This window comes from Bradyrhizobium sp. HKCCYLS2038, from assembly GCF_051167655.1.
In the GTDB taxonomy this organism is placed as follows: Bacteria; Pseudomonadota; Alphaproteobacteria; order Rhizobiales; family Xanthobacteraceae; genus Bradyrhizobium.
The window spans coordinates 56,567-114,237 of sequence record NZ_JBNPTM010000013.1 but is presented as its reverse complement, the minus strand read 5'-3'; the positions used below and the strand labels follow the sequence as shown (position 1 = coordinate 114,237).

The window sequence follows — 57,671 nt, the reverse complement described above, 5'->3', positions numbered from 1 at the left end:
CGCTGAGTGCCCTTGCCGACCTCGTTGAGATTGTCGTCGCGCTCGTCGGCGAAGATGTCCTTGCGCAATTCCAGCATGGCGATCTCCCCTTAAGCGCTCGCGCGCAGCGACGCTGCCGCCGCCAGCACCGCATTGATGATCGGCTCGTAGCCGGTGCAGCGGCAGATGTTGCCGGAGATCGCTTCCACGACCTGCTCGCGGCTCGGCTGCGGGTTGCGGTCGAGCAGCGCTTTGGCCGCCATCAGCATGCCCGGCGTGCAGTAACCGCATTGGGCGGCAAACCCTTCGGCGAAGGCGCGCTGCAGCGGGTGCAGGTTTGGGCCGGTCTTGATGCCGTCGAGCGTCTCGACGGCGCGGCCCTCGACGGCCTCGGCGAGCGTCAGGCACGACAGATGCGCATCGCCGTCGATCAGCACGGTGCAGGCGCCGCAGCCGCCCTGCCCGCAGCCGAATTTCGGCGTGACGTCGCCGACCATCTCGCGCAGCACGACCAGCAGGTTGGTGCCGCCGTCGACGAACAGCGCGACGTCGCGGCCGTTGTGGCGGAACTGGAGCGGGGTCTTCGCCATGGCTTAGCTCTCCTGTCCCGACAGCAGCCGGCGCAGATGCACGCCGACCACTTCGCGGCGGTACCAAGCACTCGCCAGCGAATTGTCCGACGGCGCCGTCCCCTCGCCCGAAGCCGCCGCCGCGGCGTTGATCGCGCTCGCATCCAGCGGCCGGCCTTCGAGGGCGCGCTCGGCGGCCTTGGCGCGGATCGCGGTCGGGGCCATCGAGCCCAGCGCGATCCGGGCGCCGGTGACGCGGCCGCTGCTCTGAGGAACATATGCCGCTATGGTGACCACCGATCCGCCCTTCGGCTTGATGCGCGCGATCTTGCGATAGCGGAACGCATCGGCCGACGCCGGCCGTAGGCAGGAGACCGCGACGACCAAGGCCCCGGCCTGGCGGTCGCGCGACTGCAGGAACTCCTCAATCGAAATGTCGCGCAGGCCAAACCCGCCCTGCACCGAGACCATGCCGTCCAGCGCCAGCAGCGCCACGGTGAAATCGCCGAATGGCGCCAGCGCGAACAGATTGCCGCCGACCGTGCCCATGTTGCGCACCGCCGGCCCGCCGATCGAGCGCGCCGCCGGATGCAGGAAGGCAAGATCGCGCTCGGCCAGCACGCGGGCGAACGTGACGCCGGCGCCAATGCGGATGCGTGCGCCGGCCGCGTCGATGCTCTGCAGCGCGCGATCGGTGGCGCGGACCACGGTCGCGATCGAGACGTCGCCTTCGTTGAGATCGCGCATGACCAGCGTGCCGCCGCCGAGGTAGCGCGCGGCGCGGTCCGACGACAGCGCGGAGGCCGCCTCGCTCAACGCCTGGAATGTCTTCACCGTCACCGGCATCGGTTCACCTCGTCGGTCATGCGGCCTGCTTCAGATGCGACCGGATCGCCTCGAAGCCAGCCTGATAGATGTCTTCCGCCACCATGCGCGTCAGCGCCTCCGACTGTTCCGGCCGGGTCGTGAAGCGGCTTTCCCAGTGCCAGAACGTCCGGTCACCGTCGGTCACCGGCAGCAGCCGGACATGGGCGACGTAGTTGAACAGCTGGACCGGCGTATCGAGCAGGCAGTAGCTGAAGCTCTGTTCGAGATCGGACAGTGCCAGCAGTTGCTCGCGCAGCTCCGAGCCGTCCTTCAGCCGGAAGCGCCTGACGCAGCCGATCTTGTCGGAGGTCTGCGAACGCTCGATCGCCGAGATCGCGACCGCCGGATGCCAGCGGTCATGACCGTTGAAGTCGCGCAGCACCTCCCACACCCGGTCGGTCGGGGCGTCGATGATGGTGCTCTTGACGACGTGCGGCACGGCACTAGCCTCCGAACGCGCGCTTGAGCGCATCGAAGCCACCCTGGAACACGCCACCGCCGATCGAGCCGACCAGGTCGGCTTCGCGCTCGGGCGCGCAGTCGAACTCGGCCGTCCATTCCAGGAAGGTCTTGTCACCATCGGTGACCGGCGTCAGGCGGAGCGTCGCCACGTAGTTCGACACCCCCATCGGTGATTCCAGAATCGAGTAAGTGCAGAACATGTCGTAGTCGGACAGGCCGAGCAGTTTTTCGCGAATGCGGTCGCCATTGCGCAGGCGGAAATCCCTGACGCAGCCGATCTTGTCGGCGGGCTCGCCGCCCTCGATCCGGCTCTCTGCGATCGCCGGATGCCAGTTCGGTAGCCCGTTGAAGTCGCGGACGCGCGCCCAGACCCGATCATTGCGGGCATTGACGACCGTGGAGACGTAAACCCTCGCCATCTCGCATCAACCCTTCTTGCGTGGGCCGCGGTCAGTGGGCTGCTCCGGCGGCGAGCCGTCGCCGGTGCCGCCACCGCCCGCATCCTTTTTCGCCGACGTCTCTTTCCGAATGCCCTGCATGTCGCGGGCTTCGCGGATCAGGCCGGGCATCTTGGCAAGGCTGCCGCCCTCGACGCCGATGTCGGAGAGGATCGAGTCGATCAGCGGCGCCTGGACGCGATAGCGCAGCGCGGAGTCGATCACCTCGTCGGTGGCGCTGCGGCCGCCATTCCCGTTGCCACCATTGCCGTTGAGGCCGTCGACCTGGAGAATGCGGATGCCCTCGATCTTCTCCATCGGCTTGACGCTCTCGCGCACGATGCCCTCGATGCGGTCGAGCAGCTTGCGGCGGAACAGCGAATAGCGCGCCTGGTCGGTCAGCACGTTCTCGGCCTCGTTGAGCAGACGCTGTGCTTCGGCTTCGACGGCGGCACGCACCCGTTCGGCATCTGCGGCGATCTTGGTTTCCTCGGCCTGCTTCTCGGCGATCAGCACCTCGACCGTCTTGCGTCGTCGCGCGATCTCGCTCTCGCGCGCGGTGATGACCTTCTCGGCCGCCTCGGTGGCGCGCGTGCGGGCCTCCTCCGCCGTCACTTTGGCGGCGGACTCCTCCAGCGACTTCTGGTACAGCGCGATGGCCTTCTCCATCAGCGCCGTCTCGACGTCCTTCTCGCGGTTCACTTCGAGCTTGCGCAACTCGCGCTCACGCCCGATGCGGGCCTCGTCGAGACCGCGATCGGACGCAATGCGGGCGCGCTCGACCTCCTCGCGCGCGGCGATCTCGGCCTCCTGCAGCGACTGCACGCGCGCGACCTCAAGCTGCTCGATGGCGCGGCGGCGCTCCAGCCGCACGGCCTCCAGCGCCTGCTCGCGCGTGACGTCGGCGGTCTCCACCTGCTTGCGCGCGACGATCTCGGCCTCCTTGACCTGCCGGTCGGCATCGATCCGCTCGGCGCGCTTGGCGGCGAGCTCGATCACCCTGACCTCATCGGCCAGCTCGATCGCCTTCTTCTGATCGATGTTGAGCACCTCGCGGGTCCGCGACGATGTGATGCGTTCGGCTTCGAGCGCCAGCTCGACCTCGATGCGGCGCCGCTCCACCGCCTCGCGCCGCTTGAGATCGGCGGCCTCCACGGCTTCGGTGCGCGCGATCTCCATGCCGCGCGTCTCCTGCTCCGAGCGGATACGCTTCTCGGCGATTGCGAGTTCCTGCGCGATCCGCGCGGCCTCGATCGCCTCGCGCGAGGCGATGTCGGCCTCCTCGATGGTCCTGATGCGCGCGATCTCCAGCGCACGCACCCGCTCCTCCTGCGCGATGCGGCTCGCTTCCGTGGCCTCGCGCGCGGCGATGCCGGCGATCTCGATGCCTTGATTGCGCTCGATCTCCAGCTTGCGCGTGGCGTGCTCGGCGGCGATGCGGTCCGCCGAGAGCGCCTGCTCGCGTGCGATCCTGGCCACCTCGACCGCCTTCTGGGCCTCGATCTCCGCCTCCTGGATCGCGCGCACCTGCGCGATCTCGGTGGCGCGGGTGCGTTCGTCGGAGCCGATCCGCTCCAGATTGACCATCATGGTCTGGGCGATCCGCGCCTTCTCGGTCGCCTCGCGGGCCGCAATCTCGGCCTGTTCGATGGCGCGGGTCCGCTCGATCTCGCGGCGCCTGGTTTCCTCGTCATTGGCGATGCGCGCATCCGAGACCACGCGGTCCTGCTGAATGCGCGCCTTCTCGACGGCTTCGCGCGCGGCGATCTCCGCCTCCTCGATGGTGCGGGTCCGCTCGATGTCGCGCTGGCGCACCTCACGCTCGGACTCGATCCGTGCGGCGTCGATGGCGCGCTGGTTGGCGATCCGCGCCTTCTCGATGTCCTCGCGGGCGAGCAGCTCGCGCTCTTCGACCGCCCGCGTGCGCTCGATCTCGCGCTGCCGCGTGTCGCGCTCGGCCGCGATCCGCGCCTCCGCAATCGTCAGCTCGTTGGCGATGCGGGCCTTCTCGATCGTCTCGCGCGCCGAGATCTGCGCCTGCTCGGCCTCGGTCTCGCGCAGCGCCCGTTCGCGCGCGACTTCCGTCCGCTGCAACGCGCGGCGCATCTCGATGTCGCGCTCCTGATCCAGCCGCGCCGTCTCGCTCTCGCGCTCGATGTCCAGCGCCTCGCGCTCGGCCTCGAGATTGCGGGTGCGGATCTTGATCATCGAGTCCTGCTCGATGTCGTTGCGCAGCTTGCGCCTGCTCTCGATGTCCTCCATCAGCCGGGTCAGGCCTTCGGCATCGAACCGGTTCGACGGGTTGAAGAACTCGAGATCGGTCTGGTCGAGGTCGGTGATGGCGACCGATTCCAGCTCGAGGCCGTTCTGGGCCAGCGCCTCAGCAGCCGCCGCCTTCACGCGCGACACGTAGTCCCAACGCTGCTCGTGCATCTGCTCCATCGTCATTTCCGCAGCCACCGAGCGCAGCGCTGAGACGAATTTGCCGGACAGCAGCGCGTGCAACTGCTCGGGTGCGAGGGTGCGGCGGCCGAGCGTTGCTGCGGCGATCGAGACGGCTTCACGGGTCGGCTGCACCCGCACATAGAAGTCGGCCTCGATGTCGACGCGCATCCGGTCGCGCGTGATGACGGCGTCCTGCCTGGAACGCGTGATCCCCATCGGCAGCACGTTCATGTTGACCGGCGTATAGTCGTGGATGAACGGCAGTACGAAGGCGCCGCCATTGATCACGACGCGCTCGCCCATGAAGCCGGTGCGGACGAAGGAGACCTCCTTCGAGGAGCGATGATACAGCCAATTGATGATGTAGACGGCGACCACGATGACGATGATAGCTATGATCAGCCAAAGGATCAGCTCACCGATCAGAACCCCGGACATCTCCATTCCTCCCTCGGTCTTCCGTCCGGCGAGCTTGGCGCTCGGCGCCATTGCTGCCGGATCTCCTGTTGTCGTCTCAGACGCGGCGCGGCCGCGAACTGATCGCCTTGAAGTGTCGCACCTGCTCCGTCAGCGCCCGCTCCACCGGCAGCCGCTCCATCGAGGAGGCGCCGTAGAAGCCGTGGCAATTCCTGGTCTGCTTCATAATGAACTCGGCATCGGCCGGCTCGGCGATCGGGCCACCATGCGCGAGCACCAGGATCTCCGGGTTGACGCTGAGCGCCGCTGACGCCCAGCTGTCGATCAGGCTCGGACACTCCTCCAGCTTCGGCGCGGTCTGCGCGCCGATCGAGCCGCCGGTCGTGAGACCGAGATGGCAGACGATGATGTCGGCTCCGGCGATCGCCATGCCCGCCGCCTGGGCCTCGCTGAAGACGTAGGGCGTCGTCAGCAGATCCTTGTCACGCGCCCGCCCGATCATGTCGATCTCCAGCGCATAGGAAATGCCCGTCTCTTCGAGATTGGCGCGGAAGGTGCCGTCGATCAGGCCAACGGTCGGGAAATTCTGCACGCCGGTGAAGCCGAGCGTCTTGAGCTGATCGAGGAACACATCCATGTCGCGGAACGGATCGGTGCCGTTGACGCCCGCGAGCACCGGCGTGCTCTTCACGACCGGCAGCACCTCGCTCGCCATCTCCACGACGATCGCATTGGCGTCGCCATAGGCCATCAGCCCGGCGAGCGAGCCGCGGCCGGCCATGCGGTAGCGGCCGGAGTTGTAGATCACGATCAGGTCGATACCGCCGGCCTCCTCGCATTTGGCCGACAGGCCGGTGCCGGCGCCGCCGCCGATGATCGGCACGCCCCGGCGCACCATGTCGCGGAACTTCTTCAACAGCGGTGCGCGCTCATATCTCGGCATCCCCATCACCTCGCCTGTCTGCGCCGCGCCGGCAGCCGCCCGAGCATCGGCCTGATCGCGCCGACGATGACGGCTGTGAACTCATTATCGTTGATATGATGCGGCACGCGGATCAGCCGCCGGTTCGAGGTCTGCCGCACCGTCTGCTCGAGGCTGCGGAACAGCGCCTCATCGGCCTCGCGGTCGAAGAACGGCTGGCCCTGCGCGTCGAGCGCCGAGACACCCTTCTCCGGCAGCAAGAACCTCACGGGCCCGTCCATGCGGTTGAGCCGCTCGCCGATCCAGCGCCCCATCTGCGCATTCTCCGCCGCCGTCGTCCGCATCAGCGTCACCTGCGGATTGTGGACGTGGAACTTGCGGCCGCGATAGCGCTCCGGAATGGTGTCGGGCGCGCCGAAATTGACCATGTCGAGCGCACCGACCGAGCCGACATAGGGCACGCGGCTGCGGATGATGGCGCCGAACCGATCCTCGGTTGCTGGAAACACGCCGCCCATCAGCAGGTCGCAGATCTCGGTCGTGGTGAGATCGATGATGCCGGCGAGCATGCCGGAGTCGACCAGCTTCTCCATCGAGCGACCGCCGACGCCGGTGGCGTGGAACACGAGGCACTCATAATCGTCGCGCAACTCGGCCGTGATCTTCTGCACCGCGGGCGTGGTGACGCCGAACATCGTGATGCCGATCGCGGGCCGCTGCGGCTTGGCACGATCGATCGCCGCGGATTGTTGCTGACGCGCCGCGACCATGCCGGCGAGCGCGTTCGCGCCATTGCTCAAGACCGCCCGCGAGATCGAATTGAGGCCCTGGACGTCGGTGACCGAGTACATCATCGCGATGTCGGCCGGGCCGACATAGGCGCCGACGTCGCCCGAGGCGATGGACGAGACGATCAGCTTGGGCACGCCGACGGGAAGCTCACGCATGCCCGGCGCGACCAGCGAGGTGCCGCCGGAGCCGCCGGCCGAGATGATGCCGGCGACGTTGTCCTGCCGGCGCAGCCAGCGCGCGAACGCCTCGGCCATCGCGGTGACGGAAGCACCGCGATCGGCGCCGAACACGACCGAGCCGCCGCGGGGATGATTGAGCGCGATCTCCTGGGCCGAGACGTCGCAACTGATATGCCTGCCGCTAGTGGAGACATCGACCAGACGCGTCCGCAGCCCGTGGCCGGCGATAATGTCGCGGATGAAGCGCAGCTCGTCGCCCTTGGTGTCGAGCGTGCCGACCACGATCACCGCCGGCGGCCCGGATGTCGTCGGCGCGCTGCGCTCTCGGCCTTGTCGTGCCGACTCCTCCAGCCGTGTGACGCTCGTCGAGACCGTGCGCGCCTTCGCCTCGATCTGCGCGATCGGCACCGGCTGCGACCAGCGCGTCGGCAGCACCGGGTTGGAAACGTAGACCTTCACCGGCGCCGCCTTCGGCGCTGCTGCAGGTGCCGCGGTGCGCGCGGTCGGCTCGTCCCGGACCTGCTCGTTGCCCAGATCGGTCTCGTCGCCCGCGTGCTGGCCGACGCCGAGCAGGCGCTGCTGCAGCTCGCGGTCGGCCGCAAGCCGCGCGGAGTCGATGATGCGATTGATGCGGCCGTTGACCATGATCGCGACGCGGGGCGAGATCGCGGTGGCAACGCCGATGTTCTGCTCGATCACGAGCACGGCAATGTCGCCATCCTGGCCGAGCCGGATCAGCATCTCCTCGACCTGGGCGACGATGACCGGCGCGAGCCCCTCGGTCGGCTCATCCATGATCAGGAGCTGCGGGTTGGTCAGCAGCGCGCGGGAGATCGCCAGCATCTGCTGCTCGCCGCCCGACAATTGCCCGCCGCCATTGTTGCGGCGCTCGGCGAGGCGCGGAAACGTCTCGTAGATGCGCTCGATCGTCCAGGCGCCGCGGCGCATGCCGGCCGCGAGCCGCAGGTGCTCGTCGACGCTGAGCGAGCGCCAGAGACGCCGCCCCTGCGGGACGTAGCCGACGCCGAGACGGGCGATGCGTGCGGGATTGAGCCCGGTGATGTCGTCACCGCGCAGCCGCACCGAGCCGCCGGAGGGCCGCAGCAGACCCATGATCGCCTTGCACAGCGTGGTCTTGCCCATGCCGTTGCGCCCGACCAGCGAGAACACGCCGCTGTCGAGCCGGAGATCGACGCCCTGCAACGCATGGGAGTGGCCATAATAGACATCGAGGCCGCGGACCTCGAGCGCAGGCACGGTGCGGCTGCGATCATTCATGGCCGCCTCCGAGATAGAGCTCCTGCACCTCGGGATCGGATTCGATCTCGTGCGGCGCGCCCTCCTTGAAGATGCGGCCGTTGTGCATCATCGTCACGCTCTCGACGACGCGCAGCGCCACGTCCATGTCGTGCTCGATGATGATGTAGCCGATATGCTGCGGCAGCGACGTGAGGATCTCGACCAGCTCGCGCCGCTCGGTCGGCGACAGGCCCGCCGCCGGCTCGTCGAACAGGATGAAGCGCGGTGCACCGGCGAGCGCCAATGCGATCTCGAGCTGCCGCTGCTGGCCGTGGGCGAGCTCCGACACCAGTTGATCGCGCACCGGCGTGAGATGCACCGCCTCGATCAGCTGCTCCGCCGTCTGCATCAGCGCGTCGTTCGCGCGGGGACGCAGCATCGAGAAGCGCGCGCGGGAGACGCCGCGGCACGCCAGATAGACATTGTCACGCACGGTCAGGCCGAGAAACAATGCCGAAATCTGGTACGTCCGCCGCAGCCCGCGGCGGATCCGCTCATACGGCGGAAAGGCGGTGATGTCCTCGCCGAAGAAACGGATCGTGCCCGAGGTCGGCAGGAAGTCGCCGGTGACGCAGTTGAACAAGGTGGTCTTGCCGGCGCCGTTCGAGCCCAGTACCGCGCGCCGCTCGCCCGGCCGAACCGTGATGGTGATGTCGGTCAGCGCGGCCAGCGCGCCGAACATCCGCGTGACGCCGCGCAGCTCGAGCGCAGCGGCCGAGCCGAGTGCCGAGAGACGGTCCGCGACCCTATCCATGGCCGTGCCCTCCCGGACGCGGCCGCGTCTCCTTCTGTTGGCCCCGCTTGCGCCAGCGCTCGTAGAGGCCGATGACGCCGTCCGATGACCAGAACACGATGGCGAGGAAGCCGAGCCCGATCAGCAAACGGAAGCGGTTGCCGTCGAGTCCGACCTTGACCAGGAAGTCGAGTGCGAAGGTGCGCAGGATGACGAAGATGAAGGCCCCGATATAGGGTCCGACCGGGCGCGTGATGCCGCCGACCACGGCGACGATGAGGATATCGATGCAGCGCTCGACGGCCACCGAGCCTGGTGAGATCTGCCGGTAGTTCCAGACCTGCAGCACGCCGCCGAGCCCGGCGATCAGGGCCGCGAATGCGTAGGCGGCGATCCGGTGCGCATTGACGTTGAAACCGAGCGCGGCCATCCGCCTCGGATTGTCGCGCACGCCTTGCAGCGCCAGACCGAACGGTGCCCGCGACAGATACAGCACCGCGGCATAGCACAGCGCAGCCACCGCCAGCGTCAGATAATAGAACGCGATGTCTGTCCGCCAGTCGACGCCGAGGAAGTGCGGGGTGGCGATGGTGTTGATGCCGGTGTGACCGTTGAAGATCGCCCAGTTCTGATTGGTGAAGTAGTAGAACGCCGCGCCGATCGCGAGCGTGATCATGATGGTGTAGATGCCCTCGGTGCGCACCGCCAGCGCGCCGCCGAGCGTGCCGAACAGCACCGCGAGCACCAGCGCCATCGGCGTCGCCAGCCACCACGGCCAGCCCAGGCTGATATTGGCGTTGCCGCTGACGCCGAACACCGCGACCATGTAGCCGGCAAAGCCGGCGATGGTCAGCTGCATCAGGCTGACCATGCCGCCATAGCCGGCGAGGAACATCAGGCTCAGCGCGATGGTGCCGAGGATCAGGGTGGTGCCGAAGATCTCGATGAGGAAGAAGCCATTGGCGATGATCGGCATGATCAGGAGCAGCGCCGCCAATGCCCAGGCCCATGGGTTCTCGGTCACCGACCACGCCGCGGCCGGCTGCTCCGCGGCCCTGCCCGCCAGCATTCCCTCTCGCGCCCGTGCCTCCTGGATCAGCGACATCTCACCGCCTCGCCAGAAGGCCCTGGGGCCGGAGCGCGAGCACCAGCACCATGATCAGGAAGGTCACGACGATCGCGTAGGTCGGGATGTAGACCGAGCCGAGCTGCTCGGCGAGGCCGATGATCAGCGCGCCCAACGCAGCCCCCGGAATCGAGCCCATGCCGCCGACGATGACGACCACGAGCGAGGCCAGCAGGAAGCGCGTGTCCTCGCCCGGCGAAATCGACTGGAAGGTTCCGCCGACGACGCCGGCAATCCCGGCAAGGCCTGCGCCGAGCGCGAACACCAGCACGAACACGAGCTGGATCTGGACGCCCGTGGCAGCCAGGATTTCGCGGTCGTCGACGCCGGCGCGGACGATCATGCCGACACGCGTACGATTGAGAGCGAGCCACATCAGGACGCCGATCACGACCGAGCCGCAGAAGATCACCAGCCGTACCAGCGGATATTGCAGGAACACCGCTTCGCCCGAGGATTTCATCGCCGTCATCAGCGGCAGCTGCACCGGGCCGATCAGCCAGGCCGGCGTCTGCACCTGATAGAAGTCGCCGCCGAACGCCCACAGCATCAGATCGGCGAACACGATCGAGAGCCCGATCGTCACCATGGTCTGGCGCAGGTCCTGGCCTTCCATGCGGCGAAACACCAGCAGCTGCAGCAGGACGCCGACGACCGCGACGACCACGAAAGCAGCAATGAACGCGAGGATCCAGGAGCCGGTCGCGGCCGAGATGCCGTAGCCGATATAGCCGCCGAACAGATAGAGCGAGCCGTGCGCGAGGTTGACGTTGCGCATCAGGCCGAAGATCAAGGTGAAGCCGCTCGCCACCAGGAAGTAGAGTCCACCCAGCGTGATGCCGTTGAAGACCGCGCTCAGGAACACCTTCTTGCGGCCGATCGCCTCCTCCAGCCCCGGCGGCCAGACAGCAAAGATCAACCAGGCCAACAGCGCGACGACCAGAAGGATGACAAGCGACCAGATCGGGTGACGCTCGATGAAACGACTCATCGGTCCTCCCTCACAGCTGGCCGAACCGCTCCGTGCTCAAAGCGGCAACACGCATCCAGCCGTAGATCGCCGGGTCTGCCGGCCATCGCTCATCCTCCCTCGTCGGACCCTGTTCCGGATCGCGTTCAGTGGAGTGTAGCGAGGGACGAGCGCGCGTGTTTGATCGACAGTCTCTTTTCGCGCGATGCACGGCCGCGCGCGTCAGGCGCGCAGCACCTTCGCAACGCGGCGATAATCGGTCGGCGCCATTCCGACATTGCCGGCGAAGAACCGGGTGAAACCGCTTTGCGACGAGAATCCCAGATCGAAGCCGATGTCGGCGATCGGCGATTCCGTTGCGACCAGCGCATCCAGCGCCCGCTCCATCAGCAGCGTATTGAGATAGAGGTTTGGCGTCACGCCTGTCTGGCTGCGGAACAGCCGATAGAAATGCGGCCGCGACAGGCCCGATTCCCGCGCGATGTCATCGAGCTCGATCTCGGCGCAGGGACTGTCGGACATCAGCTTGATGCACTTGCGAACACGAAAATCGGTGACCTCGGCGCATGGCCGCTCGGTCGTGAACTCCGGCATCCGCCAGCTCTCTTCGTAGCAGCTGTCGATCAGCTGGCGCAATTCACCGTCGAGGCAGCCGAGAGATGGCGCCCCACAAACCAGCGCTGCAGTGCGGCGAATACAGCGATCGAGCGACGCCGTCCGCCTGAAACAGGTACGACCGAACCGCAGACTCTGCTCGCGCGCCGCCCGCGGCGCGAACCACTCCGCGTTCACGTAGAGGACAAAAAAGATGGCGCCGTTGCCGATGTCGTTGGGCAGGAAATTGTGCGGCTCCCACGGATTGACCGCGACAATCCAGTCCTCGCCAAGCTGATAGCGCTGGTCACAAACGTCGATATCGGCCGGGGTCCCGCCGACATGGAAGATCAGATGCCCTTCGCGATGGGCATGCACGTTGAACGGCCGATTGAGCTGGTAGACCGTCGCGCGACCGAAGCGGGCATGAAAAACGGAAAGCGCCCTACTCATCACTTCCCCACCAAGAATGACTTCTTGCTTATGCGTCAGCGTCGATCATTGCGCCGCCAAAAGCAAGAGACGCGAAGACGCGGCCCGAGCCTGCTCGAGCCGCGTCGCGCTTTCGACAAAAGGTCAGTACTTCTTACATTCAGGCACGGTCCGGCTCGGCAGGCCGATCTTGGCAAAGACGGCCGCGTCGTAGCCCAGGGTCTGGTTGACGTCCGGGATCACCTTCACGACCTTGCTGAACAGCGCGCCCTTGCCGTCGTCCACGACCTCGGTCACGAAGTTGGTGCCGATCGCCTGCCGGTTGGAATCAAGCTTGATCTTGCCGTTCGGCGCGTCGATCTCGATCTTGGCCAGAGCCTCCTTCAGCTTGGCCTGGTTGTTCGACAGATCGCCATTGACCTCGCGGAGCGCCAGGACCAGCGCCATGGTCGAACCGTAATAGTTGGTAGCGAGCAGCGACGGACTCGGGAAGCGCTTCTCCGGCGGGAACGAGTCCTGATAAGCCTTCACGAACTTCTGCCAGCGCGGATCCTCCCAGGTATCGGCCTGGCCGGAAGCCGCGATGGTGCCGATCAGCGCGTTCTTGGCGTTGCCCTTCGACGACAGGATGGTCTGGTCGATCATGATCGAGCCGCCCATCAAGTGCGCCTTGCCGCCGGCCTGCTGATACTGATTGAGGAAGTTGACGGCATCGGCGCCGCCGAGCCCGAGATAGATGGCGTCGACATCGTCGGGCAGCGCCGCGATCACCGAGGCGAAGTCCTTGGTTCCGAGCGGCACCCATTGCCGGCTGGTGATCTTGCCGCCGAGACCGCAGAACTCCAGCGCCAGCCCGAACACCTGGGTGTAGATGAAGGAGTAGTCCTCGCCGACGGTCGCGATCTTGCGATAGCCCTTTGTCTCAAAGGCATACTTGCCGAGGCCGACCTGCCACTGCGCGCCATCCATGTTGAAGCGGAAGAAGTTCGGCGCGGGATCGACATAGGTCGCCTCCTGCGCGCCCGAGGCGGCGTTGACGAACGTCAGCTCCGGATGCGTCTTGGCGAAGTTCTTCACCGCGATGCCTTCGTCGCCGGACAGCGGCGACAGCAGGATCTGCACCTTGTCCTGCTCGATCAGCTTGCGTACGGCGCGCACCGCCGAGTCCGGCGTGGCGTCGGTCGAGGCCACCACGAACTCCAACTCCTTGTCGCCGATCTTCTTGCCGAGGACGTTCAAGGCGGTGACATGACCGCGCATGCCGTCCTCACCGAGCACGGTGTAGGTGCCCTCCAGCGTCGCCGTGACGCCAACCTTGATCTTCTCCTGCGCGTACGCCGTACCCGACAGCAAAAGCGCCGTAACCGCGGCGAACCCTACGCGTCGCATGTGCATCGAACTCCTCCCTTGTCGCCAATTGCTGGAGCACACGAATGTGCCGGCCTGTCGTTGCTGGCCTTGGTGGCGGCGAGCTCACGGCATCTTGTCTTGCAAGTGCCGAGCACCCCCATCGCCACGGAAGCTAGCGGATGGCGCGAGGCCGCGCGTAAGTCATCCCGGCGTCACCTTGACGACGAGTCTCATTTTGTATGATGCGACGCGGAAACAGGGGCGATGAGTTCGCGGCCGACTTGGTCAACCAACGGCGGCCTGACGTTCTGGCATACCTGAGCCACTCACGTTTGTGCGACGCTAGTCCTTCGCGATGGTGCTGGTCGTCAGCCGCCGCCGTCGTGCCACGACGCGCGAGCGCCGACTCCGGCGTTTCCGAAACTCCAGCCCGCACACGACGACGTCGAGACTTTCATTCGGCCGGCGCAAGCGCCGACCGTGAAAGCCAAGCCAGGTCTCGACCTGACGCACCAACCCGCGCCCGAGGTCCAGACGGCGCAGCAACTCGTCACGGGTATGCAGCGAGGCGATGTCGACGAGATAATCGAGGCGCTCCGACGGGGTCCGGCCGACGAGCCGCGCATAATCACTGGACAGCAACACGGTCACCACCCGTTCGGGCAGATGCGGCTCAACCATTTTTCATTCCAAACTGCGCCAGCAGCCGCCGACATCCCCTGGCAACCGTGACGGCATCATGGCCCACGCTGCGACGATCGCGCCGCGTGGGCCACGCCCAAGGTCTCAGAAGTTGAAAGTCGTGGAGACGAGATAGGTGCGCGGCGCTCCCAAGGTGATCACGCCGCTGTAAGCGGAGGCCCAATACGCCTTGTCGAACACGTTCTCGACGCTCGCGCGCAGCACGATCGGCTTGCCGTTCCACGGCGAAGCGAAGGTGTAGCGCGCACCCAGGTCCACGCGCGTCCAATCCGGCAAGGAGAGCGTGTTCTTGATGTCGACATATTGCACGCTCGTGTAGACCACGCGGCCGGTCAAAGTGAGGTCGCGCACGAACGGCGTATCCCACTCCGCTCCCAGGTTTGCGGTCAAGGCGGGGACGCCAACGGCCCGCTTGCCGTCGGTCGAGCCGCCCTGGGTCTTTTCCTGCACGCCGTGCGTATAGGCCACGCCGCCAAGCAGGCGGAATGCCGGCGTGATCTCGCCGAACACGTTGAACTCCGCGCCGGTGTTTCGCTGCAGGCCGTTGAGTACCTGGTCCGGCTTCGCGACTCCCGCAGTCGTGACACTGATGATGCTGGGCTTGGAAATGTCGAACGCGCTGAGCGTCGTGGTGATGCGGCCGAAGTCCACCTTGATGCCGGTCTCGATCTGCTTGGTCTGTCCAGGAGGAAACACGGTCCCGACATTGTTGTAGGTGTTGCTGGTCACGACGGCCGGGGTCTGCAGACCTTCGATGTAATTGGCATAGAGCGCGACCTGCTCGACCGGCTTCACGACCAGCGCATAGGCCGGCGTCCAGACGGACGTGTCCTGAAACGGCCGGCTGACGCCGTTCGGAAGGTAATTGGTGATCTCGGTCCCGGCGGTCTGCCGGCGCACACCGACCGTGAGCTGGATCCTCTTGTCGAGGATCGACATCGTGTCGGAGACGCCGACGCTCCACAGATCGGCTCCGACGATCTGATTGCTCTGAACCGTGGGGAAGCTTGGCAACGCGATATCGGTTGGCTCCCTGTACAGGCTCCAGCTCGGCATCAGGCCGGCGACCACCTTCTGGGTATAGGTACGGTCGGTGATCGAATAGCCGACATTGACGGCATGGTTGATCGGACCGGTATCGGCGGTCAGGCGCAGCCCGGCCTCCCCAGCATATGTCTTGTACGTCTCGCTACCTGTTCCCGGAGTCGACGTCAAAATTCCGGCGTTGCTCGAGAGCACCGGAGACGGATAGCGGTAGTTGATGTTGCTGTCGTGATAGCCGAACCCGGCATAGGCGGTGATGCGATCGCTCAGATCGACCTCGCCCCTCACCGTCGAGAAGAAATCGGTCGGCACGTAGTAAGCCCACGGAACCTGAAAATTGGTACCGGACGGCGGCGGCGCTGGAATGCTGGTGACGGCGGGACCTACGCCAAAGAACCGCAATGGCGGGTTCAGATTGTCCGCCTGATAGCCGATATCGGCGTCGATGCGGACCCGATCGCCGTGATAGTCGACCGCGAGATGAGCATTGCCGAATTCGTCGGTCTGCCGGTTCCATGGGGTATCACCGTTCGAATATTTGCTGTTCAGCCGCACACCCCATTCCTTGTGCTCGCCGTAGCGGCGGCTGACGTCGATCTGTTCGCCGAATTGCGTCTTGGAGGCGTACGTCGCCGTCAGCTGCGTGATGTCTGTATCCAGCGCGTGCTTGGTGACGAGATTGACGCTGCCGCCGACGGCGCCGCCGCTGGAGGCGCCGGTGCCGCCGACCGTCATTCCGTTGAGCAGCGCCGCCGGGCCCTTCAGCAGTTCGACGCGCTCAATGAAATTGGCTCCCGTCGAGTAATATGGCGCGATGCCGGCGAGACCGTTCAGGGCGTAGTCGCCGCTATCGTAGTAGAATCCGCGGATGAATAGACTGTCGGCGCCGCCGCCGGCGGCCTGGATCGTGCGCACCGAGGGATCGTTGATCAGAACATCGCGGATCGTCCGTGCCTGCTGATCCTGGATCGTCTTCGAGGTGAAGCTCGTCTGGTTGAAGGGCGTGTTCATCACGCCACGATTGCCGAGGAGTCCGAGGCCGCCGCCGCTGGCCACCTGGCCGCCGGCATAGGGTGACGGCGGCGCACCGACCGTGCCCGTGGACGGCGTCACGTAAGCCACGGGGGCGGCCGGCGGCAAAGCGCGTGGAGCAACGCGGCGCTGTTGCGCCGTCCGTGTCGAATTTGCCTGAGGCCTCAATGTGGTCTGCCGCGCCTTCGGCTTCGGCGCGTCGACGGTGACATCGGGAAGCTTGGTCTGAGCCAACGCCTGCTCAACGCCGCCGATTGTCAAAGTCAGCGCCAGCGAGCTCACCACTCTGAACGCGTTCGTGAACGCAGCATCCCTCACCCGAACGCAACAAACCATCCTGACACCCCAACATTCCAAGTACCAACTCGGTACGTCGGTGCTCCTAACACACAGGTATTCGGGGGTGACGATTCGCGGCATAGAACTCATCTAACGAACGACAGATCCGTCGGCCGCGTCGGCTCAAGAGATTGTCGTGACGACGAGATTTTTCTTGTTCGCGCGCTTTGAAGCTTTCAAAAGAAGCGCATGTTGCGCAGTAGAGCACCGCGAACCGATCAGACTCAGTCATCTGATTTCGATCACTCTTGAACCGCTCGACGTCACCTTCTGGATCGCAAGGTCGCAACTAATCATGCGGAGCACTATTTGATCAATGTTTGCTTTCAAATGCGCCACACGGTCACCGCGCCGCGCTCCAACTGCAGCCGACGGCGCGATTCTTGTGACTGATCGTTTCCAAGTGGCGATGAGCCTCGGGCACGCTGAGACGACGTGGCAAAGACAAAATCCATTGCCATCGACTCGAGCTGCGCGACTCGATGTCGCGCGAGCCGACGCGTCGCCCGTTGGTTGCGATGAATAGATTTTGATGAAAGAGAATTCGCCGGAATGGCAGCAGCTCGCGTCCCGGCCTCAGCGTGCGTCGTCCGACGCGGTGCTGGCGGCGCGGATCCAGGGCGTCCCGTAGAGGAGCGCCAACAGGATCGGCACCGAAAGTCCGAGCCAGCACAGTCCATCCCATAGGCCGTCGCCGAGCAATCCGAAGGCGAGCCCGGCTGCAGCGACGAGGCCGATCAGCAGCGGCGCACGAAAGACTTCCCATACGGAGAGCTGTGCGACGCGTCCCGGCGCAGTGGACGAGGCCCTCGACGAACTCATCGCGAGACCGCCATTGGCACTGCGGGGACGACGCCCGGCACCTTCCGCCCACTGCCCCTTCGCTTCGCGACCCACAGATACAGGCCGCTGCCCAGCACGATGATCGTGATCACGTCGAGGACGGCCCAGATGATCTTCAGCGGCAGCCCGCCATAATCGCCGAAGTGCAGCGGCCGCGACACCTGCAGCGCGGTCAGGTACCAGGCGAGCCCGGGTGCCACCATCTTGCTGCTGTCCTCGGCGTCGACCAGCACCGGCTTGAACATGCGCGCCGTGAACGGCGTGCGGCCCTTGGTCCAAACCATCAGATGCTGCGGGCTGCCGAACCGCGTCGTCGTCGGCATCGTGATGGACGTCACCAGCCGATCTGGAAATTCATGGCGAACCGCGGCGACGGCGGCATCGACCGACTTCGGTTCTGCGAGTGGCTTGCCCTGATAGGGCGCGAGCAGCGCCGGCATGGTCTGCGCCCGCCAGAGATCGAACAGCGGCACTGCGAGCGTGTTGATGGTGCCGGTCAGGCCGACCGCGAGCGCCCAGCTCACGGTGACGATGCCGAGCAGATTGTGCCGGTCTAGCCACGTGAGTCGCGTCGAGCGCCCCCTGATGGTGCCGAACTGCAGCCGCCGCATGAAGGGCCAGTAGACGACGACGCCGGAGACGATGGAGGCGGCAAACACGAGTCCCATAAGGCCCAGAAAGAGCTCGCCGGGCAGGCCCGTGAACATGTCGCGGTGGATGCGCAGGATCACGTCCATGACGTCCTGATGCGGCGCCTCCTCGCCGAGCACGGCGGCGGTGCGCGCGTCCACCGTCAGGCGATGGAACTGGCCGGGAACGGGAATCGCGGTCGGCGACATCGCGACGACGACCAGTGGCTTCGCCTGCTTCAGGCCGACGAACAGCGCGTGCTGCTGCGGAAGCTGCTGCCTGGCCGCCGCGATCAGCCGGTCGAGCGGGAGAAGCGGCGTGTCAGCCGGCATCGCCGGCGCGGCGATCTCGTCCTCGAAGAGATGATTGATCTCGTCATGAAAGATCAGCGGCAGCCCGGTCAGACACAGCATCAGCAGGAAGATCATGCTGATCAGCGACGTCCACGTATGAACCTGAACCCATAGCCGCATTGCGCTCGAACCCTTCACCGAACCGATGTCGTGACATGATCCGACCGTCCGGCAAGAGAAGGGCTGCAGCAAACCGAATTGGTCTAAAGCTGCTGGAATTTATTTAAAGTGGCGCGCGCCAACGCCGCAACCTCTGGAGCGGCAACGGGAATTTTAGTCTCAGCGCTCCGCGGAATTGCTGACGGAGCCAGCCGGCAATCACGATCCGGTCTTGACAGTCGTGCCCTCCCGGATGCCGTCGACGTTTACCGCGAGCCGCTTGATCTTGTCGTACAGCGTCTGCTTGGGGATGCCCAGCATGGCGGCCGTCGCCTGTACGTCGCCGAGCTTGCGGCGCAGGGCGTCCTCGATGATCGAGCGCTCGATGTTCTCCAGCTGGCGCGGCAAGGACAATTCGGAGGATCCGGCCGCCGAGCGGTTGAGCGCCCGGCGGTCGAGCACCCCGAGCACGAAGCGATCGGCGACGTTGCGCAGCTCGCGGACATTGCCCGGCCATGCATAGGTCAACAGCAGCGACATCGTCGCATCGTCCACGATCGGCGCATCGCGCTCGAAGCGGCGCGCGGCATCGAGCGTGAAGTGCTCGAACAGGATCGGAATGTCCTCGCGCCGCTCGCGCAACGGCGGCAGCTCGATGAAGGCGACGCCGAGGCGGTAGTACAGATCGGCGCGGAACAGTTTGCGCTCGCTGAGCTCGTAGAGGTTGGCCTTGCTCGCAGCCACCACGCGGCAATCCACGGCGACAGGCTTGTTGGAGCCGACCCGCTCGATCGAACGCTCCTGCAGCGCCCGCAGCAGCTTCACCTGGACGCTGAGCGGCATGCTCTCGATCTCGTCGAGGAACAGCGTCCCACCCTGTGCGTACTCGATCTTGCCGATGCGCTGCTTGGTCGCGCCGGTGAACGCGCCGGCCTCGTGGCCGAACAATTCGCTCTCGACCAGCGATTCCGGCAGGCCGCCGCAATTCACCGCGACGTAGTTGCCACCGCGCCGGACGCTGTGATTGTGCAGGCAGCGCGCGACGACATCCTTGCCGGTGCCGGTCTCGCCATAGATCGTGACGTCGACATTGGTCGAGGCCAGATTGGCGACCAGGCGGCGCACCTCCTGGATCTGCGGCGACCGCCCGAGCAGGCTCGCTTCGATGCCCTGGCGGTCGGCCAAAGCCGAGCGCAGCGTCCGCACCTCGAGCGTCAGGCGCCGCTTGTCGAGCGCACGGCGCACCACCGAGACGAGCTGCTCGGACGAGCACGGCTTCTCGATGAAATCGTAGGCGCCGTTGCGCATCGCTTCCACGGCCATCGAGATGTCGCCATGGCCGGTGACCAGGATGACCGGCAGGTCGGGATCGAAGCGATGCAGCTCGGACAACCATTCGGTGCCGCTCTTGCCGCGCAGCCGCACGTCGGAGACCACCACGAACGGCATGTCGGCGCGGACGGTGGCGTCGGCCGCCTCCACCGAACCGAATGCCGTGACCGCGAGCCCTGCGAGTTGCAGCGCCTGCACGGCGCCGATACGCACGTCCTCGTCGTCCTCGACATAGATCACGCCGATCGGTTGCTCAGGGTTCATGCGGAGACCTGTTCATTTCTGCGGACGGAAGCAGCACGTCGAACGCGACGCCGCTCGGTTCGGTGTTCGTCGCGCGCAATTCGCCGCCGAAGGAACGCGCGATGTGATTGGCGATCACGAGGCCGAGCCCAAGCCCCTTGCCGGCGGGCTTGGTCGTCACGAACGGCTCGAACAGGCGCTGCAGCACGTCCGGCGCAATCGCGGGGCCGCTATTGGCAATCGTGATGCGGCACTGGTCCGACGGACCATCCTCGCGCACGGCGCGGATCTGGATCGTCTTCTGCGCCGCGCCGTCGACCGCATCAAGCGCATTGGCGACGATGTTGCAGAGCAGCTGCTCAAGCCGGATCTGATCGGCCTTGACGTGGAGCCTGGGAGCAAGATCGATTTGCATCTCGACGCCACTGTCCTTGATCCGCGCACCGAGGATGTTGAGCGTTTCGGAGAGCGCCTGCTCGACCGAGACGGCGTTGAGCGGCGCATTTGATTTGTAGGCGAACACGCGCAGCTGGCCGGTCAGCCGCCCGAGCCGGCGAACCAGTTCGCCGATGCGCACGAGATTGCCGCGCGCCTCGCCGATCATGCCGCGATCGACGAACTGGACCGCATTGTCGGAGGCGGTCTGCAGCGCCGCCAGCGGCTGGTTGATCTCGTGCACCATGCCGGCCGACATCTGGCCGAGCACCGCGAGCTTGCCGGCGTGCACGAGCTCGTCCTGCGCAGCCCGCAATTCGGCGGTGCGCTCCTGGACGCGGGTCTCCAGCCGGTCGTTGGCGGCTTCCAGCGCGGCCTGTGACGCCAGCCGCTGCCGGATCTCCCGCCGCCGCTGTGCGAGCAGGCTGAAGACCAGCAACGCAACGATGCCCGCGAGGCCCGACAACGTTCCGATGATCAAGGCGGTCCGCCGGATCGGCGCCTCGTCATCGAGCACCATGAGCTGCCATTGCCGCCCGTTCAGCGGCCGCTCGTCAACACTGTAGATCGCGCCGCGTTCGGTCTCGACCTGCCCGCCGCGATCCACGCTCTCCTTGAAGGTCCAGCCAAGCGGCGCAAGCGTGGAGCTGCCATACGGCTTCGACGTGGCGATCTCCTCGAGCGCATCGACCGACAGCTGCGTTAGCGGCCGGAAGCGCCATTCGTCGCGCGAGGCGAGAATGGTCACGCCGCGGGCGTCGACCAGAACCATGTCGCTGCCGCGCTTCTGCCACTCGCGCTCGAACGATTCGAGGTTGACCTTGACCACGGCGACGCCGATCGTGCGTCCCTCCCGCTTGACCGCGTAGGACAAATAGTAGCCCGCGCGGGCGCTGGTGATGCCGATGCCGAAGAAGGCGCCGCGCCCGGTCGCCAGCGCCAGGCGCATATACGGCCGGTACGACAGGTTGCTGCCGACCGGCGTGCCCGGCTGGTCGAAATCGGCGGCCGCGATCGCGTCGCCGGAGACAGTCAGGACATAGAGGTTGTCGGCCCCGGCCAGCAGATTGATCGACTTCAGGTACAGGCTGACGCTCTGCTGCAGCGCGCGATCGTCCGGCGTGTCGAGCAGCCGGTAGACGTCCGGCGACGTCTCCAGCAGCGACGGCAGATATTCGAACCGCGAGAGGTGGCCGTCGAGCTGGGCGGCTTCGACGGCCAGCCGCTGCTGGGCCGCGGCGTGCAATTGATCCAATCCGCGCGAGAACGCGATGGCATAGCCGAGCCACGCCGCCGCGCCGATCAGCGCAAGCGCCAGGACGCCGCGCAGCAGCCACGTCGAACGGCCAGGCCCCGCCGCCGGAACCTCCCGCTGTCCCTCGAGGCCGATCCGAATGGGAAGGTCCGTCATCTCCCTGAACCAGGCCGCTCGGGCCGTCTCGGGCGGCACCCGCCGCGTTGCCATTTCCGCTGCGAGCCTAAGGCTTTGCCCGGGAATAGGCGACAGGAAATTCGGCCGCGGCGGCCCACCGCAAGCGTCAATGCAGCTTCACATGCGGCTCGGTGCGGCGGGTGATCAAGCGCGCCAAGGTGTCGAGGCTCACCTTGGCGAGACCGTGCAGCGCGTATTCGTGCATCTTATAGAGCGACAGATACATCATGCGGGCGAACAGGCCCTCGAACACCAGATTGCCGCCGACCAGCGCGCCCATCATCGAGCCGACGGTGGAGAACTCGCCGAGCGACACCAGCGAGCCGAAGTCGTGATAGCGGTAGTCGCCCAGCGGCTCGCCGCGCAGGAACCGCGGGATGTATTTGTAGAGATGCGACGCCTGCTGATGTGCGGCCTGCGCGCGCGGCGGGACGTTGCCGCGCTCGCCCCAGGAGCACGCCGAGCAGTCGCCGATCGCGAAGACACGGTCGTCGCGCGTGGTCTGCAGCGTCTGCTTGACGACGAGCTGGTTGATGCGGTTGGTCTCCAGCCCGGCAATGTCCTTCAGGAAATCGGGAGCCTTGACGCCGGCGGCCCAGACGATCAGCTCGGCCGGGATGATGCGGCCATCAGAAAGGCTCACCTGATTGGCCGAGACTTCGGCGACCTTGGCGCCGACTAGAACCTCGACGCCCAGTCTGGCCAGCAGCTTCTCGGTCTCGCGCGAGACCCGTTCGGGCAGCGCCGGAAGCACCCTGCCCGCCGCCTCGATCAGCGTGATCTTGATGTCCTTCTCGGCATCGACCTGGTCGAGACCATAGGCCACGACCTCGCGTGTCGTGCGATGCAGTTCGGCCGCCAGTTCGACACCGGTCGCGCCGGCGCCGATGATCGCGACCTTCAACTGGTGCACGGCGATCGGTGAGGACTGCGAATGCGCGCGGATGCAGGCGTTGATCATGCGCTCGTGGAAGCGCCGCGCGTCGCGCTGCGACTCCAGCTTGATGGCGTGGTCGACGACCCCCGGCGTACCGAAATCATTGTTCTGGCTGCCGATGGAGATGACCAGCACGTCGTAGGGGATGGTCCGCTGCGGCGTGACCTCGCGCCCCTCGGCGTCGAGATAGGGCGCGACCAGTACCTCGCGCTTGTCGCGATCCAGCCCGATCATGTCGCCGATGCGATAGTGGAAGCCGTGCCAATAGGCCTGGGCGAGATAGTCGACCTCATGCGCCGAGATGTCCATGCTGCCGGCGGCGATCTCGTGCAGCTTCGGCTTCCAGACATGGGTGCGGTTGCGTTCGACCAGGGTGACGTCGAGCTTGCCCTTGCGGCCGTATTTGTCGCCAAGCCGGGTCGCAAGCTCCAGGCCGCCTGCGCCGCCGCCGACGATCACGACCCGAGGGACTCCCGACTGCGCCACGGCCATCATCAAACCTCCCCAAGCCCGGCCATGGCGCGACGGACGACGCCTGCGTCAGTCCGTCAGCATCACGTCCTCGGCATCACCGCCGCTCCGGCCACCGCAACCGCCGCCATGTTCACGATCCGCCTGACCGTGGACGAGGGCGTCAGGATGTGCGCGGACTTGGCGGCGCCGAGCAGGATGCCTCCCACCGTGAGCCCCTGCCCTGCGGCCATCCTTAGCAGATTATACGAGATATTGGCTGCATCACGATTGGGCATCACCAGCACGTTTGCTGGTCCCTCGAAGCCGGACTCGGGAAACTCGTGCTCGAGGATGGATTGCGAGAGCGCGGCGTCGCCGCGCATCTCGCCTTCGACCGCCAAATCGGGGGCGCGCTCGTGGATGATGGCGCGCGCCTGCCGCATCTTCAGCGCCTCGGGCGCCGCCGAACTGCCGAAGCTCGAATGCGACAGCAGCGCCACCCGCGGCTTGATGCCGAAGCGCTGGATGGCCGCAGCCGCGAGCAGAGCGATGTCGGCGACCTGCTCCGCCGTCGGATCCGGGTTGCAATGCGTGTCGCAGATGAACAGCTGATGCCGGTCGAGCATGAGCATCTGCATGACGGCGAGCGTCGTAACGTCACTGCGGAGGCCGATCACATTCCGGATCGTCGCGAGATGGTCGGAGGTCCGGCCGACCACGCCGCACAGCATCGCATCGCCGACACCGCGCACGAGCAGCAGCGAGGCGAGCACCGTCGCGTTGTTCCGGGTCTCCGACAGCGCCAGCGCCGCGGATACGCCATCGCGCTTGCGGCGGGCATGATAGAGTTCGGCGCATTCGGCATGAACGCGCTCGTCCTGCGGATCGATGATCTCGCAATCCTGGCCCGGCTTGAGGCGAAGGCCAAACGCCTTGATCTGCTCCGCGATGACCGCGGGGCGGCCGACCAGCTTCGGCAGGGCGAGGCCTTCATCGGCGATGATCTGCGCGGCACGCAGCACGCGCTCTTCCTCGCCCTCGGCCAGCAGCAGCGACTTGGCCGCGCCCTTGGCGACGGCGAACACCGGCTGCATGGCATTGCCGGAGCGGTAGACGAACCGCGCCAGCTTCGCGCGATAGTCCGCCATGTCGGTGATCGGGCGACGGGCGACGCCGGTGTCGGCAGCGGCCTTGGCGACGGCAGGAGCGATCACCTCGATCAGACGCGGATCGAAGGGTTTGGGAATCAGGTAGTCGCGTCCGAACCGCAGTCCCTCGCCCTTGTACGCCGCAGCCACCGCTTCGGGCACTTCGGTCATGGCGAGATCCGCCAGCGCCCGCACGGTGGCGAGCTTCATCGCATCGTTGATCGTGGTCGCGCCGCAATCCAGCGCGCCCCGGAAGATGAAGGGGAAGCAGAGAACGTTGTTGATCTGGTTCGGGAAGTCGGAGCGCCCGGTGCCGATGATGGCGTCGGGCCGCATCGCCAGCGCGTCCTGCGGCATGATCTCCGGCGTCGGATTGGCCATGGCGAAGATCAAGGGATCGCGCGCCATGCGCTTCACCATGTCCGGCTTCAGCACGTTGCCGGCGGAGAGGCCGAGAAAGATGTCGGCGCCTTCGATGATGTCGTCGAGCTTGCGCGCGGAGGTCTCCACGGCGTAGCGCGCCTTGTTGTCGTCCATGCCCTCGGCGCGGCCGGCATAGACCACGCCGAACACGTCGTTGACGATGATGTGGTCGCGCGGCAGGCCGAGGCTGACGATGAGATCGAGGCAGGCGAGCGCGGCGGCACCGGCGCCGGAGCACACCAGCCGGACCTGGCTGATATCCTTCTTCACCAGCTTGAGCCCGTTCAGAATGGCCGCGGCCACGATGATCGCGGTGCCGTGCTGGTCGTCGTGGAACACCGGAATCTTCATCCGCTCGCGCAGCTTCTGCTCGATGTAGAAGCACTCCGGCGCCTTGATGTCCTCGAGATTGATGCCGCCGAAGGTCGGCTCCATCCGCGCGATCGTGTCGATCAGCGCGTCGGGATCGGTTTCCGCAAGCTCGATGTCGAACACGTCGATGCCGGCGAACTTCTTGAACAGGCAGGCCTTGCCTTCCATCACGGGCTTGCCGGCGAGCGGCCCGATATTGCCGAGGCCGAGCACCGCCGTGCCGTTGGTGACGACGGCCACGAGATTGCTGCGCGCCGTCAGTTCGTCGGCCTGCGACGGATCCGCCGCAATGACCAGGCATGGCTCGGCCACACCCGGCGAATAGGCCAGCGCCAGGTCGCGCTGCGTCGCCATCGCCTTGGTCGGCACCACCTGGATTTTTCCCGGCGTCGGCAGGCGATGATATTCGAGGGCGGCGTCTCTCAGGTCCCGATCCATCGTGGTCCTCGAACTCGCGTGCGTGTGGCAGGAAGCCGGGACTGGCCGTGCCAGTCCCGGACGATCACGGCTAGCCGGTGGTGACGGCGACTTCGATGTCCGACGGATCGATGTCGCGGTCGAGCGCGGCCCGCAGCTTGTCGCGGTCGAGCTCGCCTTCCCACCAGGCGACGATCACGCAGGCGACGCCGTTGCCGCACAGGTTCGTCAGCGCACGGCACTCGCTCATGAACTTGTCGATGCCGAGCACGATCGCCATGCCCGGGACGAGTTCCGGCCGGACCGCGGCGAGCGTGCCGGCGAGCGTGATGAAGCCTGCACCGGTGATGCCGGAGGCGCCCTTCGACGTCAGCATCGCGACCAGGAGGATCGTGATCTGCTCGCCGAAGGACAGGTGCACGTTCATCGCCTGGGCGATGAACAGGGTCGCCAAGGTCATGTAGATGTTGGTGCCGTCGAGATTGAACGAATAGCCGGTCGGAACCACGAGGCCGACGACGGGCTTGGAGCAGCCGAGACGCTCGAGCTTCTCCATCATCTGCGGCAGCGCGCTCTCGGACGACGAGGTGCCGAGCACGATCAGGAGCTCGTCCTTGATGAACTTCAGGAACTTGAAGATCGAGAAGCCGGCGATGCGGGCGATGATGCCCAGCACGACCACGACGAAGGTGAGCGCCGTGAGATAGAACGTCGCGATCAGGCCGGCGAGGTTGCCGAGCGCCTGCGGGCCGTAGCGTCCGATGGTGAAGGCCATGGCGCCGAACGCGCCGATCGGGGCCGCCTTCACGACGATGGCGATGACGCCGAAGATCGCGTGCGCCGCGTCGTCGATGAAGGCCCGCATCGTATGGCCGCGCTCACCGAGGCTCATCAGCGCGATGCCGAACAGGATCGAGAACAGCAGCACCTGGAGGATCTCGCCTTGCGCGAACGCGCCGACGACCGTGTCAGGGATGATGTGGAGCACGAAGTCGACCGACTTCATCTCGCTCGCCTGCTTGGCGAAGTTGGCGACCGCCGCGGCGTTGCTCTGGCCCTGGAAGCCCGCACCGGGCTGGATGAAATTGCCGACGATCAGCCCTAGCGCGAGCGCGAAGGTGGAGACGACCTCGAAATAGATCAGCGCCTTGACCGCGACGCGGCCGACCTTCTTGACCTCCGAGACATGGGCGATGCCCGACACGACGGTGCAGAAGATAACGGGTGCGATCACCATCTTGATCAGCTTGACGAAGCCGTCGCCGAGCGCCTTGATCCAGTCGTTCTTGGCGAACTCCGGCCAGAGCCAGCCGACGATGACGCCGAGCACGATGGCGACCAGGACCTGAACATAGAGGACCCGGTAGAACGGTTTTTTCGGTGCCGCGGCCGCGGTTGGGGTTGCAGACATCGTCTCTTCTCTCCCTGGTCTCAGTCTACGTCTCGTTTCGTTCGCCTACTTCCGCTTCTGCGGCGGCAGGTCGGTGCAATGCCCTTCGAACACTTCGGCAGCCATGCCGATGGATTCGCCGAGCGTCGGATGCGGATGGATGGTCTTGCCGATATCGGCCGGCTCGCAGCCCATCTCGATGGCCAGACAGATCTCGCTGATGAGATCGCCCGCATGAGTGCCGACGATGCCGCCGCCGATGATGCGGTGGGTCGTCGCATCAAACAACAGCTTCGTAAAGCCCTCGTCGCGGCCATTCGCGATCGCGCGCCCGGATGCAGCCCACGGGAATACCGCTTTGCCGAACTTGATGCCCTCGGCCTTGCACTGCTCCTCGGTCTTGCCGGCCCAGGCGACCTCGGGGTCGGTGTAGGCGACCGAGGGGATCTGCCGCGCGTCGAAATAGGACTTCTCGCCATGCGCGGCCTCGGCCGCGACATGCCCTTCGTGCACCGCCTTGTGCGCCAGCATCGGCTGTCCGACGACGTCGCCGATGGCGAAGATGTGCGGCACGTTGGTGCGCAGCTGCTTGTCGACGTTGATGAAGCCGCGGTCGGTGACGGCGACACCAGCCTTCTCTGCGGCGATTTTTTTGCCGTTCGGGCTGCGCCCGACCGCCACCAGCACGAGATCGTAGAGTTGCGGACCGGCCGGCGCCTGCTCGCCTTCGAAGCTCACCTCGATGCCGGCGTTGGTGACCTTTGCGCCGACGGTCTTGGTCTTCAGCATCACCTTGTCGAAGCGGTGGGCGTTGATCTTCTCCCAGACCTTGACGAGGTCGCGATCCGCACCTTGCATCAGCCCGTCGAGCATCTCGACGACGTCGATGCGCGACCCGAGTGTCGAGTACACCGTCGCCATTTCGAGGCCGATGATGCCGCCACCGATTACCAGCATCCGCTTCGGGATCGACTTCAGCTGCAAGGCACCGGTGGAATCGACGATGCGCGGATCCTCAGGGAGGAACGGCAGCTTCACCGCTTGGCTGCCGGCGGCGATGATCGCCTTGGCGAACCTGATGGTAGTCTTGCCGGCGGCGGTCACCACCTCGAGGTGATGCGGATCGACGAAGCTACCGACACCGGTCACGACCTCGACCTTGCGCGCCCTAGCCATGCCGGCAAGGCCGCCGGTCAGCTTCTTGATCACGCCGTCCTTGAACCCGCGCAGCTTGTCGAGGTCGATCTGCGGCGCGCCGAACGAGATGCCGTGATCGGGAAGATGCTTGATCTCGTCGACGACAGCAGCCGTGTGCAAGAGCGCCTTGCTGGGAATGCAGCCGACGTTGAGGCAGACGCCGCCGAGCGTGGCGTAGCGCTCGACCAGCACGGTCTTCATGCCGAGATCGGCGGCGCGGAATGCGGCGGAGTAGCCGCCCGGGCCGGCGCCCAGCACCAGCATCTCGCAGTCGATGTCGGCCTTGCCGGCGTAGGAGGACGCGACCGGCGCGGGCGCTGGAGCTGCCGCCGGCGGCGGCGCGACCGGAGCCGGCGCCGGGCTGGCGGCTGCACCCGTCGTCTCCAGGCTGAGAATGACCGAGCCCTCGCTGACCTTGTCCCCGGTCTTGATCCGGATCTCCTTGACGGTGCCGGCATGCGACGACGGGATCTCCATCGACGCCTTGTCGGACTCGACGATGATCAGGCTGGTGTCGACGGCGACCGTCTCTCCCGGCTTCACCAGCACCTCGATGATGGCGACATCCTTGAAGTCGCCGATGTCGGGCACCTTGACGTCGATCAGCTGAGCCATGCCGTTCTCTCCTTCAGTCTCAGAACAGCACGCGCCGGAGATCGGCGAGCACGTTGGCGAAGTGGACGTTGAAGCGCGCGGCGGCGGCGCCGTCGATGACGCGATGATCCCAGGACAGCGACAGCGGCAGGGTCAGCTGCGACGTCCAGGTCTTGCCGTCGCTCGAATGCTGTTTCCAGTAGCCCTTGCAGACGCCCATGATCGCAACCTCGGGCGCGTTGATGATCGGCGTGAAGTAGATGCCGCCGATGCCGCCGAGCGAGGAGATCGAGAACGTGCCGCCCTGCATCTGGTCGGGCTTGATCTTGCCCTCGCGCGCCAGCTTGGCGAGCTCGTTCATCTCCTTGGCGATCTCCGGGATGGACTTCTTGTCGGCATCGCGGATCACCGGCACCATCAGGCCGTTCGGCGTATCGGCAGCAAAGCCGATGTGCCAGTAGTTCTTGTAGACCAGCGTGTCGCCGTCGAGGCTGGCGTTGAACTCGGGGAATTTCTTCAAGGCGGCGACCGCTGCCTTCACCATGAACGGCAGCAACGACAGCTTGACGCCGCTCTTCTCGAGCTCCTTGTTCATCTTGACGCGGAACTGCTCGAGCTCGGTGATATCAGCCTCGTCATGGGTGGTGACGTGCGGAATGACCACCCAGTTGCGATGCAGGTTGGCCGCCGAGATCTTCTTGATGCGGCCAAGCTCCTTGCGCTCGACCGGACCATATTTGGCGAAATCGACCTTCGGCCAAGGCAGCAGATCGAGGCCGCTCCCTCCTCCGGCGCTCGCGGCTTGCGGCTTGGTCGGCGCGGTGCCGCCCTTGTTCTCTCCCTTGGCAAACGCCTCGACGTCCTCGCGCAGGATGCGGCCGTGATTGCCGGTGCCCTTCACCTTGCCGATGTCGACGCCGAGCTCGCGCGCGAGCTTGCGGACCGCCGGGCCGGCATAAGCCAGCGCGAAGGCACCTTCGTCGACCGCGGCCGCTACGGGCGCCGCAGCTGCAGGCGCAGCTTGCGCCGGAGCCGGCGCGCTCGCGGCCGCAGTCGCCTCACCCGTCGCCAGCACCAGGATGATGGCGCCCTCGCTGACCTTGTCGCCGGCCTTGACCTTCAGCTCTCGCACCGTGCCGGACAGCGGCGCCGGCACCTCCATCGTCGCCTTGTCGGATTCCAGCGCGATCAGCGGATCCTCGGCCTTCACACTGTCGCCCGGCTTGACGAAGATCTCGATGACCGGAACGTCCTTGAAATCGCCGATGTCGGGCACACGCACCTCGGCGACGCCGGCCGGCGCGCTCACCGGCGATGGCGGCGCGCTGACGACGGGACGCGCCTCGGCCTGCGCGGTACCGGCATCCTCGAACTGCAGGATCACGGCCCCTTCGCTCACCTTGTCGCCGATCTTGACGACGATGGCCTTGACGACGCCGTCGCGCGGCGACGGCACTTCCATTGTCGCCTTGTCGGACTCCAGCGCGATCAGCGGGTCTTCCGCCTTCACGCGGTCGCCCGGCTTGACGAAGATCTCGATCACCGGGACGTCGTTGAAGTCACCGATATCGGGTACTTTGATGTCAGTCATCGCTCTATCCTCGGCCGGCTGCGTCTCGACCATGATGCGGTTCTAGGGAACCGCATCATGGTCTCGTTTTCTTGTTTGAGCATGATCGTTTCGGAAAACCGGTTCCCACTTTTCCGGATCATGCTCTAGAGGGTCCAGGGCGCAGCGCACCCGGTGTCGATCTGATATTTGGCAATCGCCTCGGCGACGATCTCCTGCTTGATGCGGCCGTCATCGGCCAGCGCCTTCAGCGCGGCCACCGCGACGTAGTGCCGGTCGACCTCGAAGAACCGCCTTAGCGCGACGCGATAGTCGCTGCGGCCGAAGCCGTCGGTGCCGAGCACGACGTAGCGCCGGCCGGCGGCGTGGACGTATTCGCGGATCTGATCGGGATAGTTGCGCATGTAGTCGGTCGAGGCGATGACCGGGCCGGCGTGGCCATCGAGCTGCGCCTCGACCCAGCTCTTGCGGCGCGGCTCGGTCGGATGCAGCAGGTTCCAGCGCTCCGCCGCCATGCCGTCGCGGCGCAGCTCGTTGAAGCTGGTCGCGCTCCAGACGTCGGCGATGACGCCGAAATCGGCCTTCAGCAGCTCGGCGGCCGCGATCACCTCGCGCAGGATCGTGCCCGAGCCCATCAGCTGGACACGCGGCGCCTCGGCGGCCTCGCCTGCGTTCTTCAGCAGATAAAGGCCTTTGAGAATGCCCTCCTCCGCGCCTGCTCCCGCTTCGGCCAGCGCCGGGTGCGGGTAGTTCTCGTTCATCAGGGTGATGTAGTAGTAGACGTCCTCCTGCGCCTCGTACATGCGGCGCATGCCTTCGCGGACGATGGTCACGACCTCATAGGCGAAGGTCGGATCGTAGGACACGCAGTTCGGAACGGTCGCGGCGAGAATGTGGCTGTGGCCGTCCTCGTGCTGCAGGCCTTCGCCGTTCAGGGTGGTCCGGCCGGCGGTGCCGCCGAGCAGGAAGCCGCGGGCGCGCATGTCGCCGGCGAGCCAGGCGAGATCGCCGACGCGCTGCAGGCCGAACATCGAATAGTAGATGTAGAACGGGATCATCGGCACGTTGTTGGTGCTGTAGGACGTCGCCGCCACGATCCAGCTCGACATCGCGCCGCCTTCGTTGATGCCCTCCTGCAGCACCTGCCCGGTCTTGTCCTCGCGGTAGTACATCAGCTGGTCGGCGTCCTGCGGCCGGTAGAGCTGGCCGACCGAGGAGTAGATGCCGAGCTGACGGAACATGCCCTCCATGCCGAAGGTGCGGGATTCGTCCGGCACGATCGGCACGATGTGCTTGCCGATCGCCTTGTCGCGCACCAGCGTGCCAAGCATCTGCACGAACGCCATGGTGGTCGAGATCTCGCGCTCGCCGGTGCTGTCGAGCAGCCGCTGGAACGTGGTCAGCTGCGGGATCGGCAACGATGTCGATTTGCGCCGCCGCTGCGGCAGGCTGCCGCCGAGCCGCTCGCGCTGGGCATGGAAGTACTTCATCTCCGGGCTGTCGTCGGGCAGCCGGATAAACGGCACCTTGGCGAGATCCTCGTCGGCGACCGGAATCTGGAAACGATCGCGGAAGCCGCGCAGCGCATCCTGGGTCATCTTCTTGGCCTGGTGCGCGATCATCTGGCCCTCGCCGGACTCGCCCATGCCGTAACCCTTGACGGTCTTCGGCAGGATGACGGTTGGCTGTCCCTTGTGGTTGACCGCAGCCGCATAGGCCGCGAACACCTTCTCCGGATCATGGCCGCCGCGCGTGAGCTTCCAGATCTCGTCGTCGCTCATGTCGGCGACGAGCTGCTTCAGCTCCTCGTACTTGCCGAAGAAGTGCTCGCGGATATAGGCGCCGCTCTTGCTCTTGAAATCCTGGTACTCGCCGTCGACGCACTCCTCCATGCGCTTCAGCAGCAGGCCGGTCTTGTCCTTCTCGAGCAGACGGTCCCAGCCAGAACCCCAGAGAACCTTGATGACGTTCCAGCCGGCGCCGCGGAACACGCTCTCCAGCTCCTGCACGATCTTGCCGTTGCCGCGCACCGGGCCGTCGAGCCGCTGCAGGTTGCAGTTGATGACGAAGATCAGATTGTCGAGCTTCTCGCGTCCGGCGAGCGAGATCGCACCGAGCGATTCCGGCTCGTCGGTCTCGCCGTCGCCCATGAACGCCCAGACCTTGCGGTTGGCGGTCTCGGCGAGCTTGTGGTTCTCGAGATATTTCAGGAAGCGCGCCTGGTAGATCGCGACCAGCGGCCCGAGGCCCATCGACACCGTCGGAAACTGCCAGAAGTCCGGCATCAGCCAGGGATGCGGGTAGCTCGACAGACCCTTGCCGCCGGTCTCTTGCCGGAAGCTCAGCAGTTGCTCCTCGGTCAGCCGTCCTTCGAGGAAGGCGCGCGCATAGATGCCGGGCGAGCTGTGGCCCTGCACCAGGATCAGGTCGCCGCCATGCGTCTCGGTCGGCGCGTGCCAGAAATGGCCGAAGCCGATGTCGTAGAGCGTCGCCGCCGACTGGAAGCTCGCGATATGGCCGCCGAGCTCCGAGCTCTCCTTGTTGGCGCGCAGCACGATCGCCAGCGCATTCCAGCGGATGATCGAGCGGAGCTTGTGCTCCATGGCGCGATCGCCCGGCAATGCCGGCTGCTGATGCACGGGGATCGTGTTGCAATAGGGCGTGGTCAGCGACTGGGCGACCGGCAGCCCGTCGCGGCGCGCCGCATCGAGCACGGCTTTGACGATGAAGCGGGCACGCTCGTCGCCGCGGTGCAGCCGGATGGCCGACAACGCTTCCAGCCATTCCTGGGTCTCCAGCGGATCCAGGTCGCGCGCATCTGCGATCGTCATTCACCTCTCCCTTGCATGCGACGCCGAACTCAAGCAGCAGGATCCGTGGCCGTCGGACGGGCCGAACGGCGCAGCACTCCAGGCGAACTTACCTGTTGCTGTCAGATCCCGGATTGACTGCCGGATGGCATCTGAGCGTCCCCTCGGCTCGTTGTTGTGGAGCGACGGCTCCGTTAGACGAGCCTTGATCCGTTTTGCGAGCGTTACGTTTTGCGAGCCTTAAAGCAGCATCTGTGCCAGCTGCGACGAAAGCCGTCCAGATCTCCGCATCCCTGCGGTTTTCAGCTGAAACACCGCAGGATGCGACGGGGTGCTGCGGTTCGATCTGGACGATCAATCCGACGGTTCGGAAATCCGGCCAGGGCACAGTCCGAAATCCCGGACGACCAACCCGGACGACTCTTGGAGGGTAACGGCCGCGTTCCTGCAACCGGCAGGATCGAGCCGGTGAGCCGGCTGTTGCCACGTGCAATGCGTTCCGCCACCTGCCCCGTCGATCTTGACAGCGCTGACATCGGCGGGACACGCAACGTCCTCGCAAGTGGCGCATCGCTTTCGATCGCTGATCGTTGACCCCTGCTATATGTGCAGTGTTCATCTGCCGCCGCTTTCCGCTGGGTCTCAAAAGCGGACCGACAGTAATTGACAGCGCTGTCATTGGTCAGTAACGCTGGCTCCGCTGAGACGACGAGCGACGCTCGAACAACCTCCGACAACAAGTGAGGCGTCTCGCATGTGCGTCAATTGTTGGCGCTGCAACAACAGGGGAGGTCACGAATGTCTTCCAAGTCGATGAAGGCGCATTGCCTTGCTACGTGCGCATCGCTCGTGCTGCTGTCGGCCTTTGCCGGCAAGGCGCTGGCCGAGCCCGAGGTGACCAAGGGTCCCGCGGCTGAGCCCGAGTGCATGGTGCCGTGGACCGCCGACACCAAATTCTTCAAGTTTCCCGCCAAGAAGGGCCCCTACCGCGTCGCACTCGCGAACGGCTACATCGCCAACACGTGGCGCATCCAGATGATCCAGACCGCGAAGGCCTATGCCGCGCAGCCCGAGGTCAAGGCCAAGCTGAAGGAATTCAAGGTCGTGTCGACCGGCGAGGACGTGCCGGCGCAGATCTCGGCGATCAACAACTTCATCGACTCCGGCTATGACGCCATCGTCGTCAATGCGCAGAACCCGACCGCGTTCGGCCCGGTGATCAAGCGCGCCAAGCAGGCCGGCGTGGTGCTCGTCGCCTTCGACAACATCCTCGCCACCGAGGACGCCATCAACGTCAACGTCGACCAGAAGGGCCTCGGCGAGCTCTGGGCGCGGTGGCTGATCAAGAACGTGCCCAATGGCGGCAAGGTGCTTGAGGTGCGCGGCGTCGCCGGAACGTCGGTCGATACCGACCGCCACAACGGCCTGAATTCGGTGCTCAACGGCTCGGGCAAGAAGTGGCAGGTCACCGAGGTCGTCGGCAAGTGGGACGACGGCGTAGCCCAGAAGGCCACCGCCGACGCGATCGCGACCAACGGTCCGTTCGACGCGATCTCCGGCCAGGGTGGCGACACCGGCATCGTGCAGGCGATGCTCGACGCCAAGCACAAGATGGTGCCGTTCGGCGGCGAGACCGAGAACGGCTTCCGCAAGTTCTGCGCCGCCAAGGCGTCGGAAGGCCTGAAGTGCTCCTCGGCCGGCACCGGTCCTGCACAGGTCGCGGTCGCGATCAAGGTCGCGCTCGCCGCGCTTGAAGGCAAGGTCGTGCCGCAGTCGGTCAAGCTGCCGCTCGCCGTCGTCGAGGATCCCAACTTCAAGAAGGACGAGGACTACTTCCCGTCACAGTCCGACAACTTCTTCGTCGGCAACTCCTTCCCCACCTGCGGCATCAACTTCACCGCGCAGGAGATCATGGGCCAGTCGAAGGAAAACCAGTAGGACGAGAGGACACATCACGATCCGCCGCGCGGCCTGATGGCGCTCGCGGCGGATCGGGCGTATCGTCCGAATGTCTTGATGGAGCCCGTGAGCGCGGTTCGCCACGGGCGAGTCCCCGTTGCCGAACCGCTGAGGAAGCAGACATGAGCGCGGCCGAGCCGCTGTTTCGCGCCGAAGGCCTGTCCAAGCGCTATGGCGGCGTGATCGCTCTCGACCGCGCCGACCTCGAAGTCCATCCCGGCCGCATCCACGCCATTCTCGGCGAGAACGGGGCCGGCAAGTCGACCTTGATCAAGCTCATGGTCGGCGTGGTCGCGCCTGACGAAGGGCGCATGACGCTCGGCGGACGCGAGGTCGCCTTTCACAGCCCGTCTGCCGCCAATGATGCCGGCGTGGTCTGCATCTTCCAGGAGCTGTCGCTGATCCCCGATCTGTCGGTCGCCGACAACATCGTCATCAGCCATCCGCCGACGCGGCTCGGCATGATCGATCGGCGTGCCCAGCGCCGCATCGCCGAGGAAGCCCTGCACCGCGCCGGCGCCGGCGACATCCATCCGCGCGCGCTGGTGAAGGACCTGCCGCTGTCTCGCCGGCAGATGGTCGAGATTGCGAAAGCGCTGGCGCGGCAGCCGAAGATCCTGATCCTCGACGAGGCAACGTCGGCGCTGACGGCGTCCGACGTCACCAAGGTGTTCGAGGTGCTCAAGCGCCTGCGCGCCGAAGGCCTCGCTTTGCTTTACATCTCCCACCGCATGCACGAGATCGCCGAACTCGCGGACGATTGCAGCGTGTTCCGCAACGGTCGCCGGATTTCGACCTTCGCCGCCGGCACCAAGACGGATGCTGAGGTCATCGAGCTGATGATCGGCCGCGAATACAAGCACGCATTCCCGGACAAGCCGGTGCGCCAGCCCGATGGCCGTCCGCCGGCGTTGCAATGCAAGGGCCTCGGCTGGGGCGACCGGCTGAAGGACATTTCCTTCTCCCTGCATGCCGGCGAGATCATCGGCCTCGGCGGGCTCGATGGCCAGGGCCAGCGCGAATTGCTGCTGGCGCTGTTCGGCGTGCTCAGGGACATCAGCGGCGACATCGTCATCGATGGCGACAAGGTCGCGATCGACAGCCCGGTCGCCGCCAAGTCTGATCGCATCGGCCTGGCCCTCATCCCCGAGGATCGCAAGACCGAGGGGCTGATGCTGCCGATGTCGGTGCGCGACAATCTGTCGGCGGCCGCGTTCGACCGCTTCGCGCGCTTTGGCATCATCGACCGGCAGCGACAGTCGGCGCTGATCGACGAGATGATCCGCCTGATCGAGATCAAGACCGCCTCCCCTGATCTTCCGGTCAGCGCGCTGTCCGGCGGCAACCAGCAGAAGGTCGTGATCGCGAAATGGCTGATGAACAAGCCGCGCATCATCCTGCTGAACGATCCGACGCGCGGCATCGACGTCGGCACTAAGCAGGAGATCTACCGGCTGCTGCGCCGGCTCGCCGACGAGGGCGCCGCGATCCTGTTGTATTCGACCGATTATGACGAGCTGATCGGCTGCTGCGACCGCGTGCTCGTGATGTATGATGGCGCGGTCAGGCGCGAGCTCGCGGGCGCCGACATCACCGAGCGTGCGCTGGTCAGCAGCGCCCTCAACGTCGAGGACAGCGAACGAGCGGAAGCGAGTCTGGGATGACCGAGTGGCGGTACTGGCTCTCCGAGCAGCGCGGCACCCTGCTGGCGATCGGCATCTTCGTCGCGATGTTCCTGATCTATGCGACCAACCATCCGGCCGGCTTCAGCGCCAACATGGTGCAGACGGCGTCCAACAAGGCGACCTTGCTGGCGTTCGTTGCAATGGCGCAGGCCATCGTGGTGATCACCGCCGGCATCGATCTGTCGGTCGGCATGATCCTGACGCTGACCAACTGCCTCGCCTCGTGGATCGTGGTCGGCACCGCCACCGAGACCGCGCTCGGCGTGGCCGGCGTGCTCGGCACCGGCCTCGTCTGCGGCATGATCAACGGCGCGATCGTGATCTTCGGCCGCCTGCAGCCGATCGTGACCACGATCGCGACAGGCGCGATGTATTACGGCGTCGCGCTGTTTCTGCGCCCCAATCCCGGCGGCTCCGTCAACGAGACCTTGGCCGATGCGCTGACGGGACGGCTGTTCGGCGTGCTGCCGACCAGCCTCGTGGCGCTGGCCGCGGCCGCGCTGCTGATCTGGGTGCCCTACAGCCGCTCGGTGATCGGCCGCGCGGCCTTCGCCACCGGCTCCTCCGAGGTCGCGGCCTACATGTCGGGTGCGCCGATCCGTGCCGCCAAGTTCGCGGCCTACACCCTGGCCGGGCTGTTGTCGGCGATCGGCGGCCTGTTCCTGACCTTCTTCTCCTATACCGGCGAGGCCGCCTATGCGAGCGGCAACGCCTACACGTTGTTTTCGATCGCGGCGGTGGTGCTCGGCGGCGTGTCGCTGATGGGCGGACGCGGCAGCGCGATCGGCGCCATCTTCGGCGCGCTCGCCTTCCGCACCATCGGCGATCTCCTGTTCGTGTTCGACTTCGATCCGTTGTGGCAGCCGTTGTTCCAGGGCATTGTCCTGATGCTCGCGGTCTCCATCGGCGCGTTCGGTCTGGTGCGTGTGCGCAATCGGCTGGAGTGGTTCGGATGAGCGAGGCAACCGCAACACCATCTGCTCCGCTTGGAGCCATGCTGCGCCGGGTCGATCCGGCGGTCGCGGCGTCGTTCGGCTGCATTCTGCTGCTGCTGCTGGTCGGCAGCCTGTATTCGCGCAGCTTCCTGTCGCCCGAATATCTGCTGCAGCAGTTGAAGGTGGCGAGCTTCCTGGGTGTGATCGCCACCGGCATGATGCTGGTGATCCTGCTCGGCCAGATCGACCTGTCGGTGCCCTGGGTGGTGACGTCGGGCGCGATGATGGCCTGCGCAGCAGCCGCGCACGGCACGACGGGCGCCATCCTTGCGATCCCCTTCGGCATCCTCTGCGGCGCGGCCATCGGGTTGTTGAACGGCATCGGCGTCGCCTATTTGCGCATTCCCTCGATGATCATCACGCTGGCGACCAACGCGGTGGCGCAGGGGCTCATGGTCGCCTACACCGGCGGCTTTTCACCGCAGGATTCCGCCTCCAAGGCGATGCGCTACCTCGCCACCGGCAATGCCGTGCCCGGCCTGCCGAATGCGGTGCTGGCCTGGGCGATCATCGGCGGCGCCGCGATCTGGCTGCTGTCGCGCACGACCTTCGGCCGCGCCATCTACGCCATCGGCAACCGCGAGCGCGCCGCCTATCTCTCCGGCATCGACACGCGACGCGTCACCATGCTGGCGTTCGCGCTGTCGGGCGCCCTCGCCGCCTTCGGCGGCGTGCTGCTCGCCGGCTACGCCTCCAAGGCCGCGCAATCGATGGGCGACGCCTATCTGCTGCCCTCCATCGCCGCCGTCGTGCTCGGCGGCACCCACATCCTCGGCGGCCGCGGCAGCTATCTCGGCACCATCGCCGGCGTCATCCTGATCACGCTGCTACAGTCCATCCTGTCGGTGATGCAGATCAGCGAAGCCGGCCGCCAGCTGATCTACGGCGCCGTCATCATCCTGATGCTGCTGATCTACGGCCGGCAGAAGGCGTAGCGGGCGTCTTCGAACTTGTGAAGCTGCCGGCCCTTCACGACCGATTCTCGTCGCGCTCTCGGGCCTCGATCGCGAGTCTGCCTTGGGCCAACGAACATTGACACTCGAAGACGCTCACTACGATTCTATCGTGAACAGACTGGCTACTGAAATCCGGATCAGCTCAGGGTCATCAGCTCAAATCTACTTGCGATTCGATCGGGGCGGGATATCAACGCCATAGTTTGCAGGGCTGACTCGCGAGCGCCCTTTGGGGTTGAGAGCCCAGATTGCTCTCGGTTTGAGCGCCAACTTCGACTGTCTAGAGGGGCACATGGCAATTATGTCGCAAACGAAAATTCAAATCCCCATTGGATTTAGTAATTTGGGCGGGGATGACCTAGACAGTCTGCTTCAAGAAGATGTTGCGGTGTTGTCGCCGCTGTTCGAGCAGGTCATCGTTACCGCACCCGGGCAGATTTCGGGCGCGCCAATTCTTTTCCTCTACGCTCACTTTAGCGAGAATGGATTTTTTCGCGATTTGGGCTCTAGAGGAGTCCGACAAATTGTAGAAGCAACGCGTGCGCGCCTCGTCGTCGTTGCATCGCCAATATCGGGAGAGACCTTACAGAAGGCTGCTAAGGTTCCGGGCCCCAAGACCGCCAACCTGATTTTTACGCTAGATCGGAAGCAGAAATACTTTGGGGCGTTCTTCAAGGAGCTCTTTGAGAGGATGCGTGACGGCGAAGAAATGCTCTTCGCATGGGTGCAGATCGCACCACAGGGGCCCTTTCAACGCACTGATATTCCTGCCACCATTCTTGTCGCGGAAGCCGGCAAGCTCGTGCTCCCAGCCCCTCCGGTGCGGTGAGCCTTTATCCGTCGCCTGCCTAAAGGTGAAAGTGTCCGCTCTGGGTCAACGGACTAAACCGCTCGCGCGGTAGGGCACACAGCCGGCAGCACCGCTAGAGGATAGCGCAACGAGGCTTCCTGTCTTGAAATGAGGGGTTCGCAACCCTCCCGGTAAAGAGAGGCTGCAATGACCATCAAGGTCGCCGTCAAGTCAGAGGTCGTTCGTGACCCCACGGTCAAAGCCTCGCCGATCACGAGGCCCGCGTGCGCCAACTCGAGCGCGGCCTGACGTTGCGTCGGTAATTTTCCGTCGTCATGGCCGGGCTTGGCCCAGCCATCCATTCGCGTTGTCGCGGCGGGCCGATATGATACAACTTCGCGTGTTGGGGCGTGGGGACGTGTTGACGATGGTGTCTGCAGGGAAGATGCCGCTCTCTGTTTGTTGGCCCCGTGGCATTGGTGTTGCGGCAGTGCTGCTCGGGTTCGTGCTGTCGAGCGGTACGTCGCTTGCAACCGCGCCGGCGGCGATCAAGCCGGCTACGATGACGAAGCCCGCCACACAGCTCAAGCTGGCCGCGCGACCGTCGCCCCGCGCTGCCCACGCTCCGGCTAGATCAGCTCAGCCTGGCGATGGCCTCCATCGTCTGCGCGATGCCGCTGGTGCTCCCCCTGGTCTATTTCATGGCCTCGTGCCGATTTCGTTTGCCCTCGTCAGAGGCTCCGCCGATGCCTGTGGCGCTGGTTGCGACAGCTGGATCGCGGCCGAGGGCACGATCGACCCCGGCGCGGCGGCGCGTTTCCGCAAGTTCATGAAGCAGATCGGTAACCGTAAGCTGCCGATCTACTTTAATTCTCTGGGCGGCGTTCTCGAGCAGGCGCTCGCCATCGGCACCCTTCTGCGCGAGCGCAAGGCCGTGGTTCGCATCGGCCGCACCACCTTGCGCGAGTGCGGCTTCGAGGCCCAAGACGGCGAGACCTGCACCAGGCTCAAGCAGTCCGGGCGTGAGCTGCACGGTGAGGTCTGGACGCGCGGGGCGATGTGCAACTCGGCCTGTCCCTACCTGATCCTGGGCGCGCCGAGCCGCGAGATCGCCCCGGATGCAACGCTCGCGGTGCATTCGCCGCGCGTCATGAACTTCACCGGCGGCTCGCTGACCTGGGAGGTGCGCGCACAGCCGATGCAGCAGGCCATGGCGCGATTGGACCGGATGGTGCTCGACTATATCAGCAAGCTCGGCGCGGATCCGCGCCTATGGACCGTGTCGCGCTCCGTGCCCTTCGAGGGCATGCGCAACTTTACGCGCGAGGAGATCGCGCAGTTTGCGCTCGATCGGCGCGAGCGGATCGAGAGTCCCTGGATGTTCGAGGCGGCCAATCGCGGCGTCGCCTCCAAGACCATTCTCGTCCGCAAGGAAGGCGAGGCCTCGTTCCGCGCCACGCGCTTTCAGCTCGTTTGCTTCAATCAGGACCGTTTCGAGCTTGATGTCGAGCGCAATTCGCCCTCCGGCGCCGGATCTGCATCGCTGGCGCTGGTGAGCCGGGAGGTCCGGTTGAACTTCCTCTCGCCGCCGCGCCGATCAGACATCCGTGAAACGTGGGGCGTGTTGCTCGACTTCGGCCAGGCGCGGGCGCTTGCGGCGTCGGCTGCCGAATTGGTCGAGGGCCCATCGACCGTCGCGCGTGCAGACGACGCGACGTTCCCGGTCGACGGCGACGGCCTGCAGAACGCTCTGAAGTTGCTGGTGGACAGCTGCCCGCCGCCCAAAACGGCTCCGCAGCCTGTCGTCTCACCCGTGCCCTGGCAGCAGATTCCGTGGCCCCAAGCCTTCGCCGCTCAGCCCCTGCGCTGACCGGTGATACGGGAACGCGTGCGTTGGCGATATGTAGGCGAAGCGGATGTCATGCATGCCATGAGACATTTGCATGCAAATGCATGAGCCAATTTGCTAATGAAGCAGCTTTGGGTCAAGAGCTGTCCTCTGCTTGTGCGACTGTTTACTTCTGGTTGAACTCCGACAGCGGACATCGCCCGTTCCAACCGGGAAGGTATGCCATGGGCCACAAAGGGACATGGTAGAATTTGGCTGGTATAGTCAGGCTCCCGTGAGGAGCTTCATGAATGGCAAAAAAGAAGTCGATTGCACCAGTTAGATTTGCGGTCACATATGAACTCGATGGCTCACCGCACTACGGCGCGATCCAGATCAAGGATGGTGACCGGCTGCATCTCGAAACACCGCACGGATCAAAAACGGCCGCTCTGACCCCGAAGTCGGACGTCCAGTCGCTGACGATGATTTTGCTCATGGAATTGGGAGCAAAGCTCGTTTCGATCAACACTCATTCAAGTTAGCGGCAATCTCTTGCGCACATCATTGGTCGGCTCCGGGTCAGGCCGCCAGCTGATCTACGGTGCCGTCATCATCCTGATGCTGCTGATCTACGGCCGGCAGAAGGCCTAGCGGGCATCTTCGGAAACTGGGCGAGCTTCCGGCCTTTGACGACCGACTATCGTCTCCCTCTCGGACCTCGGTGGCGAGTCTGCTTTGGGCCAATTGCAGAAGTCTATATTGTTGACAGACCGCCGCCGGGGCAGGAAGAGTCGACGGCCCCGGTGCGACGATGACTGGTGTGACTTGCGCTAAGGCGTGCGCAAGAAAGCCGAGGTGTCAGATGTCATTGCGTGGAGTGATCCGCAAATCGGACCGGACTGCACTGGGTAGTGTGGCCGACGTTCAACTGCAGCTCAGTCGGGTTTTTCCTGAGGTTCGGTTTGTGTACCTGGCTGAGAAACCGCCAGGTGCGGTCGAGGCTCAAAAACATATGCCTTTTGCGCTGCGACTCTGGCTTACGTTGTTCGGAGTAGACGGACGCTACCCCTGTTGCAACGGCTCCTGGGAGCGCCCGGAAAATTTGGGCGGCGGCGCGATTGAGTTCTATTTCGAGACCAATGGGCCCGTTCGATATATCAGCGCGACTGGCTATGGCAGAACCCATGGTTTCGACGCCCTATACGAAGAACTCGAAAAGCACACTGGTTGGAAGATCAACTACGGCATCTTTGCTTGACGGGCGGATCACCGTCCGCGTCACGCGCTCATAGTCAAATGCCCGCGAAGAGTCACAAGCCTCCCTCCGGCCCTCCGACGGCTTCCTTCCGACTAAAACCAGAAAGCGGACTTCACGACCGCCGACCGAGAGGTCCGCGAAGGGCCAAAAGCAGACCTCCGTTCGTGCAGATTCACGATCGTTCCCCACCCACCCGCTGTGCGTTCATTTGGCCGGGGAATTTTGAGTCAAGCTCTTGCCAGAGTGCGTCCTCGATGAAAACCTCCGATTGGTGGCTGTACCTTTTATTGTCTACAACCCAGGGCGTGTCATGCCAGATCAAGGGTTCGCTGGCGGTACGCCAGCGTAGCTTCCATTGCTCGAAATCATGTTGCAGACCGATAGGCACCGTACCGTCTTCTCTCGCCGGAAATTCGCGCGTTGGTGATTCCAGCCAAAGCAACCGCTGGGTGCGGCCGAGAACGTTGATGAAATAGTAGTTCCGCCTGTGATTGAGCCGCAAAGAAATTCGTTGCTTAGCTTCAACACCTACGGGATAGAACGTGGCTCGATCCGGCGCGAAGCTTGCTAGTACGGCCCGACCAAACTCCCGCATTGAATAGTAAACATCAAGCAAGGGGTTGACCCAACTAGTCCGCGCTTTCCGAATGTCAACAGGAATAAATTCCACTTGTCCAGGAGCGCTTTTGTCAAAAATCGTCCGTGCTTGCTCGGATACGACGACAATGCCGCGCGATGCATGAAAGAGGTCTGGCAACGGGCCCTTTGCTCTTTCTACAATAAGCGATCGGGGGAATTGAGAAGCGGGAATTGGCCGATTCTCGATTCTGAAATCCATCCAGTCTTCGCCCATCTCGTAGTCGCCCAATTTAAAGATGGTGCCGTTGAACCAAGTCGGATCGAACCTGTAGACCATTCGCTGTCTCCTCGACTCGCATATGAGCCGTAGGACAATTTCTGGTCAATAGAGGATCCGCACACACGTCCGCTTCGGGTCAAAAGCAGACTTCCGGCACTCCGATGGCTTGCTTCTGGTTGAACCCCGAAAGCGGACATCTCCCGTTCAGACCGCAAAGGTCTGGCATAGGCCAATCACGGACTGACTCACTCTGTTGGAGCCGGACCCAGCAGCCGATTGCGCCATTGCATCATCAGTGCTGCCAGTTCATCGGCGGACATGCCGTATATGTCCGGGAGCGCTGCATTGTAACCAAGCTTCGCGGTCTCCCATCGCGCAAGTCTCCAACCGCTCCATTGCGTGTCAATGTATCGAACGACCTTTGTGCGCAAGCCCGGCAGATAACCGGCACCCAGCAGATATCCGGCATGAATGTTTGTCACGCTCTCCCAGCGAGACTTTCGAACAAAGTAGAATTGCTTCACTCGGAAGCCGTCCGCGTCTAGCGTCAAGGATGCCGAACCCGGAAGAAGATTTGTTGCGAAGACAAGCGCGCAAAGTGCGAAGAACAAAAGACTGAACCATATCTTTGCGTTGCTGCCATCATGAACCAGCAGGCCCGTGCCAATGGCCACGAATAACGCAGAAACTCCAAACAGCCTCAGAAACCTTGATCGGCTCGCATGCAACGTCAAAGGCCCAGGGAATTGCACGAAATGAGATTGAACCATCCGACACCTGTTTGGCAGCAAAGCATGACATCGGGCTATTCGGGAAGATGTGCTACAATTTGTAGCAGTTGTGAAGTGGAAGTCAATCAGCAAGCTTACCGGCCGCCTCAAGCCGATCTGGCCTGTCCAGTCCTTCCGGAAAAAATAAATCACTTTCAATTTTTCCGAATTCATGATTGTCTTGCGGCATCCCGGCCCGCGAGAGGGGCGCTTCGCGATCGTCACGAGACGTGGGGCCGGCGATGCGGTGGCCGCGAGTTTGCTGCAGCGGGCTGAAGGGCTCGCCGACGAACGGCAGCTTGCGGACGTGAAGACGCGTGGTCCTGGCGCCCCGAGGCTGGCGCCAAATTGGCGGGTGATGATGATCCCGCCGATGACGGTGGCTAACAAGCCGGACACCGGGGAGAGCGCGCCATAAGCGTGAAAACCATCGCGCGGGGAATGCCGGGATGTCTCGGCTGAACCTGTGGTTCCTGCCGCCTGCATTTTTTTCGCAGGCGGGCCATGGGTGCGGCCAGCGCCCGGCATTCCCCGCGCCCTCTCTCTTGAAAGGGCGGCCCACCTGCAGAACTCGGACGCCGATGCGCCGCGAGATGGCGAGGACGCGTGTCCAGACGGACGCTGTTTCCAGATGGTCCCTCTTCCAGATGGCCCGCGCCCCCTTCTCTCTTACAATCAGGACGTTCGGGCACCGTTGCGGCATTCTCAGCTGTCGTCCCTGCGAACGCAGGGACCCATACCGCGGACGCTCTCGGGGAAGCACGGCTCTCAATCATCGTCCCAGCGAAGCCGGCGGTTATGGATCCCTGCGTTCGCAGGGACGACAGCGGAATGTGGCGAGGGCCCACCTCGCCGCCGGCCCATTCCCGGTTGTTATCGATATCGTAAGCGATGTATCCTCTCGCTCCCGCCAGCTTCGGGCCGCCCGATGAGGCTGCGCACGTACAGGAGATGACCGCACGAGATGAAGCCGCCCCGGCCGACGACCAGGACCAGCCCGAAGCGGCCAGCGACCATGGCGGAGGTGGCCGCGCGGGCCGGTGTGTCGGCGATGACGGTCTCCCGCGCGCTGAAGAGCGACGGCGCGGTCTCCGAGGAGACGCGGCGCAGGATCCTCGCCGCCGTCGACGAGCTCGGCTACGTGCTCGACCTCTCGGCCGGCGCCTTGTCGTCGAAGCGGACCGGCTTCGTCGCCGTGCTGGTGCCCTCGATCAACAACTCCAACTTCTCCGACACCGCCCGCGGCATCACCGAGGTCGTCGAGAGCCAGGGCCTGCAGATGCTGCTCGGCTATACCGACTACGACATGGAGAAGGAGGAGCAGCTCGTCCAGGCGATGCTGACGCGCCGTCCCGACGGCATCATCGTCACCGATGGACGGCATACGCCGAAGGCGCGGCGGATGCTGCAATCCGCCGGCATCCCCGTCGTGGAAACCTGGGATTTGCCCGAGAATCCGATCGATCACGTGGTCGGCTTCTCCAATGCCGAGGCGTCGCGCGCCCTCGTCCATCGCCTCTATCAGAAGGGCTATCGCAACATCGGTTTCATCGGCGGTGCCAGCCGGCGCGACACCCGTGGCGCGGATCGCAGGCTCGGCTATGTCAGGGCTGTCGAGGAGCTCGGCCTGCCCGCGGGTCGCACGATCTCGTTCGGCAATCCGCCGATCTCGATGGAGCAAGGCGGCCAGGCGATCGTGCATCTGATCCAGCAATGGCCGGATGTCGACTGCGCGGTGTGCGTCTCCGACCTTTCGGCGTTTGGCGCGATCATGGAGTGCCACCGCCGCGGCTGGGCCGTCCCCGGCCGGATCGCGATCGCCGGTTTTGGCGATTTCGAGGTGTCGCGCTGGTCCTGGCCGCGGATCACCACCGTCGCGGTGGATTGCCGCAACATCGGCCTCGAGGCCGGCCGCATCCTGCTCGGCGCGCTCGATGATGTGCAGCGCCAGCGATCCTCGAGCCCTGCAACCTTGATCGTTCCGTTCGAGGTGATCGAGCGCGAAAGCACCTGACCTCCGATGGCTTGACAGCAACTGGACACCCGCTACGATGTTATCGATAACAAAGATCAAGCGGTTGCGGAATCACGCAGCCATCGGCGCGAGCCGGCCGGGAGGATGAGGGATGGCGTCGGGTGCTCTGCGCTTCGATGGGATCGTCAAGTCGTTCGGCGGCACCCGGGCGCTCAAGGGCGTCAGCTTCGACGTCGGCCGCGGCGAGATCGTCGCGCTGCTCGGCGAGAACGGCGCCGGCAAATCCACCCTCATCAAGGTGCTCGGCGGCATTCACCGCCCCGATGCCGGCGCGGTGACCATCGCAGGCAGCCCTTATCAACACTCACCCGGCGGCCGCAGCGGCGACCATCAACCCGTCGCCTTCATCCACCAGGATCTCGGGCTGATCGAATGGATGAGCGTCGCCGAGAATGTCGGCCTCGCGCAGGGCTTTCCGCGCAAGGCCCCGTTCGGCCTGATCGACTGGCGCGCGGCCGAGGCGCGGGCGACCAAGGCGCTGGCGCTGGTCGGCTGCGACATCGATCCGTCGACGCGGGTCTCCAGCCTGTCGCGCACCGAGAAATCGCTGGTCGCGATCGCGCGCGCGCTGGTCGTCAATTGCGACTTCCTGGTGCTCGACGAGCCCACCGCCAGCCTGCCCGCCGACGAGGTCGAGCGGCTGTTTGCCGCGCTGCGACGACTGCGCCAGCAGGGCGTCGGCATGATCTACGTGTCGCACCGGCTCGACGAGATCTTCCGCATCGCCGACCGCGTCGTCGTGCTGCGCGACGGCGAGCTGGTCGGCGAGACGGCGATCGCCGCGACCTCACCGGAAGAGCTGGTGCGGCTGATCGTCGGCCGCCCGCTGGTCGACATGTTCGAGAAGGCCGCCTCCCAGTCCGGCAAGACGCGCGTGACGGTGCGCAACCTCATCACGCCCAAGGCAGGCCCGGTGGATTTCGACGTGCGCGAGGGCGAGCTGCTCGGCCTCGTCGGCCTGCGTGGCGCCGGCCAGGAGGATGTCGGCCGCGCGCTGTTCGGCGCGGTGGCGCATCGCGGCGAGATCAGCATCGATGGCACGGCGCCCGATCTGTCCAGTCCGGTCGCGGCGATGGCCAGCGGCATCGGCCTCGTCGCCCGCGACCGCACCGAGGAGTCGATCGCCGCCTCACTGTCGATCCGCGAGAATGCGTTCCTCAATCCCGGCGCCTGCGGGCGCGGCCTGTTCGACGTGCGCGCGCCGCGGCGCGAGGCCGAGGATGCGGTCCAGCTCGGCGCGCAGGTCGGGCTGCGGCCGAATGACCCGCATCTCGCGATCGAAGGCCTGTCGGGCGGCAATCAGCAGAAGGTCGTGGTCGGACGCTGGCTGGCGACCGGCCGCAAGCTGCTGGTCGCCGAGGATCCGACAGCCGGCGTCGATGTCGGCGCCAAGGCCGAGATCTACCGGCTGATCGCGCGCGCCATCACCGCCGGCCTCGCCGTCGTCGTGGTCTCCACCGATTTCGAGGAGGTCGCACACATCTGCCACCGCGCCCTGGTGTTCAACCGCGGCCGGATCATCGCCGAGATCTCAGGGGACGCGCTGACGACGGAAGCGCTGATCACCGCGGCTTCGGCTTCCGAGGCTGCGTAAGGACAAGTCGAGCGGCGACGAAAGTCGGCCGGGAGGAACGTGATGGGAATGAACTCGATCGAGTCGAATGCGCTGGAGCCGACGCGCGCGGATCTCGCCGGCGCCTCGCTGCCGCAGAAGATCTCGCGGCTGCTGCCGGTCTACGGGCTGCCGATCATCACCGTCGCATTGATCGTGCTGTTCTCGATCCTGCTGCCCAATACCTTCCCGACCCTGCTCAACCTGCGCTCGATCGTCTCCGACAAGTCGATCATCGCCATGCTGTCGCTGGCGGCGATGATCCCGATGGCTGCCGGCAAGATCGACCTCACGGTCGGCTACGGCATCGTGCTCTGGCACATCCTCGTCATCAGCCTGCAGACCTCGCTCGGCCTGCCCTGGCCCGTCGCCGTGCTGATCGTCATCGCCCTCGGCGCCTTCACCGGCCTGCTCAACGGCCTCCTGGTCGAAGTCGCCCGCATCGACAGCTTCATCGCGACGCTCGGCACCGGCACGGTGCTCTATGCGCTGGCGCTGTGGCACACCGGCGGCCGCCAGGTCGTGGCGATGCTGCCGGAGGGTTTTCTCGCGCTCAACGGCCAGATGATTGTCGGCCTGCCGATCACCGGCTTCTACGTGCTCGCGCTGGCGCTGGCGATGTGGCTGGTGTTCGAATATCTGCCGCTCGGCCGCTACATCTATGCGATCGGCGCCAATCCCAAGACGGCGGCGCTGAACGGCATTCCGGTGCAGCGCTTCACCGTCGGCGCCTTCATGACCTCGGGCGCGCTGACGGCCGTCACCGGCGTGCTGCTCGCCTCGAAGCTGCGCATCGGCCAAGCCAGCGTCGGCCTCGAATATCTGCTGCCGGCGCTGGTGGGCGCCTTCCTCGGCTCGACCACGATCAAGCCCGGCCGCGTCAACGTCTGGGGCACCATCATCGGCGTCGCCGTGCTCGCGGTCGGCATCGCCGGCATCCAGCAGTTCGGCGGCTCGTTCTGGGTCGAGCCGCTGTTCAACGGCGTCACGCTGCTCGCGGCGATCGGCATGGCCGGCTATGCCCAGCGCAAGCGCGGCGCGGTCGCCAAGCTGCCGATGGGAGCGCCCGAAGCGAAGAATTGAGTTCACGACGGATGACGTGACCGGCGATGAGCCGGCCACGACAACAAGGTCCGATCACAAACCGGACCAGCATCACACCAGGGAGAACGTCCATGTTGCAAGCCTTGCTACGAACCGGCGCCATCGCCGCCGGCCTCGCATTCGGCCTGACCGCCGTCCACGCCGATCCGCTCGCGGACGCCAAAGCCTTCGTCGACAAATACGCCACCAAGGTCGACAAATGGGATGGACCGACCACGGGTCCGAAGATCGCCAAGGGCAAGACCATCGTCGTGCTTGCGTCCGACATGAAGAACGGCGGCGTGCTCGGCGTCACCAAGGGCATTGAGGAAGCTGCCAAGGCCGCCGGCTGGACCGTGCGCACGCTCGACGGCGCCGGCTCGGTGTCCGGCCGCACCGCGGCATTCGGCCAGGCGATGACCTTGAAGCCCGACGGGCTCGTGATCTGCGGCTTCGACGCGGTCGAGCAGAAGCCGGGCATGGAGGCCGCCAAGGCCGCGAAGATCCCGATGGTGTCCTGGCATGCCGCGCCTGTCATCGGCCCGGTGGCCGAGGCCGGCGTGTTCGCCAACGTCACCACCGATCCGATGGCCGTCTCCACCGCCGCCGCCAACTGGGCCTTCGTCGACGCCAATGGCAAGCCGGGCGTGATCATCTTCACCGACTCGACCTATGAGATCGCGATCGCCAAGGCCAAGAAGATGAAGGAGGTCATCGAGGGCCTCGGCGGCAAGGTGCTCGAATGGGTCGACACCCCGATTGCCGAGACCTCGACGCGCATGCCGCAGCTCACCACCTCGCTACTGCAGAAGCACGGCGCCGCGTGGACGCATTCGCTGGCGATCAACGACCTCTACTATGACTTCATGACGCCCTCACTCGCCGCTGCCGGCATCAAGGGCACCGGCGCGCCGGTCAACGTCGCCGCCGGCGACGGCTCCGAGAGCGCCTACCAGCGCATCCGCTCCGGCTCCTACCAGGCCGTGACCGTCGCCGAGCCGCTCAACCTGCAGGGCTGGCAGCTGGTCGACGAGCTGAACCGCGCCGTGGCCGGCGAGAAGTGGTCCGGCTACGTCTCGCCGCTCCATGTCGTGACCAAGGCCAATGTCGAGTTCGACGGCGGCCCGACCAACACTTTCGACCCCGGCAACGGCTATCGCAACGCCTACAAGAAGGTCTGGGGGCTGGAGTAACACGTCTCTTGCGCTCCCTCGGCGGCCGGCACCAGGCCGGCCGCCGATCTTGTTTTTCTCACACCGACGAGCAAATGCCGATGTACATCCGTTGCGCTTTCTTCAATGGCCGCGTAAAGCCCGGACGGGAAGCTGAGTTCACCGCCTATGTCCGCGAAAAACTGGTGCCGCTGTGGACGCGGTTTCCCGGGGCCGAGGAGGTTCGCGTGCTACGCCAGGAGGACAGCGACAGCGACGCGCAGCGCTATGAAATGGTGCTGGCGATCCGCTATCCTTCGCACGCGGCCATCGAGCAGGCACTGGCCTCCCCAGTGCGCGCGGAGAGCCGCGAGGTGACGGGCGGGCTGATGGAGATGTTCGAGGGCTCGATCTTCCACACCGTGTTCAAGGCCGACGACTTCCCACTGCCCACCGACTGACCGCATATCAGCCGCCGGAGACATTCGCCGTGAGCACCTATGACATCCGCGACCCGCGCTTCAATGCCCTGATCATCGGACACGCCAAGCTGGAAAAACTCTGGACCGGCTGCCGCTGGGCCGAGGGCCCCGTCTATGTGCCCGCCGCCAAATCGCTGCTGTGGTCGGACATTCCCAACGACCGTCTGATGCGCTTCGACGAGACCGATGGCTCGGTCTCGGTGTTCGAGACCCCCTGCGGCTATCACAACGGCCACACAAGGGACGCGCTCGGCCGCGTGATCGCGTGCGAGCACGGCGGCCGGCGCATCTCGCGGCTGGAGCATGACGGCAGCTGGACCGGGCTGGTCGACCGCGTCGACGGCAAGAAGTTCAACTCGCCCAACGATGCCGTGGTCAAGTCGGACGGCACGATCTGGTTCTCCGATCCGACCTACGGCATCGACACCGCCTATGAGGGCCACGCGGCGACCAGCGAGATCGGCGCCAGCAACGTGTATCGCTTCGATCCGGCGAGCGGCGCGGTCGCGGCCGTCGTCACCGACATGGTCAAGCCGAACGGTCTGGCGTTCTCACCCGACGAGCGCCTGCTGTATGTCGCAGACACCGGCGCGACCCACGTGCCTGGCCTGCCCGCGGTCATCCGCGCCTACGACGTGGCAGCCGGAGGCGCGGAGGTCGGCAACGGCCGCGTGTTCGCGACCTCACCGGCCGGCTTCTTCGACGGCTTCCGCGTCGATCGCAACGGCAACATCTGGACGTCGACCGGCGATGCGGTCGCGATCTACGCGCCCGACGGCGCCCTGATCGGACGCATTCCGGTGCCGGAGATCGTCGCCAACGTCACCTTCGGCGGCCCGAAGCGCAACCGGCTCTACATCACCGCGCAGACGTCGCTCTATTCGATCTTCGTCAACGCGCATGGGACAACCTGACACGGGATGACCTGACACGAGCAACGCGAGATCATTCCGCCGGCGCGCGCGTAGCCCAATATTCCATCAGCGCCGCCTGATCCATCGCGCCGAGTCCCACGGCCGTCAGCAGCCGATGGATCTCGGCGCAAACAGCGGTCATCGGCATCGCGATGCCGGTCTGCCGCGCCAGGTCCTGCGCGCCGTTGAGGTCCTTGACCATGTTGTCGATGCGCCCCGTCGGGCGATAGTCGCGATCCACGAAGCGCGGCATATATTCCTGCAGGATCGCGCTGTCGGCCCGCCCGCCGCGCAACGCCTGAGGGATTTTCGCAGCATCGACGCCTGCCGCCTGCGCCAGCGCCGTCGCCTCGGCCACCGCCATGAAGTTGAGGCCGCACAGCACCTGGTTGATCAGCTTGGTGACCTGCCCCGCCCCGCTCGGCCCCATATGGGTGTAGTTCGAGGCGACCTCGGCCAGCACCGCGCGCGCCTCGGCGACATCGGCAGCCTCGCCGCCGGCCATGCAGGTCAACTGCCCGATCGCAGCCTTCGGCGCGCCGCCGGACAGCGGGCTGTCGACCCAGCGCAGCCCGGCTGCTGCGGCATCGGCAGCGAGCTCGCGCGTGGCCTCGGGATCGATCGAGGACATGTCGATGATGACAGTGCCCTTGCGCGCGCCCGCGGCGACGCCGTCGGGACCGAACACCGCCGCGCGCACGATCTTGGGCGAGTTCAGGCTGAGAATGACGGCATCGGCGTCCGCCGCAGCCTTCGCCGCCGAGGCGGCGGCTGTCGCGCCGAGCGCAACGAGCACTGCGACCTTCGCGGGATCGAGATCGAACACGACGAGTCGCGTCCCGGTTTGCGCGAGCCGCGCACCGATCGCTCCCCCCATGGCACCAGCGCCGATCAATGCGACGACACGACTCACTTCGGCACTCCGCAGGCAACAGGGGTGGATCGGTCGACGTCAGAGCGAGGCGGTGATGCCGCCATCGACATAGAGCACGTGGCCGTTGACGAAGGACGATGCGGCCGAGGCCAGGAAGATGCAGGCGCCGACGAGTTCCTCGACCTTGCCCCAGCGTCCTGCCGGCGTGCGCTTTTCGAGCCACGCCGAGAACGCGGGATCCGCCACGAGCGCGGCATTCAGCGGCGTGACGAAATAGCCGGGAGCGATGGCGTTGACCTGCAGGCCGTGCTTGGCCCAGTCCGTCGCCATGCCCTTGGTGAGATTGCCGACCGCGCCCTTGGTCGCGGTGTACGGCGCGATCGATGGACGCGCCAGCGAGGTCTGCACCGAGGCGATGTTGATGATCTTCCCGGCGTGCCTTGCGATCATGTGCCGCGCGCAGGCCTGGCCGACGTTGAATACCGAGGCAATGTTGGTCTGCAGCAGGCGCTGAAACGCCTCCTCGGGAAAATCCTCCAGCGGCGCGCGATGCTGCATGCCGGCATTGTTGACGAGAATGTCGATCGGCCCAATTTCGGCCTCGAAGCGATCGACCGCAGCACGCGAGGCCGCGTGGTCGGTGACGTCGAACGCGAGGACACGCGATCCCTTGATCGACGCCGCGGCGGAGGCAAGCTTCGCCTCGTCGCGCCCGTTGAGCACGACCTCCGCGCCGGCCTCGGCAAGTCCACGCGCGAGCGCCAGACCAATCCCCTGGGAAGATCCGGTCACAAGGGCGCGGCGCCCTGCCAGATCGAACAACGCGACCGCCACCTTTGTTTCCTCTTCCTGTCAACCTTGTTGCAGCGATTATGTTATCGGTAACAGACGCTGTCAACGTTGCACCTGCTGCACGCGTTCGCGCCTGCCCACGCCTTGCCGAAGCACGGCCGCGTGATCCGTGCACGTTCTCCCTACGGCCGGCCGGAACACCACTCCTTGTTAGTCCAACATGAATTCTCGTTAAGCCAGCAACGTTCGCCGACACGCCACGTTTGATGGACAGCAGCGCCGCTCCCCCCGCACATCCATCGAGGACCACGTCCATGAACGTCAGCGAATTCGTTTGGCATCGCCTGTCCGAATGGGGTCTCAAGCGTGTCTATGGCTATCCCGGCGACGGTGTCGGCGGCTTGGACGTCGCGCTCGACAAGGCGAGCGACGTCATGGCCTACGTACAGGTCCGGCACGAGGAGATGGCGGCGTTCATGGCGTCGGCGCACGCGAAGTTCACCGGTCAGGTCGGACTCTGCTATGCGACGTCGGGCCCCGGCGCCATCCATCTCCTGAACGGGCTCTACGACGCGAAGATGGACCACGTGCCCGTCGTGGCGCTTGTCGGCCAAGCGGCACGTGCCTCGATCGGCGCGAGCTATCAGCAGGAGGTCGATCTCAAGACGCTGTTCAAGGATGTCTGCGAATATGTCGAACAGGCGACGCTGCCGGAACAGGTCCGCCATCTCGTCGATCGCGCGGTTCGCATCGCCCACACAAGGCGCGCGGTGACCTGCATCATCCTGCCGAAAGATGTTCAGGAGCTCGACTACAAGGATCCGCCGCTCGCCCATGGCACGACCCATACCGGGCTCGGCTACGCCGGACCGGCGCAGGTTCCACAGGCATCGCAGCTCCGCACCGCCGCCGATGTGCTGAACAGCGGCCGCAAGGTCGGCATGCTGATCGGCGCGGGTGCGCTCGAGGCCACCGACGAGGTCATCGCCGTCGCCGAACGGCTACAGGCAGGCGTCGCGAAGGCCCTGCTCGGCAAGGCTGCCGTGCCGGACGATCTTCCGTTCGTCACCGGATCGATCGGCCTGCTCGGCACCAGGCCGAGCTGGGACATGATGAAGGGCTGCGACACGTTCCTGATGGTGGGCTCCGCCTTTCCTTACAGCGAGTTCCTGCCGAAACCTGGTGATGCGCGCGGCGTGCAGATCGACATCGACGGCACGCGGTTGAGCCTGCGCTATCCGATGGAGGTCAACCTCGTCGGCGACAGCGCCGCCACCTTGCGCGCCCTGCTGCCGCTGCTGGAGCAGAAGCAGCAGGACGGCTGGCGCCGCGAGATCGAGCAAGGCGTGCACGACTGGTGGAGCACCTTGGAACGCCGCGCGATGGATTCAGCCGATCCGCTCAATCCGCAGCGCGTGTTCTGGGAATTGTCACCGCGACTGCCGGACAACGCCATCATCACCGCCGATTCAGGCTCGGCCGCCAACTGGTACGCGCGCGACCTGAAGATGCGGCGCGGCATGAAGGCGTCGCTGTCGGGAGGCCTAGCCTCGCTCGGCGCCGGCACGCCCTACGCGGTCGCGGCCAAGATGGCCTATCCCGAACGCACGGTGATCGCCTGCATGGGCGATGGCGCGATGCAGATGAACGGCCTGAACGTGATGATCACGATCGGCAAATATTGGCGCGAGTGGAGCAACCCGCGGCTCATCGTGCTGGTGCTCAACAACCGCGATCTCAACCAGGTCACCTGGGAGGAGCGCATCCAGCTCGGCACCGGCAAAACGCTCTCCACCCAGAGCATCCCGGATTTCTCCTATCACCGTTACGCCGAGTTGGTTGGACTGAAGGGCATCTTCGTCGACGATCCCGACCAGGTCGGCGCCGCGTGGGACGAGGCGCTCGCCGCAGATCGTCCGGTGATCCTCGAAGCCTATACCGATCCCAACGTGCCGCCATTGCCGCCGCACATCACGCTGAAGGACGCCAAGAACTTCATCAGCATGATTCCGTCGGAGCCGGAGCTCGGCAGCGTGCTGAAGAACAGCGCCAAGGAGCTCGTCACCAGCATCCTGCCGGGGAAAGACTGATGCTTGCGACTGTCCCGATCGAAAGCGTACGGGCCAGCGCGTTCGAGATTCCGACTGACCGGCCGGAAGCGGACGGAACGATCAGCTGGACCTCGACGACGCTCGTGCTGGTCGAAGCGTCAGCGCGAGGCAAGACCGGCATCGGCTACACCTATTCCCACGGGTGCATTGTCCGCCTGATCACGGAGACCCTGGCGCCGCTGGTGAAAGGCGGCCATGCACTCACCCCGGAGCGCGCCTGGAGCGCGATGCAGCGGGCGATCCGCAATCTCGGACGCCAGGGCCTCGCGGCCACCGCGATCTCGGCCGTCGACACCGCCCTGTACGATCTGAAGGCGCGGCTTCTGGATCTGCCGCTCGCCGCTCTGCTCGGCAGTCGTAGGGATGCGGTGCCGATCTATGGCAGCGGCGGCTTCACCAGCTACACGGATGACGAGCTGCGTCGGCAGCTCGCCGGCTGGGTCGCCGAGGAAGGCTGCGCCTACGTCAAGATGAAGGTCGGATCGCAGCCCGCGCGCGATCCGCATCGCGTCGAGGTGGCACGGACAGCGATCGGCGCGCGGGCCGAATTGTTCGTCGACGCCAATGGTGCCTACAGCGCCAAGCAGGCGGTCGGCCTCGCGCAGTCACTCTCCGAGTTCGGCGTCAGCTGGTTCGAGGAGCCGGTGTCATCGGACGATCTGCCGGGTCTCCGCTTCGTCCGCGGCCACGTTCCCGCCGGCATGGATGTCGCCGCCGGCGAATACAGCTACACGGCCGATCAGGTGCGCACCATGCTGCAGGCCGGCGCCGTCGATGTGCAACAGGCCGATATCACTCGCTGCGGCGGCGTCACCGGCTTCCTTGCGATCGCGGATCTGTGTGACGCCTTCCACACCGACCTCTCGGGTCATTGCGCGCCGGCGCTGCATCTGCACGTCGCCTGCGCCGCACCGCGGCTGCGGCATCTCGAATGGTTTCACGACCACGTTCGCATCGAGCGCATGCTGTTCGACGGCGCGCCCGAGCCGAAGGACGGCATGATCCGGCCCGACATGAACCGGCCCGGCCACGGCCTCGTCTTCAAGCATGTCGATGCGGCGCGTTATGCCATGAGTGCGCAATGAGCAATGACAGCGATCTCCTGATTGGCACCGGCCTCCTGCTTTCAGCGCTGGCCGCGACGGCCATGCTAAAGTCCTCCCCGGCGCCGGCGCGCCGCTCGCAGCCATCCGCCACCCTGCCCGCGGCGCGGCCGCGCCCGAGAGCATCGGTGCGCGCGGCGCGCCGGCTCAACCGTGCGGCGGGAATGCTGGCGGCTTCAGTGCTCGCCGACAGCAGCATCGAGCACTATCGGGGCTCGTTCAAGAACAAGGCGATGTACACGCCGCTGCTGGTGTCGGCGCTGACCCTGGCGACGAGCGTGCATGGCACAGCCGATCGGCGGCCGATCGCTCACCGGCTGCGCGACGGCGGCTATCTGCTGGCGGCCGCGACAGGGCTCGCCGGCACCGGCTTTCACGTCTACAATGTGACCAAGAAGGTCGGCGGCTTCAGCTGGCAGAACCTGTTCTATGGCGCGCCGCTCGGCGCCCCGATGGCGATCCTGCTCTCGGGCCTGCTCGGCTTCTGCTCGGAGCGCGTGCGCGACACCAGCCGGGCGCAGCGGCCGCATGTGTTCGGCCTGCCCGCCGGCCGCACCATTGCCGCTGTCACCGCAGCCGGACTGCTCGGAACATCGGGCGAAGCCGGGCTGCTGCACTTCCGCGGCGCCTTCCACAATCCGTTCATGGCGGTGCCGGTGACCCTGCCCCCGCTCGGCGCAGCGCTGCTGTTCAACGCTGCGTCGCGTGGCCAGGACGCGGGACACAACCGGGCGCATCCATTGACCCGTGCCTGGATGTGGCTGCTGACGGCGATGGGTTTCGCGGGCGTCGGCTTCCACGCCTATGGCGTGTCGCGCAACATGGGCGGCTGGCGCAATTGGAGTCAGAACATCCTGGCCGGTCCGCCCTTGCCTGCGCCGCCGAGCTTCACCGGCCTCGCGCTCGCGGGCCTTGCCGCGCTCGGGCTGATGAGGGAGCACCCCGATGCATGACCGCTCGCATCCACCGGCTGATCTCAACCGCTATCCCGGCTACGACGTGCTGGCAAAGCGCAACGGGCCGTCGTGGAACGACAAGACGCG

At 65.5% G+C, this 57,671-nt stretch carries 46 protein-coding genes and 1 pseudogene (2 of these 47 running past the window's edge); 18 read left to right on the top strand and 29 right to left on the bottom strand.

Features of this window, described 5'->3' with window-relative positions; genetic code table 11:
• The 25 genes from ACQR1I_RS34045 to aceE form a co-directional block, all read right to left on the bottom strand.
• A protein-coding gene (locus ACQR1I_RS34045) for a xanthine dehydrogenase family protein molybdopterin-binding subunit (protein WP_434869862.1) crosses the window boundary here: on the bottom strand, positions 1–77 show its 5' portion. 1,498 nt of this gene lie to the left of the window's left edge; only the first 77 of its 1,575 coding nucleotides appear in the window; it begins with the start codon at positions 75–77; its stop codon lies off the left edge, out of view.
• A 12-nt stretch (positions 78–89) separates the two neighbouring features.
• Positions 90–569 (bottom strand): (2Fe-2S)-binding protein, encoded by a 480-nt coding sequence (locus tag ACQR1I_RS34040; protein WP_434869861.1) that lies wholly within the window; start codon positions 567–569, stop codon positions 90–92.
• A 3-nt stretch (positions 570–572) separates the two neighbouring features.
• Positions 573–1,394 (bottom strand): FAD binding domain-containing protein, encoded by an 822-nt coding sequence (locus ACQR1I_RS34035; RefSeq protein WP_434869860.1) that lies wholly within the window; start codon positions 1,392–1,394, stop codon positions 573–575.
• 16 nt (positions 1,395–1,410) lie between these two features.
• Entirely contained in the window at positions 1,411–1,854 is a 444-nt protein-coding gene (locus tag ACQR1I_RS34030) for an SRPBCC family protein (RefSeq protein WP_434869859.1), read from the bottom strand.
• A 4-nt stretch (positions 1,855–1,858) separates the two neighbouring features.
• Positions 1,859–2,296, bottom strand: coding sequence for an SRPBCC family protein (locus ACQR1I_RS34025; RefSeq protein ID WP_006609919.1), 438 nt, complete (start codon positions 2,294–2,296; stop codon positions 1,859–1,861).
• Positions 2,297–2,302: 6 nt separating this feature from the next.
• Positions 2,303–5,197 carry a flotillin domain-containing protein gene (locus ACQR1I_RS34020; RefSeq protein ID WP_434869957.1) on the bottom strand — a complete coding sequence of 965 codons (2,895 nt, stop codon included), beginning with the start codon at positions 5,195–5,197 and terminating at the stop codon, positions 2,303–2,305.
• Positions 5,198–5,273: 76 nt separating this feature from the next.
• On the bottom strand, positions 5,274–6,119 hold the full coding sequence (locus tag ACQR1I_RS34015; RefSeq protein WP_434869858.1) for a phosphoenolpyruvate hydrolase family protein: 846 nt from the start codon (positions 6,117–6,119) through the stop codon (positions 5,274–5,276).
• A 5-nt stretch (positions 6,120–6,124) separates the two neighbouring features.
• Positions 6,125–8,347 carry an ABC transporter permease gene (locus ACQR1I_RS34010; RefSeq protein ID WP_434869857.1) on the bottom strand — a complete coding sequence of 741 codons (2,223 nt, stop codon included), beginning with the start codon at positions 8,345–8,347 and terminating at the stop codon, positions 6,125–6,127.
• Positions 8,340–9,122, bottom strand: a complete 783-nt coding sequence (locus ACQR1I_RS34005; protein WP_434869856.1) for an ABC transporter ATP-binding protein — start codon at positions 9,120–9,122, stop codon at positions 8,340–8,342. Before ACQR1I_RS34005 ends, ACQR1I_RS34010 begins: the two co-directional genes overlap by 8 nt.
• On the bottom strand, positions 9,115–10,206 hold the full coding sequence (locus ACQR1I_RS34000; protein ID WP_434869855.1) for a branched-chain amino acid ABC transporter permease: 1,092 nt from the start codon (positions 10,204–10,206) through the stop codon (positions 9,115–9,117). The genes ACQR1I_RS34005 and ACQR1I_RS34000 overlap by 8 nt, the downstream gene beginning before the upstream one ends.
• Position 10,207: 1 nt before the next feature.
• Positions 10,208–11,218, bottom strand: coding sequence for a branched-chain amino acid ABC transporter permease (locus ACQR1I_RS33995; RefSeq protein WP_434869854.1), 1,011 nt, complete (start codon positions 11,216–11,218; stop codon positions 10,208–10,210).
• A 201-nt stretch (positions 11,219–11,419) separates the two neighbouring features.
• Entirely contained in the window at positions 11,420–12,244 is an 825-nt protein-coding gene (locus tag ACQR1I_RS33990) for an AraC family transcriptional regulator (protein ID WP_434869853.1), read from the bottom strand.
• 123 nt (positions 12,245–12,367) lie between these two features.
• Entirely contained in the window at positions 12,368–13,618 is a 1,251-nt protein-coding gene (locus ACQR1I_RS33985; RefSeq protein ID WP_434869852.1) for an ABC transporter substrate-binding protein, read from the bottom strand.
• Positions 13,619–13,915: 297 nt separating this feature from the next.
• Positions 13,916–14,254 (bottom strand): hypothetical protein, encoded by a 339-nt coding sequence (locus ACQR1I_RS33980; protein WP_434869851.1) that lies wholly within the window; start codon positions 14,252–14,254, stop codon positions 13,916–13,918.
• A gap of 105 nt (positions 14,255–14,359) precedes the next feature.
• Positions 14,360–16,687, bottom strand: coding sequence for a TonB-dependent receptor (locus ACQR1I_RS33975; protein ID WP_434869850.1), 2,328 nt, complete (start codon positions 16,685–16,687; stop codon positions 14,360–14,362).
• A gap of 579 nt (positions 16,688–17,266) precedes the next feature.
• Positions 17,267–17,512, bottom strand: a complete 246-nt coding sequence (locus ACQR1I_RS33970; RefSeq protein WP_434869849.1) for a hypothetical protein — start codon at positions 17,510–17,512, stop codon at positions 17,267–17,269.
• Positions 17,509–18,636, bottom strand: a complete 1,128-nt coding sequence (locus ACQR1I_RS33965) for a PepSY-associated TM helix domain-containing protein (protein ID WP_434869956.1) — start codon at positions 18,634–18,636, stop codon at positions 17,509–17,511. The genes ACQR1I_RS33970 and ACQR1I_RS33965 overlap by 4 nt, the downstream gene beginning before the upstream one ends.
• Before the next feature lie 198 nt (positions 18,637–18,834).
• Complete coding sequence (locus ACQR1I_RS33960; RefSeq protein WP_434869848.1) at positions 18,835–20,211, bottom strand: sigma-54-dependent transcriptional regulator; 1,377 nt, start codon at positions 20,209–20,211, stop codon at positions 18,835–18,837.
• Complete coding sequence (locus ACQR1I_RS33955) at positions 20,201–22,036, bottom strand: sensor histidine kinase (RefSeq protein ID WP_434869847.1); 1,836 nt, start codon at positions 22,034–22,036, stop codon at positions 20,201–20,203. The genes ACQR1I_RS33960 and ACQR1I_RS33955 overlap by 11 nt, the downstream gene beginning before the upstream one ends.
• Positions 22,037–22,163: 127 nt before the next feature.
• Positions 22,164–23,486, bottom strand: coding sequence for an NAD(P)/FAD-dependent oxidoreductase (locus ACQR1I_RS33950; protein WP_434869955.1), 1,323 nt, complete (start codon positions 23,484–23,486; stop codon positions 22,164–22,166).
• 62 nt (positions 23,487–23,548) lie between these two features.
• The gene (locus ACQR1I_RS33945) at positions 23,549–25,828 is read right to left on the bottom strand and encodes an NADP-dependent malic enzyme (RefSeq protein WP_434869846.1); all 2,280 of its coding nucleotides are present in this window, start codon (positions 25,826–25,828) and stop codon (positions 23,549–23,551) included.
• A 70-nt stretch (positions 25,829–25,898) separates the two neighbouring features.
• Positions 25,899–27,218: a dicarboxylate/amino acid:cation symporter gene (locus tag ACQR1I_RS33940; protein ID WP_434869845.1), complete on the bottom strand. Its 1,320-nt coding sequence runs from the start codon at positions 27,216–27,218 to the stop codon at positions 25,899–25,901.
• Between the two features lie 45 nt (positions 27,219–27,263).
• Complete coding sequence (gene lpdA, locus ACQR1I_RS33935) at positions 27,264–29,009, bottom strand: dihydrolipoyl dehydrogenase (protein WP_434869844.1); 1,746 nt, start codon at positions 29,007–29,009, stop codon at positions 27,264–27,266.
• A gap of 19 nt (positions 29,010–29,028) precedes the next feature.
• On the bottom strand, positions 29,029–30,579 hold the full coding sequence (locus tag ACQR1I_RS33930; protein ID WP_434869843.1) for a dihydrolipoyllysine-residue acetyltransferase: 1,551 nt from the start codon (positions 30,577–30,579) through the stop codon (positions 29,029–29,031).
• 125 nt (positions 30,580–30,704) lie between these two features.
• The gene (aceE, locus tag ACQR1I_RS33925; protein WP_434869842.1) at positions 30,705–33,389 is read right to left on the bottom strand and encodes a pyruvate dehydrogenase (acetyl-transferring), homodimeric type; all 2,685 of its coding nucleotides are present in this window, start codon (positions 33,387–33,389) and stop codon (positions 30,705–30,707) included.
• A 777-nt stretch (positions 33,390–34,166) separates the two neighbouring features.
• On the opposite strand from aceE, the gene ACQR1I_RS33920 reads away from it, so the two are divergent.
• The 8 genes and pseudogenes from ACQR1I_RS33920 (at position 34,167) to ACQR1I_RS33885 (ending at position 42,842) form a co-directional block, all read left to right on the top strand.
• On the top strand, positions 34,167–35,306 hold the full coding sequence (locus ACQR1I_RS33920; RefSeq protein WP_434869841.1) for a sugar ABC transporter substrate-binding protein: 1,140 nt from the start codon (positions 34,167–34,169) through the stop codon (positions 35,304–35,306).
• A 143-nt stretch (positions 35,307–35,449) separates the two neighbouring features.
• A complete protein-coding gene (locus ACQR1I_RS33915) occupies positions 35,450–36,991 on the top strand; it encodes a sugar ABC transporter ATP-binding protein (protein WP_434869840.1) in 1,542 nt (513 codons plus the stop codon).
• Positions 36,988–37,968, top strand: a complete 981-nt coding sequence (locus tag ACQR1I_RS33910; RefSeq protein WP_434869839.1) for an ABC transporter permease — start codon at positions 36,988–36,990, stop codon at positions 37,966–37,968. The genes ACQR1I_RS33915 and ACQR1I_RS33910 overlap by 4 nt, the downstream gene beginning before the upstream one ends.
• Positions 37,965–38,942, top strand: coding sequence for an ABC transporter permease (locus ACQR1I_RS33905; RefSeq protein WP_434869838.1), 978 nt, complete (start codon positions 37,965–37,967; stop codon positions 38,940–38,942). Before ACQR1I_RS33910 ends, ACQR1I_RS33905 begins: the two co-directional genes overlap by 4 nt.
• A gap of 313 nt (positions 38,943–39,255) precedes the next feature.
• Positions 39,256–39,792, top strand: coding sequence for a hypothetical protein (locus ACQR1I_RS33900; protein ID WP_434869837.1), 537 nt, complete (start codon positions 39,256–39,258; stop codon positions 39,790–39,792).
• Between the two features lie 584 nt (positions 39,793–40,376).
• Positions 40,377–40,457, top strand: a pseudogene (locus ACQR1I_RS33895) (sugar ABC transporter permease); the annotation flags it as partial.
• 1,435 nt (positions 40,458–41,892) lie between these two features.
• Complete coding sequence (locus tag ACQR1I_RS33890) at positions 41,893–42,126, top strand: hypothetical protein (protein ID WP_434869836.1); 234 nt, start codon at positions 41,893–41,895, stop codon at positions 42,124–42,126.
• 320 nt (positions 42,127–42,446) lie between these two features.
• Positions 42,447–42,842, top strand: a complete 396-nt coding sequence (locus ACQR1I_RS33885) for a hypothetical protein (RefSeq protein WP_434869835.1) — start codon at positions 42,447–42,449, stop codon at positions 42,840–42,842.
• Positions 42,843–43,014: 172 nt separating this feature from the next.
• On the opposite strand, the gene ACQR1I_RS33880 is transcribed toward ACQR1I_RS33885, so the two are convergent.
• The gene (locus ACQR1I_RS33880) at positions 43,015–43,758 is read right to left on the bottom strand and encodes an imm11 family protein (protein WP_434869834.1); all 744 of its coding nucleotides are present in this window, start codon (positions 43,756–43,758) and stop codon (positions 43,015–43,017) included.
• A gap of 188 nt (positions 43,759–43,946) precedes the next feature.
• The gene (locus ACQR1I_RS33875; RefSeq protein WP_434869833.1) at positions 43,947–44,999 is read right to left on the bottom strand and encodes a hypothetical protein; all 1,053 of its coding nucleotides are present in this window, start codon (positions 44,997–44,999) and stop codon (positions 43,947–43,949) included.
• Between the two features lie 487 nt (positions 45,000–45,486).
• On the opposite strand from ACQR1I_RS33875, the gene ACQR1I_RS33870 reads away from it, so the two are divergent.
• From ACQR1I_RS33870 to ACQR1I_RS33845, 6 genes are all read left to right on the top strand, one after another.
• A complete protein-coding gene (locus tag ACQR1I_RS33870) occupies positions 45,487–46,485 on the top strand; it encodes a LacI family DNA-binding transcriptional regulator (protein WP_434869954.1) in 999 nt (332 codons plus the stop codon).
• Between the two features lie 112 nt (positions 46,486–46,597).
• On the top strand, positions 46,598–48,100 hold the full coding sequence (locus tag ACQR1I_RS33865; protein ID WP_434869832.1) for a sugar ABC transporter ATP-binding protein: 1,503 nt from the start codon (positions 46,598–46,600) through the stop codon (positions 48,098–48,100).
• A 48-nt stretch (positions 48,101–48,148) separates the two neighbouring features.
• The gene (locus ACQR1I_RS33860) at positions 48,149–49,201 is read left to right on the top strand and encodes an ABC transporter permease (RefSeq protein WP_434869953.1); all 1,053 of its coding nucleotides are present in this window, start codon (positions 48,149–48,151) and stop codon (positions 49,199–49,201) included.
• A 92-nt stretch (positions 49,202–49,293) separates the two neighbouring features.
• On the top strand, positions 49,294–50,394 hold the full coding sequence (locus tag ACQR1I_RS33855) for an ABC transporter substrate-binding protein (protein WP_434869831.1): 1,101 nt from the start codon (positions 49,294–49,296) through the stop codon (positions 50,392–50,394).
• A gap of 80 nt (positions 50,395–50,474) precedes the next feature.
• Positions 50,475–50,813: a hypothetical protein gene (locus ACQR1I_RS33850; protein ID WP_434869952.1), complete on the top strand. Its 339-nt coding sequence runs from the start codon at positions 50,475–50,477 to the stop codon at positions 50,811–50,813.
• Positions 50,814–50,842: 29 nt separating this feature from the next.
• A complete protein-coding gene (locus tag ACQR1I_RS33845) occupies positions 50,843–51,748 on the top strand; it encodes an SMP-30/gluconolactonase/LRE family protein (RefSeq protein ID WP_434869830.1) in 906 nt (301 codons plus the stop codon).
• 31 nt (positions 51,749–51,779) lie between these two features.
• On the opposite strand, the gene ACQR1I_RS33840 is transcribed toward ACQR1I_RS33845, so the two are convergent.
• On the bottom strand, positions 51,780–52,661 hold the full coding sequence (locus ACQR1I_RS33840; protein ID WP_434869829.1) for an NAD(P)-dependent oxidoreductase: 882 nt from the start codon (positions 52,659–52,661) through the stop codon (positions 51,780–51,782).
• A gap of 39 nt (positions 52,662–52,700) precedes the next feature.
• Positions 52,701–53,456 carry an SDR family oxidoreductase gene (locus ACQR1I_RS33835; protein ID WP_434869828.1) on the bottom strand — a complete coding sequence of 252 codons (756 nt, stop codon included), beginning with the start codon at positions 53,454–53,456 and terminating at the stop codon, positions 52,701–52,703.
• A 272-nt stretch (positions 53,457–53,728) separates the two neighbouring features.
• Here ACQR1I_RS33835 and ACQR1I_RS33830 point away from each other — a divergent pair, with 272 nt between their 5' ends.
• The 4 genes in view from ACQR1I_RS33830 to ACQR1I_RS33815 are tightly spaced (each overlapping or abutting the next) and all read left to right on the top strand, a layout consistent with a single transcriptional unit that may run on beyond the window.
• Positions 53,729–55,504, top strand: coding sequence for a thiamine pyrophosphate-requiring protein (locus ACQR1I_RS33830; RefSeq protein ID WP_434869827.1), 1,776 nt, complete (start codon positions 53,729–53,731; stop codon positions 55,502–55,504).
• Positions 55,504–56,610 (top strand): enolase C-terminal domain-like protein, encoded by a 1,107-nt coding sequence (locus tag ACQR1I_RS33825; protein ID WP_434869826.1) that lies wholly within the window; start codon positions 55,504–55,506, stop codon positions 56,608–56,610. The genes ACQR1I_RS33830 and ACQR1I_RS33825 overlap by 1 nt, the downstream gene beginning before the upstream one ends.
• Positions 56,607–57,581: a hypothetical protein gene (locus tag ACQR1I_RS33820; protein WP_434869825.1), complete on the top strand. Its 975-nt coding sequence runs from the start codon at positions 56,607–56,609 to the stop codon at positions 57,579–57,581. The genes ACQR1I_RS33825 and ACQR1I_RS33820 overlap by 4 nt, the downstream gene beginning before the upstream one ends.
• Positions 57,574–57,671: the 5' portion of a gluconate 2-dehydrogenase subunit 3 family protein gene (locus tag ACQR1I_RS33815; protein ID WP_434869824.1), read on the top strand. 571 nt of this gene lie beyond the right edge of the window; 98 of the gene's 669 nt are visible here — the first part of the coding sequence; its start codon is at positions 57,574–57,576; the stop codon falls past the right edge of the window. The genes ACQR1I_RS33820 and ACQR1I_RS33815 overlap by 8 nt, the downstream gene beginning before the upstream one ends.

Excerpts from the sequence above, each read along its gene's own strand:
- ACQR1I_RS34040 (WP_434869861.1), bottom strand. The coding sequence starts at position 569 with ATGGCGAAGACCCCGCTCCAGTTCCGCCACAACGGCCGCGACGTCGCG.
- ACQR1I_RS34035 (WP_434869860.1), bottom strand. The coding sequence starts at position 1,394 with ATGCCGGTGACGGTGAAGACATTCCAGGCGTTGAGCGAGGCGGCCTCC.
- ACQR1I_RS34025 (WP_006609919.1), bottom strand. The coding sequence starts at position 2,296 with ATGGCGAGGGTTTACGTCTCCACGGTCGTCAATGCCCGCAATGATCGG.
- ACQR1I_RS34020 (WP_434869957.1), bottom strand. The coding sequence starts at position 5,197 with ATGTCCGGGGTTCTGATCGGTGAGCTGATCCTTTGGCTGATCATAGCT.
- ACQR1I_RS34015 (WP_434869858.1), bottom strand. The coding sequence starts at position 6,119 with ATGCCGAGATATGAGCGCGCACCGCTGTTGAAGAAGTTCCGCGACATG.
- ACQR1I_RS34010 (WP_434869857.1), bottom strand. The coding sequence starts at position 8,347 with ATGAATGATCGCAGCCGCACCGTGCCTGCGCTCGAGGTCCGCGGCCTC.
- ACQR1I_RS34005 (WP_434869856.1), bottom strand. The coding sequence starts at position 9,122 with ATGGATAGGGTCGCGGACCGTCTCTCGGCACTCGGCTCGGCCGCTGCG.
- ACQR1I_RS34000 (WP_434869855.1), bottom strand. The coding sequence starts at position 10,206 with ATGTCGCTGATCCAGGAGGCACGGGCGCGAGAGGGAATGCTGGCGGGC.
- ACQR1I_RS33995 (WP_434869854.1), bottom strand. The coding sequence starts at position 11,218 with ATGAGTCGTTTCATCGAGCGTCACCCGATCTGGTCGCTTGTCATCCTT.
- ACQR1I_RS33990 (WP_434869853.1), bottom strand. The coding sequence starts at position 12,244 with ATGAGTAGGGCGCTTTCCGTTTTTCATGCCCGCTTCGGTCGCGCGACG.
- ACQR1I_RS33985 (WP_434869852.1), bottom strand. The coding sequence starts at position 13,618 with ATGCACATGCGACGCGTAGGGTTCGCCGCGGTTACGGCGCTTTTGCTG.
- ACQR1I_RS33980 (WP_434869851.1), bottom strand. The coding sequence starts at position 14,254 with ATGGTTGAGCCGCATCTGCCCGAACGGGTGGTGACCGTGTTGCTGTCC.
- ACQR1I_RS33975 (WP_434869850.1), bottom strand. The coding sequence starts at position 16,687 with ATGGTTTGTTGCGTTCGGGTGAGGGATGCTGCGTTCACGAACGCGTTC.
- ACQR1I_RS33970 (WP_434869849.1), bottom strand. The coding sequence starts at position 17,512 with ATGAGTTCGTCGAGGGCCTCGTCCACTGCGCCGGGACGCGTCGCACAG.
- ACQR1I_RS33965 (WP_434869956.1), bottom strand. The coding sequence starts at position 18,636 with ATGCGGCTATGGGTTCAGGTTCATACGTGGACGTCGCTGATCAGCATG.
- ACQR1I_RS33960 (WP_434869848.1), bottom strand. The coding sequence starts at position 20,211 with ATGAACCCTGAGCAACCGATCGGCGTGATCTATGTCGAGGACGACGAG.
- ACQR1I_RS33955 (WP_434869847.1), bottom strand. The coding sequence starts at position 22,036 with ATGACGGACCTTCCCATTCGGATCGGCCTCGAGGGACAGCGGGAGGTT.
- ACQR1I_RS33950 (WP_434869955.1), bottom strand. The coding sequence starts at position 23,486 with ATGGCCGTGGCGCAGTCGGGAGTCCCTCGGGTCGTGATCGTCGGCGGC.
- ACQR1I_RS33945 (WP_434869846.1), bottom strand. The coding sequence starts at position 25,828 with ATGGATCGGGACCTGAGAGACGCCGCCCTCGAATATCATCGCCTGCCG.
- ACQR1I_RS33940 (WP_434869845.1), bottom strand. The coding sequence starts at position 27,218 with ATGTCTGCAACCCCAACCGCGGCCGCGGCACCGAAAAAACCGTTCTAC.
- lpdA (WP_434869844.1), bottom strand. The coding sequence starts at position 29,009 with ATGGCTCAGCTGATCGACGTCAAGGTGCCCGACATCGGCGACTTCAAG.
- ACQR1I_RS33930 (WP_434869843.1), bottom strand. The coding sequence starts at position 30,579 with ATGACTGACATCAAAGTACCCGATATCGGTGACTTCAACGACGTCCCG.
- aceE (WP_434869842.1), bottom strand. The coding sequence starts at position 33,389 with ATGACGATCGCAGATGCGCGCGACCTGGATCCGCTGGAGACCCAGGAA.
- ACQR1I_RS33920 (WP_434869841.1), top strand. The coding sequence starts at position 34,167 with ATGTCTTCCAAGTCGATGAAGGCGCATTGCCTTGCTACGTGCGCATCG.
- ACQR1I_RS33915 (WP_434869840.1), top strand. The coding sequence starts at position 35,450 with ATGAGCGCGGCCGAGCCGCTGTTTCGCGCCGAAGGCCTGTCCAAGCGC.
- ACQR1I_RS33910 (WP_434869839.1), top strand. The coding sequence starts at position 36,988 with ATGACCGAGTGGCGGTACTGGCTCTCCGAGCAGCGCGGCACCCTGCTG.
- ACQR1I_RS33905 (WP_434869838.1), top strand. The coding sequence starts at position 37,965 with ATGAGCGAGGCAACCGCAACACCATCTGCTCCGCTTGGAGCCATGCTG.
- ACQR1I_RS33900 (WP_434869837.1), top strand. The coding sequence starts at position 39,256 with ATGGCAATTATGTCGCAAACGAAAATTCAAATCCCCATTGGATTTAGT.
- ACQR1I_RS33890 (WP_434869836.1), top strand. The coding sequence starts at position 41,893 with ATGGCAAAAAAGAAGTCGATTGCACCAGTTAGATTTGCGGTCACATAT.
- ACQR1I_RS33885 (WP_434869835.1), top strand. The coding sequence starts at position 42,447 with ATGTCATTGCGTGGAGTGATCCGCAAATCGGACCGGACTGCACTGGGT.
- ACQR1I_RS33880 (WP_434869834.1), bottom strand. The coding sequence starts at position 43,758 with ATGGTCTACAGGTTCGATCCGACTTGGTTCAACGGCACCATCTTTAAA.
- ACQR1I_RS33875 (WP_434869833.1), bottom strand. The coding sequence starts at position 44,999 with ATGCCGGGCGCTGGCCGCACCCATGGCCCGCCTGCGAAAAAAATGCAG.
- ACQR1I_RS33870 (WP_434869954.1), top strand. The coding sequence starts at position 45,487 with ATGGCGGAGGTGGCCGCGCGGGCCGGTGTGTCGGCGATGACGGTCTCC.
- ACQR1I_RS33865 (WP_434869832.1), top strand. The coding sequence starts at position 46,598 with ATGGCGTCGGGTGCTCTGCGCTTCGATGGGATCGTCAAGTCGTTCGGC.
- ACQR1I_RS33860 (WP_434869953.1), top strand. The coding sequence starts at position 48,149 with ATGAACTCGATCGAGTCGAATGCGCTGGAGCCGACGCGCGCGGATCTC.
- ACQR1I_RS33855 (WP_434869831.1), top strand. The coding sequence starts at position 49,294 with ATGTTGCAAGCCTTGCTACGAACCGGCGCCATCGCCGCCGGCCTCGCA.
- ACQR1I_RS33850 (WP_434869952.1), top strand. The coding sequence starts at position 50,475 with ATGTACATCCGTTGCGCTTTCTTCAATGGCCGCGTAAAGCCCGGACGG.
- ACQR1I_RS33830 (WP_434869827.1), top strand. The coding sequence starts at position 53,729 with ATGAACGTCAGCGAATTCGTTTGGCATCGCCTGTCCGAATGGGGTCTC.
- ACQR1I_RS33825 (WP_434869826.1), top strand. The coding sequence starts at position 55,504 with ATGCTTGCGACTGTCCCGATCGAAAGCGTACGGGCCAGCGCGTTCGAG.
- ACQR1I_RS33820 (WP_434869825.1), top strand. The coding sequence starts at position 56,607 with ATGAGCAATGACAGCGATCTCCTGATTGGCACCGGCCTCCTGCTTTCA.